Genomic DNA, 57,671 nt, shown 5'->3' with positions numbered 1-57,671 from the left:
AAACGGAACCGCCAGCACCTGAAGACCGCGAGCCACCGACCTTACAAAATCACTCACATCGTACGGCGAGCCCATGACCGAACCGGTCACCCAGAGCGCCATCGGCCAGGGTAACGCGGCGAACAGGGTCAACAGAAAAGATTCAATCGTTGGCGTCAGGGCGTGGGCGTAGCTCTTGGAGACGGTTTCGCCTTTTTCGCGGATCGTGCGCCGTATGCGCGGTTGAACAAGAACCAGCGCTGTGAACAGGATCAGTCCGATGGCGGACTCGACCGGATTCTCCCGGAGCACATCGAGCGTGCTATTCCATGCGGCGGCCCAATTCGCCGGGTTGGTCAGCCAGGCGAACGCATCGGCGAGCCGTTCGATGTCCTTGTACTCGGGCGGCGTGCTGCTTCGAATCCAGAGAATGCGTTCATTGATGAAGCTCGCGAAGGACTCCGTCTGATCGACGAGTTCCTGCTGCTGATCAACGAGTCCGCCGACGCCGCCGATCCGGTTGAAGTAAGCATCGTAGTCTTTCTCCAGGTCGGCAACATTTTTGAAGTACGATTTGAAGAGTTCGCGAAGCTCTCGCTTGATCGCCACGCGTTGGGGCTTCTGAGATCGTGGATCCAGTGAGGAGACGCGTTCATTGATCAGCACTTCCAGGTCGCCCGATGACTCGCGCAGGTCGCGCAGCTCGATCGCGCGCGCTTCCACCCGCGCCAGTTCCTCGCGGCGTTCGGCCAGCCGTCGGCGCAGATCGCGCACGTTCGGGAGTTGCTCCCGGTAGCGCCTGAGCACCATCGCGAGTTGCGGATTCAGGCCCGCTGCCTGCACTTTCTTTGAGATTTCCATCGCTCGATCGCGAACCTGCTTGAGCTGCGAGGTCACGTCATCCGTTCGCGTGCGAACCTGTTCCAGCTTTCCGGCAAGTTCGCCGCGCTCCTTGACGATGTCCGCGATCTCCTTGGCGAGCGCAGCGACAATCGGATGGGATTTTTCGGCTTCTTTTTCGACCTCCTTTGCCGCCACCGCCGCCTCTTCCACCTCGGCGCGGCGACGCTCATTAATCAGGTTTTCCCATGCGTTGGATAACTTCTCTTTGCCGGCGACCTCGCGCTGTGTCCAGTCACGAAGGGACACGAGGAAGTCCGTGCGATCCAGATCAGCCTTGAGTCCCGCAAGCTCGCGATCGAGCGCTCGCGCCCGGGCCAGCCGTGCGATACGCCGCGCTGCCGCGACTTCGGGCGGCTCTTCGGACGGTGGGGGACCGGCCAACGCATTGGACAGCTCGTCCAGTTCCTTTCTCGCTCGCGCGATCTGGTCCGGGATTGACTTTATCCGTTCCGGGCGGGCCTTCAATTCCGCATCCATGGCGGCCAGGCGATCGCGCTCGGCTTTCAGATCGGCTTGTGCCTGCGCCAGTTGTTTTTCAAGGTCCTGGAGGGTCGCGTTCGGGGCGACGTCAAGCTGCGGCTCCGGAATCGGCCGGGAGGTCAACTCCATCAGTTCGGCCGCAGTGCCTTTGGCGTTCGAGCGCTGCTTCTCGAAATCGGCAATTCGCGCGTTCCATTCCGCGGCGCGTGACAGATCGGCCATCGCCTGGTTGTACTGCTCGATGACGGTCGCCTTCACTTCATCCGCGAGATCCGTCTGCTCCTGAATCTGTTTGATGCGCGCCTGGATCTCATCAGCCTTCGGAACTTCCGCCGCGGGACCGGAGGTCGTGGGCGCGGGCTGGGATGAGGGCTCGGATTGGCCGGAGAGTGACGCGGGGGTGAGGAACAGTGCGAAGAGTGTGACATGCAGAAATGCACTACGGGGAATCGCACTGATCATTAGGCTGTGCTCCTCACGGTTGCTGCGATGGCCTGGACGAACTGAAAATGTATCATAGTTTGATGAATCGCGAACGAGACAGGAATTTCAGTTGTGAGTGGTGTTGCGTCGCGAACCGGCCTTCTGCCCTGGTTCGCTTGTAATCACGAAAGGAAGACGCACGGCATAGCGATCGGAAATATGGGCGTTGCAGGGCTCGAACCTGCGACCTCACGGGTGTGATCCGTGCGCTCTGGCCAACTGAGCTAAACGCCCTCAAGCAGCCATATTTTAACGTGCCATTTCAGGCGGGCAAGCATCCTGCGCGACATGCCCGTCCCGGAAGCGGCTGTTCGAAGCACTGGCTTGCGGTACGAATGCGGGTCGCATATCTGGTTTCGGGAAAGAGACCGTCGGGATAGGATGGCGCGATCACAATAGGACGATCAACTTTCGCATGGGATGACGCGCAAATGCTCCATGAATCGATTCAACTTGCTGCCAGGCAATGGCTGGATGATCCCGTGATTGCGGATACTGACAAGGTCGAGATCCGCCGCCTTCTGGATGCGCACGACGAGCGCGAACTGACTGATCGCTTCTACAAGGACCTTGAATTCGGCACCGGCGGCATGCGTGGCGTCATCGGCGAAGGCCGCAATCGAATGAACATCTACACAGTGGGAGCGGCCGTACAGGGGCTTGCAAACTACATCTCGCGCGTCGGCGAATCCGCCAAGCGAGGCGGCGTGGCCATCGCTTACGACTGTCGCCGGATGAGCGTTGAGTTCTCGAGGCGAGCGGCCCTGGTTCTTGCGGCGAACGGAATCAAGGCCTACGTCTTCGACGCCTTGCGTCCGACGCCGGAGCTGTCGTTTGTCGTGCGGCACCTGCGTTGCACTGCCGGAATCGTCATCACTGCCAGTCACAATCCTCCCGAATACAACGGGTTAAAGGTGTACTGGAGCGACGGCGCACAGGTCGTGCCACCGCAGGACAAGGCGATTATTGACGAAGTGCGCGGCGTTGGTCCGTTCGCAAATATCCGTCTTGCCGACGAGGGCTCGCCTGAAGCCCGCAAACTGACCGAAGTAATCGGCGCCGAAGTCGATGAGGCGTTTCTGACCGCGGTTGACGAATCGTGCCTCTGCCCCGACATCTGCCGGAAGCATGGCGACAGTCTGAAGATCGTTTACACGCCGCTTCACGGCACAGGCCATCTGCTTGTGCCCGAGGCATTGCGGCGACGGGGATTTCGACACGTCTTGACCGAGCCGGCACAGTCGAAGCCCGATGGCGAATTTCCCACGGTGAAATCTCCGAATCCGGAGGAGCCTGCGGCCATGCAGCTTGGCATGGCGTTGGCACAGCGCCACGCCGCCGATCTTGTCATTGCCACGGATCCGGACGCAGATCGTGCAGGCATCGCGGTGCGCCGCGGCGACGGCACCTACGTACTGCTCACCGGCAATCGAATCGGCGCGATACTGACGTACTTCATATGCGAACAGTTGAAGTCCGACGGCCGTTTGCCGGCCAACGGTCTGGTTCTCAGTACGATCGTGAGCAGCGATCTTGCAAAGATCATTGCGGGGTCGTACGGCGCGGAGGTCATCGAGACGTTAACGGGCTTCAAGTGGATCGCGGAGGAGATTCGCCGTTGGACTGAGCCGGCGGCCGACGGATCTCCGCGCAAGTCGTTTCTGTTCGGCATGGAAGAGAGCTACGGCTATTTGCCATGCGTCTTTGTGCGTGACAAGGATGCGGTGACCAGTTCCGCGTTCATTGCCGATGCCGCGGCGTTCGCGGCCGAACGGGGCACGACGCTGTATGGCATGTTGGAGGACCTTTTCCGGCGATTCGGCTACTTCGAAGAGGGGGCGAAGAGTGTCACAATGAAGGGTGAAAGCGGCGCCCGCATGATTGAGACGATCATGAACTCGCTGCGAGAGAAACATCCGATCGCCATAGCGGGGGTGGCCGTGGAAACTGTCACGGACATGCTGACCGGCATTGCGCGTCGGGTCTCCGACGGCGCCGAGGTCAGTCGATTCAGTCTGCCTCCGAGTGATGTCATGGTTTTCGCACTGGCCGATGGGACCAAGGTGATTGCCAGGCCGAGCGGAACAGAGCCGAAGATCAAGTTCTATATTCTCGTGCGCTCGTCGGAGAGCAACCTGGATCGGGCCAGGTCGCACTGTGCGGAACGAATTCGCATGATCGATGCGGACCTTTCAGCGCTGATCGCTCGCGTCACGGCCTAGTTCAGCCGATGCGCCGGGCGGGCAGCGGTGGGACTGCGTGCTGGGGCAGTCTCGTTGAATCGAGCCGGGACGTCTTACGGCGCGGATGCCGCCGGTCTGACTGTTTCCGGTTCGGGTATTGTGCGATGGCTCGTGGGTATCACCACCGTTCGCCTGAAATCCGGCATGATTGTGTGCGTCCGCGTCCTTCGTGGGCCGATATAACAGTGTCGGTCTGAGAATTGCCGGCTATAATCCGCTTAAGTTCTGGACTACTTGGGCATGGTACGAGACAGGAGACCAAAGGCATGAATCAGGAGTTCAACAATCCGACCCCCGTGGTGCCGGTTTTTGAATTGGATACCGAAACGCGCGGAACGTTCATTGCGAGGACGTACGCTCATCTGTTCGGCGCGATCATGGCGTTCACCGGATTGGAGGTATTGTTCTTCAAGACTGGCGCGTCTGATTCGATCATGAAACTTCTCGCCTCGGCCGGCAACCGGAGCTGGCTGCTTGTGCTCGGAGGGTTCATGCTGATTTCGTGGTTCGCGCGGCGAACGGCGTCGACGGCTCCCTCCCGGATGGCGCAGTATCTCGCACTCTCGGCTTATGTCGCGGCCTGGTCTGTCCTGTTTGTCCCCATCCTCTGGATTGCGGACGAGTTTGCCCCGGGTGCGATTCAGAGCGCGGCGGTGACCACCATTTTGGGTTTTGCCGGCCTGACCTGTATTGCATTCGGCACGCGAAAGGATTTCTCGTTTCTTCGCGGCATTCTGATGTGGGTCGGCTTGTCCGCATTCATTGCGATCATCGCCGCGGTCATCTTCGGCTTTGAGCTTGGAACCTGGTTCAGTGTCGCAATGGTTGCCTTCGCGGGGGCGGCGATTCTATACGATACCTCCAATGTGATTCATCACTATCCGCGTGATCGATATGTCGGAGCCTCGCTGGAACTGTTCGCTTCAGTCGCATTGATGTTCTGGTACCTGCTGCGCTTGTTCTCGTCGCGGAACTAAACTGCCACTGCGTCGATCGGCGTGTCTCACGCGCGATGCGTGTCGGATATTTCCTCGGTCGCGGCCGTGCCTTCGGGCGGCGGTCGCGACCGATTGTTTTTCACAGGTGGGGCGTGTCCCGGACATGGCGGCCTCGCTCAGGGAGCCGTGCAAGCGTTCGATTCGCCGATCCTGGCCTCTCCTTCATTGACAAACGCCGATTTCGTGCCGATTATCCTATGGACTGCGGCGGAACCGCCTCGGCGACCCATCCGATTCCGCCTTCGGTTGACCGGCCAATTGTTGATCACAAACGGGCAGCCGTACCGGAGACTGGCCCATGCAGCTCATCGAAATCGGCGATACGCGCGTGGTGCAGGTGCGGCCTGACGATTCCATCGATCATGCCATTTCCCTGATGGACCAACATAATTTCCGGCACTTACCGGTTGTTGAGCGGAGCCGGATTCTTGGAATGGTCTCGGACAGGGATTTGCTGTCTGCGGTCGCGATGCTTCCGAATTCAGAGCGCAGCGCCAGCAGCGAAGGCCCGGCGCGAGTCGGGGCGACCCGCATCGATCAGGTCATGTCCCGGCCCGCGATCACGGTGGATGCCGAAGCGCCGCTTGAGGCTGCCGCCGAAATCATGCTGCGCGAGCGCATTCGCGCGGTGCCGCTGGTTTACAAGGATCGAATAGCCGGCATTGTGACTGAAACCGATTTTCTCAAGTGCTATCTCGACGATCGGCCAATCGCCCGTCGAACGGGCTGGCGCCTGCGCAAGGTCGGCGATCATATGAGTTCACCAGTCATCACGCTGGCGCTGAACGATCAATACCTGCACGCCGTTCGCGTGATGCAGTCTCGTCGAATCCGTCACCTGCCGATTGTCGAGCAGGGCAGACTGGTCGGCATCATCTCTGATCGAGACATGCGCCGCGCCATCGGCGGATTGCCGATTCTCGTGGAGGATGCCAGGTCCGAGGCACACCGGCCGCATACACAGATCGTCATGAGGGACATCATGTCGAGCGAGGTCGTGACGATCAATCCTCCGGCGACGCTCGCCGAGGCGGCCGACACCCTCGTCTCGAACAAATTCGGCTCGCTTCCCGTCGTTCAGGATTCGGCCCTCGTCGGCATTATCACCGAATCCGACCTCCTCCGGCATTTTCTGGACTCGTGCCGCAATCCGTAGGCGAGGCTCGCCTGGCAATCAACCCATACCGCCGCCCATGATCATCGATGTTCATTGCCACATCGGCTTCTCGGCTCGCCGTACCGATCCGTCGGTCGATCGCTTCACCTTCGAGCGAAACGGTGCGGCCGGCCATCCCGGCTTCGACAGTTATTTCTCTCCACGACTTACGTCCCGCGCTGCGTGGTTTTTCGTTCGGCGGTGGCTCGGCGTGGATCCGCGCCTTCAGCCGGGTGATGTCATGGATGCCGAGATCGCTCGCGTGTACGAGCGGCACTGGTCGCGGATGCCGAGTGTGAATCGTGTCGTGCTTCTGGCATTTGATGAGTATCACGACGACGCCGGTCATGTAATCGGCCCCGCGAATCGGCGAAGCCGGCGCGGCAGCGATTTGTACTCGTCAAACAGCTTTGTTGCGACATACTGCCGGTCGAACCCCTCGCGGTATCTGTTTGGGGCGTCGATCCATCCCTATCGGTCGGCTGACGGGCGAACAGCTGTTGATATGCTCGAGGAGGTGGCCGGTGGCGCGACCCGGCCGGTGCTTGTGAAGTGGCTGCCGATTCATCAGAACATCCGCGCGGATGATCCGCGGACCATTGCGTTCCTTCGGCGGGCCGCGGGGTTGGGCATCGCGATACTTGTTCATTACGGTGGCGAAATGTCACTGTCTCGGCAGCATATGGAGTTCGAGCACCCCGCGCCGATGCTGGCGGTGCTTCGACGGCTTCGGGCCGAGAACGCCATGCCCACTGTGATCGTCGCCCACCTCGCGACGCCGTCGTTTCCGTGGCAAAGCCGAGATGGATTCGAGACGCTGGCCGCCGCACTCACGGGCGAATTCCGGGACGCGCCGCTTTACGCCGATATTTCCGCGCTCGCGGCCTTTGGAAGAACGCGCTGGCTTCCGGTGCTTGCTGATCGGCCGGACCTCCAGCAGAAGGTTGTCTGGGGCAGTGACTTCCCGATTCCGGCCATGCTGTGGCCGTATTGGCGGCGCCTTGATCGGGCGACTCGGCGGCGCATCGCCAGCATTTCGTCATGGGTCGAACAGGATTATCAGTTGAAGCAGGCATTCGGGTTGTCGCCGGAAGTCTTCACTCGCGCGGCCGGGATTCTGGGAGTGAGTGCGGACAGCGGCGAATGATGGCGGTTTCGGACCGCCGCGGCCGGCGATCGCGGCCGCACTGAATGCGTGCTCAGAGTCCGGATCCGGTATCGTTGTCGGCGGGCTGTGACGCGGGACCGGCCTTCTGATGCGTTCGAGCGGCGAGACGCGCTTCGTAGGCCGCTCGTATGCGCATGACCATCTCGCGTTCCTGATCGCTATTCGCGATCGGAACGGCATCCGGGGAAAATCCCGCCAGTTCCTGAATCACTTCGCCGGCGATGTCACTTACCCGGCGATGGGCATCCGGGGCCGGCGCGTCGCGATGTGCCACCACCGCCCGTCCCGAGCCGGCGAGAAAACCGGACGCCGAGGCGATCTCCCGTTCCAGAGCCAACGATCCACGGAATCGGTCATGATCGCCGAGCGATCGAACCAGCGGCGTGAAAAAGTCGATTTCCGAAGGGGAAATCGTGGGGCCTCGGTGGGAGAATCGCGCCCTGATCGGCATGAATGGCCCCACCAGTTCCGCAAGCGCACCCTGATGACTCATCGCGAGCGCGCCAATCGATTCAATGGCTTGAGCGCGAACGGCCGGCGGCGTTGATGGACTGATGACGGCGGCCAGCGCCTCGCTGCTCAGCTCGGGCTTGATGCGGGAAAACGCCGCAGCGGCCGCGGCCGCCGCGTTGATTGCCGAGTCGGTGAGCATGGCACCAGAGAATATCGCATCCAGGGGACGCCAAAGTTCATGCAACGCCTGAATTCGGCCGCCGTCGGCTGCGAATGCGAGTGTCGTCGCTGCGGCATCTCGCACGGTCTGCGAGCGGTCCGTCAGGATGCGACCGATCCGGGCATCCGCTTCGGGGGCATCGATCGACTTCAGGACAAAGATTGCCAGGAGCCGCACATCGGGATCAGGGTCGTCGGCGAGTCGTTCTGCGGACCAAAGCGAGGCGGGTCCCAGTGACGCCAGGGCTGCTGAGTAATATGCCCGTTCGCCCGGATCCTTTGTGTGCACAATTCGATACGCGAACCAGCCGGCGCGTATATGATCCCGCGCCATCAGCACGATCAGAAAGGCGACAACCATCAGCGCGATAGAGGCGGGAAACCAGATGGGCGATCGACGCCTCGTCCCGCTTTGTCCCGCGTGCGCCGGGTCACGGAGAGATGGCGCCGGCTCGGACGGCCGGGGCGTCTCGCCCGAGTCCGGCGGAACATGGGATGACACATTCCTGGCATGATCTGGCGAGTCGGTCATGGCTTGTCGAGAATGGGTCAACGAGCCGCGCCGCGGTCACTCCCGCCCATAGTGCTTGATCTTCCACTCGCGTCGCTCGGCCTTGTGCTTCTGTTTGTCGAGCACGAGGGCTTCGCATTCGCGCCATGCCTGCTTCCATGATGCGTCCGAACCGCCGAACCGACGCAGATCGCGCTTCAGGAAGCGCAGCAGGTCCGTTCGCGAGCATTGCGGACTGTTCATGAGGCTGACACACAATCGGACGATGGCACGGCGGCGGAGTGACTCCCGGGCCGTACCGGCATATCGGATGCCGTCCATGTCAATGAAGGTCAGCTTCGGGGGCTCGTTGTAGGGCGGCGACCAGTTCACCAGCAGGTTCCCGCCTTTCAGGTCGCGATGCACGAATCCGCGTTGATGAAACGTGCGGATCAACCGAACGAGTGAATCGATCAACCGGTTTTTCACGCGGCGTCGTTCGCTCGTGCTCAATCGGCTGAGGTCGCGCGTCAGAAACGTCTCCGCATCGACCGAGTCGGCGATGTAGTCGGTAAAGCTGACCGAATCCGTTCGGATGAATCCCAGTACGAATCGCTCGACGATCGCGATCGGCTGGGCCACCGGCAGATCGCGATTGAGCAGCCGATTCGCGGTGTGCCACGCACGCATATTTCGGGAGGGACCGAATATCTGACCGATTCGCTTGATCAGGTTTCGCGCCAGTGGCCGTTTGACAATCACGGTCACCGGCGGATCAGTCGGTAGTTCCGCCTTGCAGATGGTGGCGGTATGGGAATCCTTCATCAGCGGGTGCCGCGCGGGATTCACCCAATCCAGCGGTGAGGCAAGCCACGCTTCCCACTGAGTCGCCTTGTATTCCCGGAGGGCGGCCTGCGCGGTCGCCGAGGGATGCTTGCTCTTGAGAAGGACATGCCCGCGCCAGCCGGGCGCCGGGGCGATTTGTGTGAAGTAGGCACCGCTGCGGCGGGTTCGGCGATCGCGCTTCGCCCAGAGGCGATTGGAATGTTGCTCCGCGCGAACCGCGACCTGCTCAATCATTTCGCGCGGCGAGATTCGAAAATTTCGTGCGTAAGGCCCGGCCTGCGCGAAGCGGTCGCGATAGTCGATATAGCGTTCGAGGAAGCTCCGGCGGCGGGTCAGCGTTGAATGGCGGCGGAACCACTGGTGCAACTGTGCAAGATTCGCGATCACGTCGTTGATCGGGACGGATCGATTGATGCGGACATTGTGCAGGTCCACGAACAGGGCTTCGCCTGCACGGCCGGATCGCCTGACGAGAATATTCCCCGGATGCATGTCGCAATGGCGAAAGCCGCACTGGTGGGCACGGGCGATGAGACGAGCAAGCGATTCGGCCAGCAGGTTTGCGCGATGCCGGTCATCGCGGACGCGGAGCCAGTATTCACTGAGCGATTCGACGTCGGGCACGGCCTCGGTAATCAGCAGTGAGGGGCCGCCGATGCCGCCGACACCGCGCGTTGCCGTGGCGATCGGCTTGACCGCTGCGATGCCGTGGGCCGCCGCGTAGAGGCCGACCGCCCATTCACAGGAAGCCGTCGATCCGCGGATCAGCGATTTTAGTTTGCCGAACCAGCCGTTCTGGTGATAAAGCTTGGCGAAATACTCGCGGTCCGCGCATCGCACCTTCCACACATCACGTCCGCTGTTACGCTTGATGAGAGTCGCGGAGGGAAAGCGGCTCAGATCGAACCAGTCAATGGCCGACGCGCGAACGATCTCGGCGTGCTCGGTGAGGACGCACCACTGATAACCGTCGCGCACGAAATGTTCGCTCGCCTCGGCAGGCCGTGCATCCGCTCCCGGCCTTATCGAAAGGCTACGAGTCATACTTGCGAAACCACCTATGAGCCCGAGCTTGGTTCGCGAGGTTGAGTTGGCGGGCAGCGACGCAGCACCAGCGCTTCCGGCACCTTTCGCCGCTTCGGCATGCGAGGGGGTGCAAATAATGTTAGACCTCGGCGGCGGTGCGTTCAAGTCCAGGTACTCTGTCAAGGTCAGAAAATCGCGAATCAGTGTAACGGAACTGGGAATCAACGCCACATCCAAACTGCCGGCCAATCGCGCAGCCGCGGGCGTGCCGCCGTGCGGGGGAGCCGCGCGCAGGTGCGTCCTGGAGCCGGTTCGGGCAGGCGACAAACTGATGTTTTAGATAAGGTTAGAGGCGATGCGCTATCGGTTTTTCATCGCCCGTTTTCGCAACATTGCATCGATGAACGGCTGCAAATCGCCATCCAGCACTTTTTGCGGATTGCCCACTTCGAGCCCGGTGCGAAGGTCTTTCACCCGGGGATCGTCGAGGACATAGTTGCGGATCTGGTTGCCCCAGGCGATTTCGCCTTTGGCATCGTAGATGCTGGCCATCTGGGCATCGCGCTTGGCCTGTTCGATCGCCTCAAGGCGCGACTTCAGAATTTTCAGGGCGCCGTGCTTGTTCTGGGCCTGACTTCGTTCATTAACGCACTCGACGACAAGGCCGCTCGGAATGTGCTTGATGCGGACGGCCGTAGCCACTTTGTTAACGTTTTGGCCGCCGGCGCCGCTGCTTCGGCAGAAGGTCATCACGTCCAGATCGCGTTCGGGAATCTCGATCTTGGTTTCCGGGAAGACCGGCGTGACATCGACCGCCGCGAAGCTCGTCTGCCGCTTGCCCTGTGCGTTGAATGGGCTGATTCGGACCAGCCGGTGGACGCCGGCTTCGGTGCTCAGATAGCCGTAGGCATAGGAGGCCTTCACCATCAGTTCGACGGACTGAATGCCCGCTTCGTCGCCATCGCGCCTGGAGAGTTCTTCGACTTTCCAGCCGACGGCTTCGAAGTATCGCAGGTACATTCGAAAGAGCATCGAAGCCCAGTCGCATGCTTCGGTGCCGCCCGCGCCGGCCTGAATGCTGAAGTAGCAATCTCTCGAATCGTTCGGCCCGGACAACAGCGCCATGAGCGACACGCGCTCCAGCTCCGCGATCATTGCGGCGCGCTCCGTCTCCACTTCCGCCCGTGCGGCGTTGTCATCTTCCGCGTCGGCCAGTTCGATCAGGACCTTGATATCATCGATGCGTCTACCGAGCGCTTCAACCGGCTCGATAATGCCTTTGAGCGATTTGAGCCGGGAGACATGCTCCTGGGCGTCCGGAGAATCCCAGAATCCGGGCTGGCCCATGAGCTCTTCGATCTGCTTCAGGTCGCTGCGCTTTTTCGGCAGGTCAAAGAGAGTCTCGTATCGAATTGAAGCGACTCTCCAACTCTTCAATCGGCATGATATCTTCGGCGGTTGCCATTCGCATGCTCCTTTGCTGTCATTTACTATAAGTGGCGAGTACCGGATCGGCAACGCCGGCTCACCACGAACGGCCGAATCGGCGGCGAGCAATCGACAGGATCGGAGCGATTCATGCCTTGGAAAGTCAACTCGATGTCGCGAAAAATCGCCCCTTTTGCAGTGATTGTCGTCTCGACGCTCTGCGTTGCGGGATACAAGTACGACGAACGCACGCGCCCGAAACTGATTCTGGGGCCCATGGTCCAGATGCCAGCGCCCGACCAGCTCGCCGTCGTCTGGACCGCGCAGGCCGGTGGGTCGACGGCATGGATCCGATTCACGCGCCCGGACGGCAGCGCCACCGAGCAGGCCGTCGAGCCGGCCGACGGACGATATGTCGGTGAACTCGGCGGCCTCGAACTCGGCAAGGCTTATCAGTATGAGTTGTTTAATGCTGGAATGTTCGGACGGCGCGTTCGCATCGCGGGTCCGCTTGACTACAAAAGCCCGGCGGCGCCGGGAACGGCATTCCGATTCGTCGCCTTCGGAGATTCGGGTGTCGGTGGCAATTCGCAGTCCCTTGTTGCCAACCTGATGGCTGCACAGAAGCCGAATCTCGTGATTCACACGGGCGATCTGATCTATCCGGCCGGAGCAAAGCAGGACTATCCGCTGAACTTTTATGAGCCAAACCGATCGCTTCTTGCGCACGTCCCGTTCATGGCGACGCTCGGCAATCATGATGTCGCGACGGATAAGGGCGCTCCGCTGCTGGCGGAGTTTATTCTACCGCGAAATGGTCCGCCGGGGTTCGAGGCCGAACGCAACTACTACTTTGATTTCGGAGATGCCAGATTTGTGGCACTGGACTCCAACCAGTCATCGCAGGGCGGCGTCATCTCCGCGGAGCAGATGGCGACGCAGATCGCGCCGTGGGTTCGTTCCATCCTGACGGATTGCAATGCCCGGTGGAAGTTCGCCTACTTTCATCATCCATACTACACGGGCAGTTCGCATGGACCCAAGGGCGGAGAACACATGAAGCGCGCGTTCGCGCAGGTGTTTGAGGATTGCGGCGTGGATGCGGTCTTCTGCGGCCACAACCACCTCTACGAGCGCACCGCGCCGATGAAAGCGGACAAGATGGTGGCCGACGGCGAGGGCGTTGTTTATATCACGACGGGCGCCGGCGGGGCCCAGCGCTATCCGGAAGCGAATCCGCCTCCGCCGTTCCTGCGTACCTATAACGATCGGGTCTTCAGTTTCACCTGCGTGGACGTATCGCCCGATCGGGTGAGAATCCGGCAGTTGGACGAGAATGGAAGCCAGATTGACGACTTCGAGATTCGCAAGCCCGCGAAGAATTGAAGCAATCCGTGACCGCGGGTCAATTCGTGCCTGCCGGTCGGCTCGCACGGGCTGAGTCCGAATCAGCCTGCATGGCCGTTTGCAGTGAGAGGATGGCCAGGGCGGTCACATAGTTCTCGTCCCCCTCCAGCCATCGTGTGCGCTCGTTGACCCAGCTTCCGTCCCTGTTCTGAAGCGAAACAATCTTGCCGCACAGGTCCACACGCCAGTTGTGCGACACGCCATTGTCATCCACGACGATCGGCTCGCCCCACGCGTACAGTGCCCGGGCGAAGACATGGTAGTAGTAGTAGAGGCCCTCCTGTGCGGAGCGACCCCGAAGCCCGGGATTGACGTCCAGCGTGTAGTTGCGCCGAATCCATCTCAGGCAGGACTCGATGCGCGGATCCTCTCTTGAGACATTTGCATAGAGCATGCTCTTGAAACCGGAGTAGGTCATCGAGCCATAAGAGATCGGCTGCGACTTCACCAGTTCGATCATCGGATTGGCCTTCGATTCGCCCCCGTCGCCCGGCGTGTAGATGAAGCCGCCGTCCGCCGATCCCTTCGCGAACGGCTGATCGTTCGTGGCTTCGTTCATCTGGCTGCGGGAGATGAATGTCAACGCGCGCTGATAGACCGGGTCATCCTTCGACAGGCCGCTCGCGTGCAGGGCTTCGAGCATCATCTGTGTGTTGGACAGGTCGGGGCGTTTCTTGCTGTTGTATCCGGATCCGCCGTACCAGACGTTGGAGGAATCCATCGAGTCGTCCGCGCCGTACTGCAGCCGCGTGAGAAATCGCTGTGCCCTGGCCACGCGCTGTGTTTGATCGGCGTCACGCAGCGTGGCGAGAAAGGAAAGCACGACGGAAGTTTGATAGTTCGCGAGATTCTGCCGCTGATCATAAATGCCGCCGTCGTTCTGTTCGTATTGCAGGATGCGCGCGAGGGCGCGCTCAACGATCGGATGCTTCGGGCCGTAGGTCGCATCGTTGGCGAAGGCCTGCGCGACAAGCGCCGTCACGGCCGGTCCGTAGCGAGCGGTTGTCCAGCCGCCGTCGCGATCCTGTGCAGCGCGGAGATACGCGAGGCCGCGATTCACGGCGCGCCTTGCGTCGCTCAGCAATTTCGGCGGTAGTGCCGCATGTGTGTCGGTGACGGGGGGCTGGGCCAGGGCGACCGCTTGCAGAAAAACGACGATCGTCCCCGCGAAAACAAAGCGCCGGCAATCAGTGATGCGGGTGTTCATGGCTTGTCCTGTTCCGAACAGAGATCGATCTATTGAGTGTTCTGCGTCGTTGGCCCGGTGTCATGCCCTCGCCGCGAGGCAGCGCCGAACTCGGTTCATGGTTCCGGTTTTGCCGAGCAGCGCCAGGGTCTCACCGATTGCGGGGCTCACAGGCCTTCCGGCGACGGCGACGCGAATCGGCTGTGCCACATCGCCCATGCCGACGCCTTCGGCCTCGCACATTCGCTTGATGAGCGAATCAATGCCCTCGGCGGTCCACGGGTTGAGAGATTCTAGCGCCGGAAGCAGCCTCGACAACATCGCGTAGCCCGCGCCATCCTTCTTTTCGAGGAATTTCTTCACGGCAGCCGGATCGTACTCAACGGCTTCGTCCGGGGCGAAGAGAATGCCTGCTTTCGCCTCGATATCGCGAAGTGTTCGCATTCCCTTGCAGGCTTCGATCACGCGCGAGGCGGTCGCGTCATCCAGGGCTGCCAGGGGAGAGCCGCTCGCCGCTGACCAGTCGCGAAACGCGGCCAGCAGCCTTTCGGGTGAAGCGGTCGCGCAGTAGTCGGTGTTGACCGCAAGCAGCTTTTCGCGATCAAACCGGCCGGCTGTCTTGCCGATTCGATCAATGGAGAACGCGGCGATCATCTCGTCCCGCGTAAGGCGTTCGCGGTCATCGCCGGGTGACCAGCCGATCAGGGCGATAAAGTTGAGCAGCGCCTCGGGCAGATAGCCCGACACGCGAAAGTCGTGAACATCGATCTCGGGAATCACCGCTCCGGCGGCCTGTGCCAGGCGATTGAGCTGCGTTGAGTCCAGTTCGGCGTCCGCCTTGTCGAGCCAGCGGTGGATTGCCGCCTCGTCGGAAGATGCCAGAGTAACGACATCCGCCGGCGTCCACAGTTTGCTCTTCAGCTTTTCTTTCACGGCCGTTCGCACGACTTTGTGTTTGTCGCGCTTGCTCATTTTCGTGCCGTCGATATTGAACACGAGGGGCAGATGGGCATAGATCGGCGTGCTGTAGCCCAGGGCCCTCTGCATGAAGACGTGTTTCGGCGTGTTCATCAGGTGTTCCTGGGCGCGCAGCACATGCGAGATCCGCATGTGCTCGTCATCCACGACAACGGCGAAATGGTAAGTCGGCCAGCCGTTCGATTTGACGATGACCAGGTCCTCCACTTCGCCCGCGCCGAAGGTCACGTCGCCAAGGATTTCATCGTGCACCGTGATCGGTTCGTCCGGAACGGCGAAGCGCACGACGACCGGCCGCCCCTGCTCGCGGGCTCGGGACGCATCGGCTTCGGACGGGAAAGTGGCGGGTCGCGGATATCGGAAGCTCACTTTCTCTGCCATGGCCTTGCGGCGCAGCGCGTCCAGTTCTTCCGCGGTGTCGAATGCGTAGTAGGCGAGCCCGGCATCAAGCAGTTTTCGCTCGGCTGCTCGATAAAGGTCGAGCCGTTCGCTCTGGTTGTATGGACCGTAGGGCCCGCCGACTTCGGGTCCCTCGTCCCAGTCGATACCCAGCCAGCGGAGGTCATCGCGCAGCTTCTGATCAGCGCCTTCAATATTCCGCTGGATATCCGTGTCCTCGATCCGAAGGACGAATCGTCCGCCGTTCCGGCGGCAGAATAACCAGTTGAACAGGGCCGATCGCGCGCCGCCGACATGCAAATACCCCGTGGGAGATGGGGCAAATCTGGCTCGAACAGGGTTCATAATGGGTTGGCTTCTCAAGTATCTTGCCATCACACGGAGTTGGCATTCCAGAATGACAGTTTACGTCCGAATGAAAAACGGCGAAAGCAAGGCCCCGCCGCGTTTCTCCGACGAACAGGTTTCGGTTATGCTGAAGGGAAAACCGGGAGACTTCAATATGGTCAACAGTAGCAGCAATCTCTTCGGCGGAAAGGCACACAACGGCATTCGCGTCGTCGTCACCGGGCAGGTCGGCGTCGACAAGCGCCCCTTCCTCGAGAAAGTCCGCGATCTGGCCGGCGAGCGCGGCCACAATGTCACGGTCTGCAACGTCGGTGCGATGATGTATAAGGAAGCGCCGGACGTTCGGCCGGGACGGATTCTCGATTTGCCGCGGACCCGCTTGAACAGCCTGAGGCGTGCTGTTTTCAAGGACGTACTTGCGACGGCCGAGCGAACCGAAAACGTGATTGTCAACACCCACGCGACGTTTCGATGGAAACACGGCCTGTTCGAGGCCTTCGATTTCGACCAGATGAAGGCCTTTGATGCCGATCTTTACGTCACGCTCGTGGACAACGTCGATGCCATTCACGAACGGCTCCTTAAAGAGCATGACGTGCCTCATACGCTCAAGGACATCATGGTCTGGCGCGAGGAGGAAATTCTCGCCACGGAAATTCTCGCACACGCCATCGGGCGACACGGCACTTTTTACGTGCTCGCGCGCGGTCATAACGAGGCGACTGCTGAATCGCTGGTGCGGCTGATGTTCGAATCACAGCGCAAGAAGATTTACCCCAGCTTTCCGATGTCGCACGTCATGGACATGCCGGACGTGCTTGCTGAGATCGACGGATTCCGCGCCTCGCTGGCGGAGCATTTCATTTGTTTCGATCCCGGAGACCTCGACGAAAAGCGCCTGCTTTTTGAGGCCGGAGAAGCGACCAAGAAGGGCGAGGCCGCAATCACGCTGAAGGTGAACGGGCGCGATCTGACGTTCAGCGTCAACGATGTCACGAATGTTGCACGCGATATCGACGGACAGATTTATGCCCGCGACTTCAAGTTGATCGACCAGAGCGACATGATCGTCAGCTACATTCCAGAGCTTGCGGGCGGCATTCCGGGCCTGTCGAGCGGCGTGGAACGCGAATTGCAACACGCCTGGGAGGGAACAAAGGAGGTCTACGTCATCTGGAGGCCGCGAAAAGACCCGTCGCCCTTCATCACTGAAACCGCGACGCGCGTATTCAAAAGTGTGGACGAGCTCTTCAAGCATTTTCAGACGCTGAAGTACCTCGGGAATTATCAGCTTAATCTGCTGAATCCGTCCGCGCCGATGGAGCGCGGCCGATTTGGTTGACGCCCGGCCGGACCGAAGGCACCATCCGCGGAAAGGCGTACCGCGGCGCGCCGGCATGATGGCCCGTTCGGATTGACGAACTGGTGAATGCGATGCAAATCGACCTGAATCAGATTTTGCCGCTCATCGAAATAGCCCGCCGCGAAGACCTCGGACTGCATGGTGATCTCACCTCGCGTCTCATGCCCGAGCTTGCGGTGACCGCGCGTGGACGTTGGCAGATTGTCCCTCGCGATCACGGCCGATTCTGCGGTGCGTTGTTACTCCCGGCGCTCGTCGAATCGCTCGCGCCGGAGGTGGTGCTTGATTGGATCGATCCGCATGCGGACGCGCTGAATGTCGAACCCGGCGTGCCGATCGCCCGGCTCAGCGGCCGCGTGATTCAGATGCTGACCGCCGAGCGGACGATTCTGAACTTCCTTCAGCATCTTTCAGGCGTCGCGACGCTGACAAGTCGCTTTGTCGCCGCGGTCACCGGAACCCATGCCAAGATTTATGATACGCGCAAGACAACGCCGGGCCTGCGCGAGCTGGAAAAATACGCCGTTCGCTGTGGCGGTGGACACAATCATCGCATCGGGCTTTTCGATGCGGTTCTGATCAAGGACAACCACCTCGCCGGAATTCCATCGTCGCGCCTGGCCCATGCCGTTTTCGAAATGTTGAACCGCCTTCCGCATTTGCCCTCACAGCCTGCCTTTGTCGAAGTCGAGTGCGATACGCTCGAGCAATTCGAGCAGTTACTGAGCGTCGTAGGCATTGACGTCATCCTCCTGGATAATTTCAGCCTCGAAGACATGCGATCGGCTGTTGCCATCAGAGACGCCCGCGGACTGCGCAGCAAAGTGGAACTGGAGGCGAGCGGCCGCGTCACCCTCGAAACCGTACGTGCTGTCGCCGAGACCGGTGTCGAACGAATCGCCGTCGGTGCCATAACGCACTCCGCTCCCATTCTCGATATCGGCTTGGACGCCATTGAATGATCCCCGATTCGCCGCATGTCCTGAGCGCCGATGCCATCGCCGCCGAGCTGCATACGGCCCGGGTGGGTCGGCGTGTCGCCGTTCTGCCGGAGATCGACAGCACCAATACCTTCGCATTACAAACTCTGGCTCCGCAATCCGGAGCGGACGCGGACGGAACCGCCGTATTTGCGGAGCGTCAGACGGCCGGTCGCGGTCGTCTGGGGCGACAGTGGCATTCCCCGGCTGGTGCGAGCGTGATGTGCACGATTCTCCTCAATGAGCCGCGCAATGCGGCGCGGCCCGCATTCTGGATGACGGGAGCGGCCGTTGCGGTCGCAAGGACGATCGAGAGGACGACGGATGTCTCGCCGCAGATTATCTGGCCCAACGATATCTACGTGGGGGAGAAGAAACTGGCCGGCATCCTCGTCGAAGCAAAGGTCACCGGCTGCAGTCCGGAGACGTTAGATACCCATCGCGTCGAAGTGCTCGCCCCAAGGGAAATCGCCCGGCGCGATCAACGCTCCAGTCAATTCGCCGCGTGGATTGCAATCGGCATTGGGATTAACTGTCTACAGCAGCCGATGCACTTCCCGGAGCCGCTTCGCGCATGCTCCACGTCGCTCCACATTGAGAGCCGCGACCCCATCGATCGACTTGCAATCGCCCGCCGTCTGCTTCGCGAACTTGATGGACTCTTCGCCGAACCGGCCTGCGTCAGTGACGACGAGCTGACTGCCGAATGGTGTCGCCGGTCCGCTGACATCGGCCGCCGCGTCACGCTCATCTCGGGGCAGGAGCACGTCTCCGGCGTCATACTCGATATCCACCCGCGCGATGGCCTGGTGCTTCAACCCGATGTTGGCTCGCGCCGGCATTTCGACCCGGCGACCACCTCGCGTGCGTGACCCGGTCCTCTCAAACGCCTACCATGATGCCATGAGCCTGCTCAGGATCGAGTCCCTGTCCAAGTCGTACGCCGTTCCCGGTTCGGCGCGTCGCATGATCGTCGACATTCCGGAACTCCGACTCAATTCTGGCGAAGAGCTTGCCCTGTGCGGCGCGAGTGGATGCGGCAAGAGCACGTTTCTGAATCTCGTCGCGGGGATCACTGAACCGGACAGCGGGACCGTCCGCCTTGACGGACGCGACCTCTTCGCGATGCGCCCGGCCGATCGCGATCGTCTCCGAGGGGGCTGGATCGGTTGCATATTCCAGTCGTTCAATCTTCTGCAGGGCTTCACGGCGATCGAGAACGTCGAACTGGCCATGATGTTCGGCCGCGGCGTCGATCGGGCATTCGCCCGTGACTTGCTCAATCGCGTCGGCCTGGCAGAACACTGCAATCATCTCCCATCGACGCTCTCGATCGGCCAGCAGCAACGCGTGGCTGTAGCCCGGGCTCTGGCCAATCGTCCGCGGCTGATCCTGGCCGACGAACCGACGGGCAATCTCGATCATGACAATGCGCGGGGCGCAATGGAGCTGATTCGATCACTTGCCGCGGCTTCCGGCGCGGCGCTGATCGTCGTCAGCCACGATCGCGGCCTCCTCAGCACGTTTCGTCGCGTTGAGGACTTCGAACGGCTCAACCGCGCCTGTCAGAGTGTGTCACGCGCCGGCGGTGACTCATGACAATTATCAATCCACAATCCGGGCAGCCTGCTTCGCATGTCGCTCAAGGCGCAGATGCTGCGGCCGCTACTCCCGTTGGAATTCGCGCCATCGCCTTTGTCGTACGGCGCAGTCTTCGCCGTCATCTGCTTGCCACCTGCGTCACAATTTCCGCGACGGCGATGGCGTCGGCGCTGGTCATGGCCGTTTTCACGCTGCGAGATCAGGCTGAACGTGCGTTTGTCGGGGGTTCCTGCGGGTTTGATGCCGTCTTGGGAGCGCGATCAAGTCGCCTCCAACTCGTCCTCAACGTACTTTTTCACCTCGACGTATCACCCGGAAATATCCCGTGGTCGCTCTACGATTCGGTCCGGTCCGACCCGCGCGTGGCTGTCGCCGTTCCAATCGCCGTCGGAGACAACTACTTCGGCTATCGCATTGTCGGCACCGACGCGCAGCTCTTCACGGAGTTTCAGCCGCGCCGCAGTCGCAAGCTGGAAATTCGCTCCGGTGGACGGCCTTTCGATTCCGAACTTCGCGAGGCTGTCGTTGGGGACGTGGTTGCACGCCGCACTGGGCTTTCCGTCGGAAGCACGTTTCGTCCCCATCACGGGCTCGTCTTCGATTCCGCCGCGATTCACGACGACGAGCATGACGAGTTCCTCGTGGTTGGAATTCTCGAACCCACGAATTCGCCCGTGGACCGCGTGGTCTGGATTCCGATCGAAGCGGTATTCCGAATGAGCGGCCATGTCCTCGGGCATGACGACGATCATTACGAACCCGTTGCTGGCGAGGAGATCCCGATCGAACACAAGGCCGTCAGCGCGCTGCTTATCAAGCTCCGAAGCCCCCAGTTCGGCCTTGACCTCGATCAGGAGTTCAACAGGGGCGGTTCGGCGGCCACCTTCGCCTGGCCGGTTGCTCGCGTGTTGTCGGAGCTGTTTGATCGCATCGGGTGGATGGCGGCTGTGCTCGAAATCGTCGCCGCAATGGTCATGCTGGTCGCGGGCGCGGCTATTTTGGCGAGCCTGCATAACACGATCAACGAGCGGCGTCGCGAGTTTGCGATTTATCGCGCGTTGGGTGCCCGGCGGCTGACGGTGTTCTCGATTATTATCATGGAATCCGGCGCTATCGCCGCGATCGGAGCGTTCGCGGGATTCGTTCCGTACATCGGTCTGCTCGCTTCCGCGCGGACAATCATTCGCGATCAGACAGGTGTCGTACTCGACCTTTGGAGTGTTCATCCCGCGCTGCTTTGGACGCCGGCGGCCGCTATCCTGCTCGGTCTCATCGCGGGTTTGATACCGGCATGGAAGGCGTATGCCACCGACGTGGCGGCCTGCCTCGCGCCGCATTCGTGAAGCCGATATGAGCGAGCCAGTACCTTTTCCGGTCCCGAAGTCGCGAAACCCAACGTCCGGCCGGGCTAGTCGTTCGCGCTTCCGGCTTTTGCGGCCCTGCGGCGTCCTGCGAGCAGTAGCGTCCGGTCTGCTGCTGATCTCGACAGCATGCAAGGAGCCGCCTGCTCCGGCCACCCAGCCCAATATGCCGCGCGGCCGACCCATTCTCGAGGGAGGCAAACGGGAGCCGACATCTCCGGCCGGCGTTCCGCCTCTGACCACGGGCATCAGCGATTCCTTGAATGAAAAGTCGCCCGGCATTCATCCACTTGTATCTTTCGATTTCCTCGCCGGCTTCAGATATCAGAAACCGCCCCTGACTGCGGCGCCGTCGGATTCGCCTCGGCCGGACCCGATTCCACCCACCATCAAGGCTTTCGACGGCCGACAGGTCACAGTTGTCGGATTCATGGCGCCGCTCGACCTGGATGACGATGGACGCGTGCCTCTGTTCATGCTGATGCGAAATCAGACCTTCTGCTGCTACGGAAAGCCGCTCGAAATGAACGAATGGATCGAGGTTCAATGCCCCGAGGGTCGCCCGGTCAAGGAACTGCTGGACGTGCCGCTTGCCGCCAGCGGCCGCCTCGGCGTGGGCGAAAAGGACATCAACGGGATCATTCTGAACATCTACCGGCTGGATCTCGAAGACCTGCGCCCGGTCGATCCGAACGACATCAATCCGCGGCCGCTTCCGCGCCGTTAACGAAGACGAACCGGCCATCTTCAATCATCAACTCAGCGGCACACGCTGCGGCGCCTGGACGAGGATGTGGTTCTTTGCCGTGATACCGAGCAGGATCAACACGGCGGCCAGGCGAATCGGTCCGCCTGAGAGCAGGACGGCGGCCGGCGCCAGGAGGCCCACGGCGGCGACTCCGATCCAGAACCATGACGCAAAAGGCCCGCGCAGGATGGCGGCGGCCGTTAACTCTGCATTCTTCGTCTGATGCCGCGGCAACAACTCGGCTTTCTGAATGGCGATCAGCATCACCAACGCGACCCCGAGGACAACCCGCGCCGGATCGGGATTGCTTCCCACGGCCGACGGCCACCATGTCGGCGAGTCAGTTGACACTGAAACCATTCCGCCCGCCCAGTCCATGATTCCGAGCAGAACACAGCACGCGGTTCCGGCGACGAGCGCGTCGACAATCATCGACACCACCAGCAGCGGACTCTGCCAGTAATCCCGGCCGCGCGCCTGAGCGAACAGCAGGGCGGTATATCCCGCCGTGGCCGTCGCGAACAGCGCAAGGACGAAAGACAGATAGAACTTTGGCCAGTAACCCAACGGTAGAAAACCCGATGCCCAGACGATCGGAATCAGCATTCCGAATGCCGTGATAAAGTAGGCTCCGCGCACAAGCCAGCTCTTCCATTGCGGGCGAAGCAGCACATACAGAAACCGCTTCGGCTGCGTCAGGTCCGCCACCAGCAGATATCCAGTGAGCCCAAGGAACGCCACAGACGCAATCGCCGCCGAAAATGGCAACGGCGATGCCGACAGGCCCAGCGCAAACAGAATGAATGTCACGAGCGGGATTCCCGTCGAAACTGCTTTCGTCGTGATATAGGCCGACACCATCCAGCCCCACGGGGCGGGCTTCTTCTTCTGGTCATAGACGCGGCGGGCGCGGGCATCTTCGCTTGCCTCGTCGTCCGCGAGTGACAGCGCCTTCTTGTTCACGCCCAAGGAGGCGCCCGCACCGCTGCTCCAGACATAGTCCTGCTGTGGCGGAGCAGCGGCCGGATCCAGTGCCGCCGTCTCACCGCCGACATAGAACAGCTTCGGTCGCGTGTTTTTTTCCACTTTCGGATATTGAACGCGCTGGCTCATGTCGAGTAGCGAAATCCTGCTGGTGTGGTCGTCAAGATCGCCGCTGACGATGGCCTCGACGGGGCATACGACCACGCACGCCGGCTCGATGCCCTGGTCAACGCGGTGCGTGCAGTAGTTGCACTTGGCGGCCGTCAGTGTTTCCGGGTCGAGATAGAGCGCATCGTAGGGGCATGCCTGCATGCAGGCCTTGCATCCAATGCAGCGGTCGTTGTCGAAATCGACAATGCCGTCCGGACGGATGAAGAGGGATGTCACCGGACAAATCTCGACGCAGGGCGCATCAGTGCAATGATTGCATCGCTGGACATTGAAGCTGCGGCGCGTGTTGGGGAATTCGCCCTTCTCAATGTACTTCACCCAGGTTCGGTTTACGCCGATCGGTACGCTGTGCTCGCTCTTGCAGGCAACGGTACACGCGTGACAGCCGATGCAGGCACGATTATCGATGGCGAAACCAAATCGGGGCATTCGCGATTCCGTGTTCGGAGTTTAAGACCGCAAGGCACTCTATCGGAAGCGCTTCGACACACGCAAGCCGCGGCGATGCGGTTCATCGGCGCGGCCACATAAGGGCAGCCGAGCCGGAGTCTGGATGATCACGCCCATCAATCGTGTTGCGACCGGGCCAGAGCGTCGCGGGTGATCTTGATGGTCTTGATTTCGTAGGGGCCGAATTCGGCGGAGATGGCCCCGCCTTCGATCGGAAGCATGCCGGCCTCCGGGATTACTCGTTCAAGGAGGTCCGTCTCCGTCGCCAAGGCGGCGGCGAATCCGAGCGTGAGCTTCGCTTGCGTTTTCATGCCCGCGCATTCATAGGCTCGGAGAATCAGACCGTCTCCGTCTTCCGCGGCTTTGAACGCCGTCATGATGATGTTCGGCTCCGAAATGCCGACGTACGAGCGGCCGGTGCGAATCGACGCATCCGTTGACGGTGCCCCGCGGACCACGAATGGTGCGGGTTGGTTGAACTCCCATGCAGCTTTCGCCAAGGCCGCGCGATCCAGCGGTCCATCGAATCTCATCACACCGAACCGCATGAGATGAATGCCGACGTCCGGCGTCGGGTCAGGATCGTAGCTGCTGCGAAGCATCGTCATTCGAATGACGCCATCCTTCACGTCGTAGCCGTGCTTGCAGTCGTTGAGCACTGCCACTGTTCGCTTACCGTCGCTCAGTGCAACCCACTTCAGCGTCGGATACTCCTTGCCATCTGTGGGTCGCCCGATGTCGCCGAATGGTATCTCTGACCTCGCTTCCTCGTTGCTGATTCCGGTGTCGAAGGCGACCTTCAGCATGTCCGAGCCTTTTTGCGAATTCCCGATCTGGAGCCACTCAACCTTCACTTCATAATCCACACGCGGCGATGCGGCGTACGTCACTTCATCCACGAATAGCGTCGAAAGGTCGTGACGATAGGTACGACGCACCCGGGTTCGCACAGGCCCGGATTCGATGACATCCGTCCAGACCGGCTCGCCAAGCGGCTGGGTCTGGTCCACTGTCTGAATGGTCCATGCCGTCATGCCGCCCGGCTTCTCGTGGAGAATCTGAAAGTTCGCCGCCATCGCGCTCGGCTTCTTCGCGGCATGGGGGCGGACGCCGTCGATCTCGCCGATGTGAATCGGAAGGGGTCGGCGCTGATGCGGTTCTCCCGCCTTCCGAATATCCGCGAGAAAGACCTTGTAGCCGCAGCTTGGCAGACCCGATGCGAGGAAGCAGATTTGTGTTACGGAAGTGTCACCTTCTTCCGATCGGTCAAGAATCTGCATCGGCGCCGAACGACCGTCGGAATCAAGAATGCCCGCGACTTCCTCCTCGGCCAGGTGGAACAGATCAACGGTGACCACTTCGCTGCGCGCCCACGCCAGCGGATTGAAGATCCAGATTCCCTTCTGGTAGGTCGAGTCGTCCCTTCGTGATTTACCGCCCGCGGCGCGGTCGGCGATGGCCTTCAAGGACCGCTCCTGAATTCGTTGGGCCTGCGCGATCACTCTCTCCAGCATGTCATTCGTATAGAACGAAGGGGGATGAATGAACGAGCCGGGAAGCGTGTCATGATGATGGTTAAACAGCACGTCTTTCCAGCCGTCTCCCAATGCCGACGTGGGATTCCGATCGAATGCTCCGTCCACGACGGCCATCGCCGAAAAGACTTCGGCGCGCTCGAGCGCGCTCTCCGCCAGTCGATTCAATCGCTTGACTCGGCCATGCGTGGTGTAGCATCCCTCGAAGATGGTGTTCAGCTCGTTACGGATCGTGGGCGCGTTCAGCTTGTCCGCCATCTGGTGAAGACGATCGAAGAATTCCGAGGCCGTTGAGAATTTGACCGTGGGCCATGGTGAACGCGACTTCATCGCGTTGGCCGCCTCGATGTACTCGCGCGTGGGCCCTCCGCCGTGATTGCCGACGCCGTACACCATCAAGTGGTCGTTCGCCCCCGTTCCGATGACGAACTTGATCAGCTCCCGAACCTTGTCATCGCTCACAACGTCGTTGTACCAGCCGCCTGTCGCCGGCTCCTCGAACGCGAGGACGCGAGAGCCATCCGGACCTTCCCACCAGAATAACGGCACACCCTTGCCCGCCCGACAGAAATAGTACGAATCAATGCCGGATTTGAGGAGCAGTTGTGGCATCGTCCAGCAGTGCCCGAACGTGTCCGGCTCCCAGCCGACTGAGCAGACCTTGCCAAACGTCTGCTGAAAATAGCGTTGCCCGTAAAGGAAATGCCGAACGTGCGACTCCGGAGAGATGATGTTCGTATCCCCTTCGCACCATCGACCGCCCACCAGCTCCCATCGCCCGTCTTCGATGTACTTCTTCATCTTGTCGAACAGCTCAGGATGATGAACTTCCGTCGCCAGATACAACGCCGCACTGCTTTGAGAGAATGTGAAATCCGGAAACTCCTCCATGAATTTCACGGCCTGTCCGAATGTCTGAGGGATGATCTCCCTGATGGTCTCATCCCATGTCCATAGCCATTGCAGATCGATGTGCGCGTGGCCGACGAGATGCCCCGTATATTTCTGCATCTGCGGATGATGGTGCGAGATCGACTGCCGCGCGCGGTGCAGCGACGCCGTATAGGCTTCCGCATCCCCGCGTTCGAATGCAGCCAGGTCCTCAGCGTTTTCGGCCTCCTTTACATGCTCCAGAAGGTGAGCGTCCTTGTCGCGCTCGGCGAGTTGCCGCATGATGTCGAGCTCCGCACGGAACCTCTCTTGTTCGGCACGCAGCTCGTGCTGTCGTCTTGCCCTGACCTCCACCGCCGCCAGCTTTTCGCGGTCGCCCGCCTCGTCGCGAAGGCAAAAGGTCACGAGGGCTTCGCGGCTGTAGCCGCTCACCTGACGTACTTCAAAGGCCGGTATCGGCCCGTTTTGGTAAACCCAGAGTACGGTATTCCCGTTGTTGGTGATGCGGACATTGTCAATGCACTGCACATATCGGCCGGGCTTGTCGCCCTCGAAATTCACCGTCCAGCGTGCAACGGATACCCCATCAAGCGATGACATATCCATGACGCGATGATGCCATTTGCCGACGGCCTTCTCGATGAGTCCGTCGCCGTGGAGCCTGATGCCGTCCTGATCGACAATGGCCTGATCGCGTGCCCAGGGCATGGCGCGAAACGGCTGCGGCAGATTCTCGGCCGAGAAGTCGATATCGATTCCGCCCTTGGCGACTGGCACATCGCTGGCGAGGGCGACGTCATACTCCAGGTGGTCACCTTTCTTGAAGGTGTACGGCTCCCGGGAGAACTGGAGATAGATGAACCAGTTGCCGTCGTCGCTGTTGACAATGTTGTTCACACTGAAATACATGCAGGTGTCAGTGCTGGCGACGCTCTCGTCCGTGTTGTTCGCCAGTGCATGCGTTGCGAGTGAAAACAGAGTGATCGCGGCGGCGAACCGTCTCAGTTTGGTGTGTTGCATTCCATTTCTCCAACCTTGAAGTTTGACGACCGTGGGACGCGCTGCATGCCCGCCACCCTCTCGAGCGCGTCCTGGCCGACGCTCGGTGTCGTTCGCGGCAGGGGTCCCCGGTCCGCCAGTGTAACATCGACGCAGTCGGAGGCGAAACAGCCGGATCGGGCGGCTGCCTTGCATTTCGCTTGATTGCAATGCCGGTCTCTGATAGCAATGCGCATCGATGAGTTCCGCATTGATCTGGTCATTGCTGTCGATCGTTTACTACCTCGCGGTGACGTTGGCCGTGCTGGACATTCTGCACAACCGGCGAGAGCCGCGAGGCATGTTGGCGTGGATACTGGCCTTGGTCGCGCTGCCGCTGATCGGGCTGTTCCTCTACATGCTGGTCGGGCCCGTTCCGATGCAACGCAAGGTTCAGCGGCGTATTCGGCGGCGCAATCTCATTGAGCCCTCGCTGGTTCAGAAGACGGCCGTGCTGGAGCAGAAGCACGACGCGCGCGGAGCCGTCCGGATTGATGCGAGCACCCGTTCCTTGATGCAGTTGGCGACGCGGGTCAGTGATGCGGTCGTCACCAGCGACAACAAGGTCGTTGTGTATCACGACGCGGAACGTGCGTTTCTCAATCTGTCGCTCGCGATCGAGGCGGCCGAGCAGCATGTTCACATGGAGTACTACATCTTCGCGGACGACGAGACAGGCCGGGCAATGCGCGATCTGCTGGTCCGCAAGGCTGGTCAGGGCGTGGAAGTGCGGTTGCTGCTCGATGCGGTGGGTTGCTGGTCGCTGTCTCGGCGATTTGTGAAGGAGATGAAGGCAGGCGGCGTGCGCGTTGAATTCTTCCTTCCGTGGGGGCTGACCAATCGGCGTTTGCAACTCAACTGTCGAAATCATCGAAAGCTGACCGTCGTTGATGGCGTGCTGGCGTTCTCAGGAAGCAAGAACATCGCCGACGAATATCTCGGCAGAAAACGCCGCAAGCTGGGCCCGTGGATTGACACCCACCTTCAGTTCGAAGGCCCCTGCGTCATCCAGATGCAGGAGGTGTTTGTCGAGGATTGGCATTTTGCAACAGGCAGCGATCTGGTTTCATCAACCTACTTTCCCGCGCCAGTCGTTGCAGGGGAACATCTCGTACAGGTCGTGCCGAGCGGCCCGGACGGCCGATCCGATGTCATGCACCAGCTGCTCAATGCGGCCGTCGCGGACGCCGATCACTCGATCACCTTCATTACGCCCTACTTCGTGCCGGATCGGGCCATGATTCTGGCACTCACCTCAGCGGCTTACCGCGGCGTCCGGGTTCGACTGCTGCTGCCTTCACGGTCCGATCACTGGCTGGTGCTGTGGGCCGGGCGAACCTATTACGAGGACCTCCTGGAGGCCGGCGTCGAGATCTACGAATTCGACGAAGCCATGATTCATTCAAAGGTGGTGGTTGTCGACGAACGCTGGTCGATGGTCGGATCGGCCAACATGGATATTCGCAGCTTTCAATTGAACTTCGAACTGACGAACATCCTCTACGATCGGGGCGTGGCGTCCATGCTGCTATCGGATTTCGAGCCGATTTTCGTCCGCTCCCGGCGAGTCCAGGAACGTGATGTTCACGCGTGGACCTATCCGCAGACGCTTGCCGCCGGGCTGGCTCGTCTGGCGACGCCGATCCTGTGATGACGTCCTGGCACGCTCCGCTTGATTCGCGGGCGGCCCACTCCTCTAATCTAAAGCCAATGACGCCACAGGATCCGACGATTGAACTGGTGGAACTCGCCGACGGAACCCTTACCCATGTTCGCTGGTGGCGACCGGCGCGCCCGCGCGGCGCCGTGCTCTATTTTCACGGCATCCAGTCGCACGGCGGCTGGTATGAGGAATCGGGGCGGCGCCTTGCGGCCGCAGGGTTCGCGGTCTTGATGCCCGATCGCCGGGGCAGTGGGTTGAACGCCCCCCCCAAAGGGCATTTCTCGTCTCTTGACCAGTGCCTTGAGGACAACCTGCATTTGCTCAACGTGCTGAAAAGCGACGTCGGTGCGACAGACGCGCACCTCCTCGGCGTGAGCTGGGGAGGCAAGCAGGCGGTTCAATTGGCGCAGGATGCGCCGGAAAGTGTTAAGACAGTGACACTTGTCGGTCCGGGTCTGTTCCCGCGGATCGACCTGACGATGATGGAAAAATTCCGCGTCGGCATCTCCATGATGAACGATCGCGAACGGCTGCACGACATCCCGCTGAACGATGCGGCATACTTCACGGAGAACCCTGAGCGGATTGATTTCGTCAATCGAGACTCGCTCAAGCTGCTTCAGGTGTCGGCGGCGTTTCTCCTGACGTCGCGTCGCCTTGACAAGCACATCCGCACTTTTCACCAGGCGGCATTCCGCAGCCCGATGCACCTCATGCTCGCGGGACGCGATCGCATCATCGACAACGAGAGAACAAAGGCGTGGTTTCGATCCCTTCCGTCGCCCGATCGGCGCGTCACGGAATATCCCGAGGGCGGCCACACCCTGGAATTCGAACGCCACGCGGATCCTTTCTTCGAAGACATGGTGAACTGGATCGTCGAAAGAGCCTGACCGCGCCACCGCCGGCGGTGGATCATGTGATCCGCGCGAAATCCGCGCGTCGCGATTCGCACGACGGCGCGTCCCGCATCGGCAGCCCGCCTACCGCTCAGGATTCGATTGAAGCGCCTTCACTGGCCCCTCGAAGGGTGTCGCTGCATAATACGCCGCGCGATGGACCAGTCCCATTCGCGACCAGCCTTCGGAGCAGATATGAAGCGCAAATTTCTCGTCACGGGCGCATTGCCTTATTCCAACAATCGCCTGCATGTCGGCCACATCGCCGGCGCCTACCTCCCTGCGGATATTTTCGTGCGATATCTTCGCTCAAATGGCGACGACGTACGCTTCATCTGCGGCAGCGATGACAACGGCGTTGCCATTGAAATCTCAGCCATGAAGGAGAAAACGACGCCGGCCGAACTGAGCGCGCGATATCACCAACTGCAAAAGGCGGCCTTCGAAGGACTTGGAATTCACTTCGACATTTATGGCGGTACGCATCAACCCGAATTCACGGAAACTCACAACAAGCTGAGCCAGGATTTCTTCCGGCGTATCCACGACAACGGTCACTTCGTGAAGCGAACGACCGAGCAGCTTTTTGATCCGAAGGCCAACCGCTTTTTGCCGGATCGCTATGTGAAGGGCACCTGTTATCACAACAAAGAGGATGGCGCACCATGCGGGTCAACCGAGGCGACCGGCGATCAATGCGAGAACTGCGGGAACGCAATTGATCCGCTGTTGCTGCTAAATCCGCGCAGCGTGATCACCGGAGCCACGCCGGAGCGGAAATCCACCACCCACTGGTATCTTCAACTCGCAAAGTTTCAGGGCATGCTGGCCGATTGGTTCAGCCTGACTTCTCTGGACTGGCGGCCGACGGTGACAAATTTCGCAATGGGCGCAATCAAAAAGGGGCTGCCCGAACGCGCGATGACGCGCGACCTGACCTGGGGCGTGCCTGTTCCGCTGGACGATCCCGACGCGGCGGGCAAAGTGCTCTATGTCTGGTTTGACGCGCCGATCGGATACGTCAGCTTCACCGCCGCGCTCTGCCGGGCAGCCGGCGAAAACGAGGCGGATTACAAGGAATGGTGGCAGAATCCCGATTGCAAGATCATCCACTTCATCGGCGAGGACAACACCGTCTTTCATGCGCTGATCTGGCCGGCCATGTTGCTCGGCACGCAGTACACGGCCCAGGAAATCGCAAGCAAGGGCAGTGCCTATGCCGCCCCGAAGGAGAAGGGCTTCTATCAACTCCCGGCGAACGTGGTCGCCAATTCCTTCCTCAATATCCGGTTTCCCGGAAAGGAAGAGGAGAAAATCAGCAAGAGCCGCGGAACAGCCGTCTGGATCGACGAATACCTCAAACATCTTCAGCCCGATCCACTGAGATATTATCTCACGATCAACGCGCCGGAGAATCAGCGAACGGTGTGGAGCTTTGACGAGTTTGTCACGAAGAATAATAAGGAGCTGATCGGCACAATCGGGAACTTCATCAATCGCTGGCAGAAATTCGTCACGGAGGATTTTGGTCGTGCCGTCCCGTCGGACGAGCGATCCGCCGAGGCCGAGCAGGAATTGCTTGGCAGGCTGCGAGCGGCTCCGGCAATAATCGCCGAGGAGATCGAGGCGATGCGTTTCAAATCCGCGCTGACGAGGATTCGCGAGCTGTTTGATGAGTGCAATCGCTACTTCGACGCACGCCAACCTTGGGTGACTCGCAAGGGCGATCTTCTTCTGTGCGCCGCGACGATGAACACCTGCATTCAGGCGGTCCGAATCCTGGGCGTATTGATCGAGCCGTTCCTTCCATTCGCCTCGGAGAAGATTCGCGTCTCCCTGAACATACCGAAGGATGCGTGGGTCTGGCCTCGGGCCGTCGAGGCGCTGCCGGTGGGGCACCCCCTCGGCCCTGTGCCGGAGGTTCTTTTTCCCCGCATCGAGATGAAGGACTTCGACGTCGCTGATGGGAAACAGTGATTCCATCGGCCGGTCGTATGTCCACGGCCGTTGATCCGCATCACTTTTCGGGATCACTCAAGTCAGATGTTTCAATGCCGCATTGCGGGTGGGAATCATGCGGCCGACGTTTCCGGCGCAATTTCCCCGTCGCGATAGGTCGTGCCGCGCCACCGGATTTCCCCCATACCCGATGCGCAGCGAATTGCATTGAGCAGCGTGCCCATCGAGAGCAAGGCGCCGATGGGATAGACCAGTCCGTAGAAGAAACGAACGCGCGAGATTGAATAGAAAAGTGCCATGGTCGCCAGTTGCATCGCACAGGCCGTGATGGAAATGTACTTAAGCGATTCCAGGTCGGCCCGCTCGACCAGCAGACCGTCCGAAATGACGGCGAATGCCAGTGAGACCCAGGGCGTGAACGTGAAGGTGGCCAGCACGATGACGGCCGCCCACAGTCGAGCGACGGAATTGAACGAGCCGCAGAAGATTCGCGTCCAGCCGCGCCAGGTTTGGGCCAGCGTGCCGTACATTCGAACGGTGTAGAGGTCGCGGTTTCCGACCACGACAAGGCGTTGTCCGCATTCCTTCGCCCGCCGTGCCATGACCATGTCTTCGTTGATCTGATCCCTGACCGCCTCGTGTCCTCCGATGGCCCGGTAGCACGACTGCTTCATCAGCATGAATGCGCCGTTTGCATAGGCCGTTTTTCGCTTCGGATTGTTCACGACGAGCGGGCTGAACCAGAGGATCATGACGGCGCTGCACGCCGGCTGCACGACGCGCTCCCAGAAGCCGTGCGCCTCATGCGACGGCAGCACCGAAATAAAATCCGCATTCTTCTCGATGGCGTAACGCAATGCGATTGAAACAGAGCGAGGAGAGGTCTGAACGCAGTCGGCATCCGTGAAGCAAAGCCAGTCTCCTTCGGCCATTTCCACGCCTTCGCGCATGGCATTGTTCTTGCCGAACCAGCCGGGGCGCAGTGCGTGAACATGGTGGACGCGAAGATTGAGAAATTCGCCGGAAAGACGATCCATGATTGCCCCGGTCGAATCGGTGCTGCGGTCATTCACCGCGACGATCTGAAGATTCGGGTAATCCTGCGCGGCGAGTGAACGCAGGCACGGCTCGATATTCGCTTCCTCATCCTTGGCGGCAACGATCATGCTCATTCGGGGAAGTTCACCCTCCGCATCGGCATACATCGAAGCGTCAAGCGGCTTGAGAATTCGATTGAGCTGGCTGAGCACAATGAAACGGAGGATCCACACAATAAGAATGAACGTCGTGAAGCCCGACAGGATGGGGAACAGCACACTCATAAGGAGGCACTCGCTACCGTCGACAACGGAGGATGATACGCAGTCCGCATCGCAGCTGACAGCCGGAATCGGGTCACTTCGGCCCGATTCGCTCCATTCCGCCCATGTAGCCGCGCAAAGCAAGGGGCACGTTCACGCTGCCGTCCGCATTTTGATTCAACTCAAGCAGCGGAATCAGGATTCGCGGACTGGCAATGACCGTATTGTTCAGCGTGTGGCAGAAAATGTTCGTCTTCAACCGCGAATCCTTGTAACGCAGGTTCAGCCGCCGGGCCTGAAAATCGCCGAAGCGACTGGCGCTGTGCGTCTCGCCATAACTTTTGCGTGACGGCATCCAGGTCTCAATGTCGTACATCTCGACTTTGCCCTGTCCCATGTCTGCGGTGCAGACCGCCAGGACACGGTAGGGCAGGTCCAGGGCCTGAAGCACTGCCTCGGCGTTCGCGATGATATCATGGTGGTGACGCTCGCTTTCAACGTCATCGGCGCGACAGAGCACCACCTGTTCGACCTTGTCAAACAGGTGGATTCGGTAAATGCCGTGAGTGTCCTTCCCCGCGGCGCCCGCCTCCCGGCGGAAACATGTCGAGAGCGCGGCGAATTTCATCGGAAGCTGCGATTCGTCCAGGATCTCGTCGCCATACATCGCGGTCAGCGGCACTTCCGCGGTTCCGACGAGACTCTTGCCGTCACGCTCGCAACGATAAGCCTGCTCTTCGCCGCCCGGAAAATAGCCGGTGCCGTACATCATTTCGTCCCGCACTAGAACCGGCACGGTCACAGGTTCGAAGCCACGCGCGGTGATCGTGTCCATCGCCAGCCGGAGCACGGCCTGGTGCAGAAGGCTCCCCGCGCCCCGGAGCAGGTAGTTTCGAGTGCCGGCGATTTTGACGCCGCGCTCAAGGTCCAGAATGCCGAGTCGCCTGCCGAGTTCAACGTGATCGAGCGGTTCGAATTCGAATCGGCGCGGCTCTCCAACGCGGCGAACTTCCTTGTTGTCCGCGTCGCTCTGGCCGACCGGAGTTTTGTCTGACGGCACTTGCGGCACGGTAAGCATCAGCGACTTGAATTCATCGGCGACGGTTTGACTCTCGGCTTCCAGGTCCTTCAGGCGCTGCTTCAGCCCGCTCGATTCGCCCGCAAGCCTGTCGCCTTCGGCCTTCAGGTCGTCGGCGCTGCGACCCTTTGCGAGCATCTCCTGGTAAAGCTTGCTCTTGGGATTCTTGTAGTGGGCGACCTGACCCGACAACTCGTTTGATTGGCTTCGAATATGGTCGGCTTCCTGCTGGATCTCGCGCCGGCGCTGATCGACTGCAAGGAGTCGATCAAGATCACACCGGACGCGCTTCACTTCGATCGCTCGCCGGATGGTGTCGGGGTTTTCACGGATGAATTTGATATCAAGCATGAAGACGGTTCCGATGGTTGTGGGGTGGATACGATTCTCGAATCGGGGATGATAAGCGATCCGGCGAATTCGCTAAACAAGTGCTTCACGCCCGCCGGACTGAATGGATTGTGTGGCCTGCCGCGACCCGCCCCCCGTTGTGCCGGAATCCGCCACCCTCCAACCTGCGGCGCAGATTCAGGTTTCAGTGTATATTGCCTCGAATTGGTCGCTCCGGGCCCTCGCGAATTACTCGGCGTTGCTCACACGGGACACATTTCATGAACGATTTTCGATGGAAGAAAATGATTGGCAGGCTCCGTGCTCTGCTGGTACTGGCAGCCATGCCCGTTTGCGGCGGCGCTGATTGCGCCAATCTGGGTACCGGATTCCCCAGGCGCGCCGCATGGACCCAAACGGCGGTAAGCACCAATGCGGGCGTCAGTCCCAGCGCGATCGTCGCCGGCGATTTCGATGGGGACAGTCGGGTCGACATCGCCGTGGCCTATCAGGGGCTCGATACCTCGCCACCTCGTATCGTGATTCTGTTTCGGCAGGCGGATAATACGTTCACCCCGGTCACGCTCATCGAAGGTGACAATGTGGCCGGCGCGGTGAAGCTTGCCGTGGGCGACGTGAACGGCGACGATCGTCTCGACCTTGTCGCGGCCTGTACGGATCGCGTGGTGTATCTGCCGGGGCCGGCCAATCCGCGTCAGGCTGCAAATTGGAATGCGTTCGAGATCGCGAACTCAACCGGTAACACCGTCGGTCCGTGGAACGACGTGGCTATTGCAAACATCGACGACGCGAACGGCCCGGATATTGTGGCGTGCGGTCAGGAGCCGGGAAGGCTCTGCTGGTTCTCAAGTCCCGCCGCCAACATTGCGAACGGAGTCGGTTGGCAACGGATTGATATCGATGCGACGACACGGGCCGGCGCGGCGTCGCTCGCCGTGGCCGACATCAATGGGGACGGAAAAATCGACATCTACTCGACGGCGCCGCAAGAGACCAGCGCCCGTGTCGCGTGGTACCAGAATCCCTCGAACCCCGTAAGCCAGGCATGGACGAAGTTCACCATCGGCAACGTTGCCGCCGCGACGCGGCTTGCAATCGGCGACCTCAACGCCGATGGCCGTCCCGATGTGGTGGTGACTAATCCCACTGGACGCCAGGTCGGCTGGTATGTTCGTCCTCAGAATCCAGCGGATGCGTGGTCCGGTTTCCTGATCACTCAATACGCCGCCGCCACGCCGGCTGACATTGCGATTGCCGACATCGATGGCAACGGGCAGTTGGATATCGTCGTTTCGTCTAGAAATCCGGGATCGCTCCGTTGGTTCACGCCGGTCGGCACAGTGACAAATCAGTGGATCGAGAACAACCTGATCGACTTGCCCACCGGAGTGAATGCCGGCAGAATCCTGTTACTGGACTTCGATGGAGACGCGCGCCCCGATGTCTTCGGCTGCCTTATCGGTCAGTCAGCGAACCAGGACGCCCTCGCGCGATGGGAAAATCCGGAGTAACCGGTAGCAACTCTATCGCAGTCTGGCCGCGCGATCCGCCAGTTCGCGGGCGGTCTCCTCGTCGGCCGCTTCTGAGATCACGCGGGCGATCGGCTCTGTATTGGACGGGCGCACATGCACCCAGCCTTCGGGCCAGTCAATACGTACGCCGTCGGCGTCGTTCACTCTGCCGGTGGTGATCTTCCTGACGCGATCGAGCCAAGGCGCTATCTTTTCCTGTGACATCTCGTACTTCTGCTTCACCATGACATATCGCGGAATCTCGTTCGCAATAATCGATAGCGGCCGTCCGTCCGTCGCCAGCAGGCTCAGCACGTGTCCCATACCCACGAAGCTGTCGCGTGTCATGACCACGCGCGGATCAATGACTCCGCCGTTGCCCTCGCCGCCGAAGAGGCAGCCATGCTCCTGAATCGCCTTCGCAACGTTCGCTTCACCCACTGCGGTCCGATGGACGCGGGCCTCACCCCCGGCCGCCTTCGCCAGGTCGTCGATCATGCGTGATGTGGACAGGTTGACCGCGACCGGACCGGGCTTCTGAGAAAAGAGGAATTTCGCAACAAGCGCCACGGTGTACTCTTCACCGATGTAGCGGCCGGTTTCATCCACAATCGCCAGTCGATCAGCATCAGGGTCCTGGGCAAACCCGATATCGGCACGGTGCGTTTTCACAGCCTCGCACAGCGTGACGAGATTCTCGGCGGTTGGCTCCGGCGTGTGGGCGAATCGGCCATTCGGTTCGTTGTTCATCGGCACAACGTCACAGCCCAGCTCATTGAGCAGCATGACGCCGCCGATGCCCCCCGCGCCGTTGACACTGTCCAGTACGACGCGCGGACGCCTCTTGCGGATGGCATCCACGGCAGAGACCGCCAGCACCTTGCGGACGTGCCGATCGTGCGTCGAAGCGTCGGCCGTGTGCGTGCCTGTCGCCTCGGGCCCGACGTAGCGAAAATCCTTCGCGTGATAACGCGCGAAAATAGCATGCGCCAACTCTGGCGGCGGCGCAATGCCCTCGGCCGTCAGGAACTTGATGCCGTTCCATTCGCCCGGATTATGACTTGCCGTGAGAACCACCCCGCCCGCTGCGCCGAGCTCGCGGATCATCATCGCGGTGCCGGGCGTGGTCACCACGCCGAGTTCGATGGTCGAACAGCCCGTCGCGAGCAGCCCGCTCACAATGCCGCTTTGCACCATCGGCCCGCTCGGTCGAGAGTCGCGACCGATCACGACCTTGCCGCCGCCAAGATGCGATCCAAATGCCGCGCCCATTTCCGTGGCGAGCGTTGGCGTCAATGTCTTGCCGACCAGTCCTCGTACGCCTGAAACGCTGATCATCAACGCCATGAAGTTTCCCCGTAACGATGAATTTACCATCCCCGGATTCGATGCGAAGCCGCGGACCACCCGATCAATTGATCCCGGTGCCGGCGAACGCATCACACATGATTTGACGGTCTGCCGTCAGACACATAGCATCCCCGACCCGGCTCATTTTCGCCACCGGACGAATCTTCGAGGTTAATCATGCCCTTTCTTTCAGGAACGGTCAGCTTTTCGCGGTTTCGCATTGCGGGCGGCGGACCAAAGCGATTGGATGAGAATCTGATCGAGAAATTCAGGCAGCATCGAATCGGCGCGGAACGTGTCCAGCGTTCCGACAATGTCGAAGCAGGCTGGATCGGCGGGCGCCATCTGCTTGATCTCGACTTCGACGTGGAAAAAAACGTGCTGCTCGATTGTGTTCATGCCGGGCTGCGGATTGACGCCGCGCGAATTCCACCCGATCTGCTTCGCGCCTATTCACAGCTCGAACTCGAATCGCTCCTGCGTGAGCGCACCCCGGGTCGTGGCCTCGGCAAACTGAAGCGCCAGGCGAAAGAGGCCGCCAGGAAACGTGCGGAATCAGAAATCAAGCAGGGCCGATATCTTTCGCAGCGGCAGTTTCCCGTCCTGCTGGATTCGCGGAATGACGTGCTCTATTCAGCAGCGACGTCGCCGGCCGTTCACGAGCGATTGCACGTTCTGTTCCGCGACACATTCTCCAAGCGACTTGAGCCGATGACCGCCGGTGAACGGGCCGCCGCGTGGGCCGAGCAGAAGGCGGCGGGCCGCAAGCTCGAAAATCTGACGCCGACGCTGTTCGTTGACCCCGCTGAAGAACACGGCGAGCCGGAGGTGTACTGGACATCCGGCGATCCGAACTCACGCGATTTCCTCGGCAACGAGTTCCTGCTTTGGCTGTGGTTTCAGTTGGCCGAGCGCGGCGACACGCTCGAACTGCCTGACGGTACCGAAGCGGCAATCATGATTGTCAAGCAACTCGCCCTCGAGTGCCCGCGGGCGCAGACCGGCAAGGAAGTCATCACCTGCGAAGGTCCCACGACCCTGCCCGAGGCGCGCCGCGCGATCCGATCCGGAAAACTTCCACGCAAGGCCGGAATGATCATCTCGCGCCAGGGTGAACAGTATGCATTTGTGCTACAGGCCGAAACGTTCAACGTCTCCTCAGCCCAATTGCCAAAGATAGAGGATCGCATCGGCGGCGATTCGGCCACGGACCGCGCCGGCGAGGACGGGGCCGGAGGTCCGGCAGGCGGGCGCATTCGTGCGGAAGAACGAATCGAACAGATTCGATATCTCGCACAGACCATCGATCTGGTCTTCGCCGTGTTTTTGCAGCAACGCATCGGCGCCGAATGGAAAAAGGAAACCGACGAAATCCGAGCTTGGCTGCGTGGTGGCTGACGCGTGCGGGCGCGCGCCGCTACAATCCCCGCATGTTCATCGATATCTCGAAAACCGATCACTCCTGGCGCGCAATGCACCGGCTGTATCTCTCCTTCGTGCAGCCGCGGCCGATTGCATTTGCATCAACCCTCAGCGCCGACGGTCGAGCAAACCTCGCGCCGTTCTCCTTCTACAACATGCTCGGCGCAAATCCGCCCGTCGTCGTGTTCAGCCCGGCGCTGAATCGCCACGGCCTGCCCAAGGACACGCTCGCCAACATACTCGCGACAGGCGAATTCGTCATCGCGACAGTGACGGAGCCTCTCGCCGAAAGAATGAACATCTGCAGCGCGGAGTTCGAGCACGGTGTAAGCGAATTTGAAAAAAGCGGACTGACTCCGCTGCCGGCATCCGTCATTCGGCCGTTCCTTGTGAAAGAGAGTCCCGTCAATATCGAATGCCGGCTCCGGCAGGTGGTATCGCTGGGGGACGCTCCCGGCGCCGGGCAGGCCGTGTTCGGAGATGTGCTGGCCGTTCATGTGGAGGACGCGGTGTTGCTGGAAGGCGACATGGTGTGCGATCCGGCAAAACTGCGGGCCATCGGCCGAATGGGCGGCGATATCTACACGCGGACACGAGATCATTTCTCGCTGAAGAGCCTCCGTGATCCAGCCGAACTGGCCGCGCAGGGGCCGCCCGGAATCGTCGGCTAGAATCGTCTTGATTCAGAAGGTGCGTCGCCGGCGCGTAATCGAACGCGCCAGGGTGCCGGCGGGCCTGGCACCGCCCTTGCGGCATCGGTGTGTTATTTTCTCAAAGCCTCGGCTTTCGTCCGGGCATCCTTCGCCCTGTCCGCTTCACCGGCCTTCTCTAAAGCCTCCGCCAGTTGGTCGAACGCCTCGGCATGATTGGGATCAAGTCGGCAGGCGGCTTCAAATGCGTCGGCCGCGCGAGCCGAATGGCCGGCCGCCATGAGCGCGGCGCCCATGCGCAGTTGCGTGTCTACGTCATACGGATCAATGTGTATTGCCTGGAGGTACCAGTGCGCCGACTGGTCCCACTGCTTGTTGGCTGCGTAGAGTCTGGCAATCTGTCGGGCGACCGGTGGCTCGTCTTCGGCCACGTGAAACAGAGCCTCCAGTTGCTGAATCGCCTTGGGATAATCGCGCCGCCGAAGATGAATGGCCGCCATGCGACGCAGCACGTCCGGATCATCGGCTGCGCGACGAAGGTATTGTTCGTACAGTGCGAGCGCGTCGTCCCATGCCCCGGAAGCCTGCTTGATGTAGCCCATGTACTTGATCGCGGTGAGATTATCCGGTCGCAATTGCATGAGCGGTTCAACATGCTCGGCGGCGGATTCCAGCCAATGCTCACGTTCCGCGTCGGTGACGGCCGCCAGCGATTTGCCGACGTAAATGCGGCTCATCACTTCGTGTGCATCCGCCTGCTTCTCATCGATGTTGAGTGCCTCTTCGGCGGCATCGTAGGCGCCGTCTGTGTCGCCCTCGTCAAGCCTTGCCCGGGCCACGGTCGCCAGTAGCGATGAATCCTCAGGATTCTCCCGCAGCCGCGCTTCGAGCTGCTTAAGATCATCCGGAGGGCGGAGCGAGAAGCCCCATTTTGCGGCTTCCTCGCGGGCCCAATTGCGAAAGTCGCGGTCAAACTCCTTCGGCGAAATCTTCAGCACACTCTCAAACGCCGCGTCTTGCGTCTGCCCTTCGCGAAACGCGCCCAGAAGGTCCAGAATCGCCTGATATCGAAACCGGTGAATAATGTACTCGGACATCCATTCGCTCTGAGCGTAGGCGAGCGACCGATCGGTCGGCCGCTTCGGTCGTGCGAACCCCCAGTCAATGGTCTCCAGCGTAAATAGTTCATCCCGCCGGATCGCGTCGACAAGAAGCTCCTTGGATGACCACGATCGCGGCGATGGCTCCTCGTAGACTGCCAGCCCCTCGGTGAACCAGTGCGGAATTCGGTTCTCCGTTGCCGCAAGCGTAACCGTGTGCGTGAACTCGTGTCGCAAAACGCTGGCCCAGTTGAATCGACCGAACGGCGGCCTGCCGCGCGGCGCGGTCATCGCAATGACCCGACCGGTGCATGCGCCGATGGTCCCGATGAACGGTCGCCCGGTGATACGGACACTGAATCCACCATGATCTGGGAATATCTCAATGATCGTCTTGTGCGTCAGCCTGGTCGCGAAGTTGTCGCAAACCTCCTCGTGAATGGCTTCGAGTGCGCGCGAGAAATACGGTGCCAGGACCGCGTCCGTCGAGGCGTCGTACCGGATGATGAAGTGCTCGCTTTCCAGCGTGGCAAAGTGATCAATGCGGTCCAGCAGGCCGAGAACGTTGTATGTATGCTGGTTGAAGCTGTCGAGTTCGAATGCGGCTTCCAGTTCCCGCCGCGCAGCCACTTCATCGCCCAGCTCCATGTAAAGCTGCCCAAGGCTCGTGCGAGGCTCGGGCCAGTTTCTGGAATACCTGATAGACTTCTTGAAGTGCGTCTCGGCAAGTTCAAACTGACGACCGGCTGATAGCCATTCCCCCATCAGAAAATGGAACATCGCAGGCTTGGGATTCGACTTTCTCGCCCGGGATTCAATTTCGGCGGCTGCCTCCACGTTCCCCTGCCGGAATTCGGCTGCGGCAAGCGTGCCGAGAGCTTCCTCCGATCGCGGGTTCACCACCAGAGCCTGCCTCGCGAATTCGGCTGCGGGTGCGTACTTCCGCTCCGCCATTCGAAGACTTGCCATCAAGACCAGCGAGCCGACGTGTTTCTCATTAAACGCCAGGGCCTGTGTTCCGAGCGTCTCGCATTCGTCGAAGTTCCAGTCTTCGAGATGCGTTCGGGCCAGCCCCGCCATCGCGTCGGCGGCATAGGGGTTGTCCTTCAGGATGCGTTCATATTCGGCCCGCGCGCCGGAAAGATTATGCCGCGAACGCAGCAGATCAGCCGCGGCCAGCCGAGCAGGCCAGTAGCTTGCATCAATCAGATCCACTGCCGAACCGAACACCTCGTCGAGCACATGCCGTGTTCGTTGCACCACGTTGGTGTGGGTCAGTTCCGAATATCTCAGAAAACCCTGGCCAATATACGTCGCCTGCTCTGCATCGTCCGGCAGGGTTCCCGTCGTCATGACCTCGTCAAACGCCTTATAGGCTTCGGCGGCATCGCCGATGCGGCCGGTTCGCTCCAGCGCTTGCCCTAGGAACCAGCGGGCGGGGTAGGCGGACTTCTCCAGTTCGATGGCGCGTCGTGCGTGAGTGATCGTCGTTTCGTACTCTCCGCATTCCATCAGCAGCATCGCCATCGCGGTTTGCCAGTCAGCCGAGGCCTCGCCTTTCGCGGCTTGCGATTTCAGCCGCGCCAGTCCGTCGAGTAGCCGGCCGGTATCGCGATCAAGGGCAGCCAATTCGATGGCAGCGCGAACCGAAAGCGGCGGATGTTCGAGGGCGACCAGTTCGGCCTTCGCCCGGGCCTCGCCGTACCGGCCGTGCAGGCGATCATCCCGCGCCGCGAGCAGCATTCGGATCGGATCGGCGGGTTGGGTAGACGGTTCGAAAGTCCGTTGCAGGACGCTCGGATCGGCGGCGAGTCGCACGGCAAGACCGGCGACAACCACCACGGCGATTGGAACGACAATGCGCTCGCACCGGCCGCACTTTGATTGATTAGCGTGAAGGGTCACGGCGATATTATACGAAGCTGCGGCTGAACGAGAATCCGCCGGCAGCCGTGTTATTCCTCGCCGAATGCTTCGCGAAACACGCCACGGTAGTCATCCAGTGTCGTGAATTGGACGAAGAACAGGCCGCCTTCGATGAACATCGAGGCCATCGCCGCCAGTAGATGCCAATTGGGCGAGACGCCGGTGTCGATCGATGCCCCGAGACCGGCGGTCAGCAGAATGGTGAAAATGCCGGCCATGCTGCATCGAAATGTTCGTGTGCGGAGACCGCCCACCTGTGTGTAATAACGTGCGTCCAGGCTGTCATGCTCGATCGCCTGTTCAATGATCTTCGACTGCACCACGAAATACATGTAAACCACGACATGCACGAAGCAGGTGAACAGCCCCGCGAGAACGCCGAGGAGCACATGGCGCGCGTAACCTGAGCGACCGTCGATCATCAGTCCCATGGCGGCCGTCAGTGCGAGCATGAGCAGATCGACCACGGCGAATATCAGAAAACTGGCTTTCATATCGTCGCAATGGCAATCAATGTCTGGCGGGCGTAAAGGTGTGCGTTCATGCCCGGTCAGAGAAAATCGGAATTCTGTGCTTGCCTCTCACCCGGTGACTGCGAATAATCGATCGAAACACGCCACCATGCCGCGCTGAAGTGCGCCACGCCACTGACACACACCGTAAACGAAAAAGTAGGCTCTGAAAATTGCAACGCCTCAATGAGTTGTGCGGTATACGAATTCAGAATCGACGACAGGACGCGCGTCGGACATTAAGAGCCGAACGACGCGCTCGCGGCGAGCCCGGCTCGCCGCTCTGAAACTCACTCCGCTCGGTTTGATTTCGGGCGGCGAGGATACAGACCCCTACCTTCCCTACGCATGAACCCGTGGAGCCCACTTGTTCCCCGGGTTCATGCTGTTCTTGCTGAGGACGTACCGTGCAATGGCGATTCAAATGACTACGGGCGCTCAATCGCCATCGCGACTGCATTGCCGCCGCCGAGGCAGAGCGAGGCAATGCCGCGCTTAACACCCCGGACTTCCATCGCATTGATCAGTGTCACGATGATGCGTGTCCCGCTCGCGCCGATCGGATGACCCAGCGCCACCGCTCCGCCCATCACGTTCACTCGATCATGCGGAATTTCAAGCTGTCGCATGCAGGCGAGCATCTGTGCGGCAAAGGCCTCGTTGATCTCAAACAGGTCAACATCCTTCATCTGCCACCCGATTTTACCCAGCAGCGTCCGAATCGCGCCGACCGGAGCGATGAACAGTTCTTTCGGTTCGACGCCGAACGTGGTGTGACCCACAACCCGGGCGAGGATCGGCCAGCCTCGCTTCCTGGCTTCCTCCTCGTTGGTCAGGAGCGCCATGGCGGCGCCGTCAGTCAGTTGAGACGAATTTCCGGCGGTGATCGTGCCGTCTGCCTCGAATGCCGACTTCAATTTCTGCAGGTCGGCGAGCGTGACTTCCGATCGGATCGATTCATCTTCCGAAAAGATGATCTTGTCCTTGCGGGAATTCACCTCGATCGAAGCGATTGTCGACTTGAAGTGACCCGCCGCTCGGGCCGCGGCGGCGCGCTGGTGGCTCGCAACTGAAAAAGCGTCCTGGTCCTCACGGCTGATGTTGTACTTCCGCGCGGTGTACTCAGCGGCGTTGCCCATGCCCCAGCCTTCGAAAGGGCAGGTCAGACCGTCGGACACCATCCCGTCCTCCATGGTGATGTGACCGAATTTCACGGCCCCGCTTCGCGTTCCGCGGACGTAGTAGGGGGCGTTCGACATGCTCTCCATGCCGCCGGTGAGGATGATTCGGGCTTCGCCCAGGCGGATGTTGTTGTCCGCATTCATCGCCGCCCGCATGCCGGAACCGCAGACTTGATTCACCGTCACCGCCGTGATCGTGGGAGGAAGGCCGGCCTTCAGGGCAACCTGTCGGGCGGGGTTCTGGCCGACACCTGCCTGAAGTACCTGGCCGATCAGCGCCCAATCGACCGCGTCCGGAGGACACCCGATCGACTCAATGACACGTCGGGCAACCTGGGCCGCGATTTCTGGCGCGGTCAGGGAAGACAGGGTGCCGAGGAACTTGGCCATGGGGCTGCGCTTGGCGGCCACGATCACGCTTCGTTGCATAGGAGTCTCCACCTCTGGATTCTGTGCTCGGGCTGGTCCCAAGCGGGTTATAGTCGTATTGTGCATTTGCACGAAAGAAATCGCAAGGCGACCAGCGCAAGCCGCCGACTTTCAACAAAGCCTTATTCCGATAATTGTGCAATCGCAGAAATTGAAGTGCGCAAACGCAAAAAACGCCGATCCGGCGTTCGGGGCGCCTCGAATCCCATACAGTGTCCGGCGCACGAGTCTTGGAAACCCGGGCGCCGGACGAGGTAGGGATGGAGTGGGGACGGGTAGGGCCTCTCGAGCAGGCGGGGCGTCCCGCGGGATCGATGGCCTCGGCGCAATGCCGGGGTGTTCCGGCAAACCCATTCAGGCAGGATGCTCGAAGGGCCGCGCCGCTGATTTTCAAAAATGCGGCCGACGATCGAGGTGCTGGTACACTTCGTTCCCGTCGGCCGCTCGCACGAGTTACGCCAAGCGTGGGCGCGGGACCAGTCTGATGCCCTGCCCGCGCGATTCATTTGGTGCCGGTGAGCGCCCGAGAATCCCACGGTTCTCGGCGTCGATCAGGCTCGGTTTGCTTGCATTGCGGGTGGGCGTGGTGAGGCCTGCGCGACAAACCACCCGCCGCAGATAAATGCAAAATCGCGGTGTGGAGTCCGCCAGAAATTCTCAATTTTTTTTAGGCAACGCAGTGGCAAAACGCTGCGTAGGACCGCCGCGCTTGAAATCACGCCGATCGGGCGCGACAATAGCCGGCTGTGCGGTAAAGTCCGCATCGACACGTGTTGCGGCGAAGGCATCTTTCCTCATGGCATCTGAGAACATTCCCACCGAACCCAGCGGTCGAGGCCCGGATAAGCTTCTCGCGATTGGAGCCTACGGCGAGACCGTGGCAGCCTATCGATATCTTGTGCTCGCCGAGAAAGCGCCGGCGGAGGAATTTCGTCGAGAGTTCGCCGACATGGCCGATGAAGAGCAGGACCACAAGCAACGGCTGCAAAAGCTGGTGGCCGACATGTACCCCGGGCAGGACTTCGTGCTGACGTCCGAAGACAAGGAACTCGTCGTCACCGGCCCGCGGCTGCTCGATGTTCGCGATGGAGCGGACTTCCGCGAGGCCATGCAGATGGTTCTTCAGACGGAGCGCAAAACGGCCCGTTTCTATGCCAACCACGGCAAGTACATGCCGGATCCCGGCATACGCTCGCTCTTCCATGAATTGGCGGAAGAAGGCGCGGAACACTACCAGCGATTGAAGCAACTGGCCCGCCGCGCTGGCGTCACCGATCTTGCAGAGTGAGGTCGCACCCCGGCTCGACGAAACAGCATGGGCCGATACGCGGTGCCGGCCCGGAGCCTGGCATGAAATCCGTCACGAAACTCGTGCACTTCGTCGGAGTAATCCTCCCGGCATGGACGCTGGTCGGCTGCTCAGGTCCTGCGGCGCCATCGGCTCTTCAAGCGGCACCGAACGACTCCGCGGTATCTATGGCTGCCACGGTGCGCCCGGTTCGCTGGGTCACCGATGACGGCGAAATGACACTCGCCTCGATCGAGGATATTGACGAACTGTTCGCGATGCCGGTCGCTCACGGCGGCGGCACCGAGGGACCGGCCTTCCGGAATGACTCCGGCGCGATTTCGCGGCCGTTGACCTGCAAGGACTATTTCCGACTGATCGACAGCGGCTACGATCCTCCGACGACTTATGACATGTCGATCGCGTCGTTCTTCGTGCTCCGATGCGATACGCTGCGCTACATCCGGCACGCCGCTCCGGCGAACCGGAGCTACATCGAATCGTTCAGGCTGAGCACGCAGTCAATTGAAGAACTTCCGGCCGAACTTGCCCCGACATGGCAAAACAACGACGCTGAATGGCGTGAGAACCGCGATTTGGCGGGCAGCTCCTGGGCCACGGCGTACCCGGCGGATGTCATCACCCCATTCGACTCCGCGAGCATCGACATCACCGGCGATGCGTTTATTACGAACTTTCGCATCGTCGCATGGGCGGACTTCAACCACGACGGACTCGAGGATGTCCTCTTATTCCTCGCGGTTCACGTCAATGGCGGAACTTTTCGTACCTACTATCACAAGGCCCTCACCCGCCTGGTGCCCGAGGGGCCGTTGATCGAGGTGGAACTGAAGAGGTTCGACTGACCATTCGCCCTCCGCGAACTTATCGATCAGGGTTCCCAGATTGTTCCGAGCGCGCCGAATGACAGGCGCGTGTCATAGAATCCGTGAACGGCATGGCCGTCGGCGAAGCCGAGCGACCATGTCGAAAACTTGCAATGCCAGCCGTTGCGCGGCGGGTTTGCGCCGTTAGGAAGGACCGGTGTTGCACGGTACGTCGCGCTGTAGAAACCCTGCTCCACCCACATGATGAAACGCGAGGCGTTTCCACCGACGAGTCGCTTGGCGATTCGATCCGTGTATTGAACGATCGTCGCAGGGTTGTTCAAATCGAAATTGCCCGTGCCGCCGGCGTAGCCCTGCATGAACCGGGTGTTCAGCGTGTAGCTGCTTCCGTTGGCCTCCCAGCTTGATCGTTCTTCCTCCCATGTTCCGCTTGGCGGCTGCCCGATGATGGAAGTGCGATAGGATTTGTCAGTCGGGCACTTGTATAGATCAATCTGTTGGCTGTCGATGGCCAACGGGTCGACAAACTTGTTCAATGGGCGGATGTGCGTGGGGTACAAGCTGCTATCGACCGTCTGGTCGCCCGGTGCCGGCCGCGGCGCCTTGAATCCACCGAACACCCACGGAGTCAGCACGGTCGGGTTGAACGCACTGTAAGGCGGAACGTCAAGCGCTGCACCGGCCGTGTACCATTGAATGAGCTTCCGATCTTCCTGCGCGTCCGTGTACATGGCGGTCGAGGATGCAATGCCCTTCAGATTGGCCAGGCATTTTGCCTTGGCGCCTTCGCAGCGCGCGCGACTGAGGGCCGGCAGCAGAATTGATATGAGTAGCGCGATGATCGCAATGACGACGAGCAACTCGATCAGCGTGAACGCTCGAGGATACCCCGATCGCGCCGTCCTGACAAAGTCGCGGTGACTGCCGTTTCGTGCCATGACTATGCCTCCTCGATTCGTCGAAGCTTGGAATCCGCTTCGACCGGGTTCAAACTTGCTTGGGCCGTGGACGCTCGGGCGCTGCATCCGGGTTTGGCGGCCCATCGGATGCCGGCCGGCGAGGCGCCTCTTCGATGATCGGCGCTGGCTGATCGTCAATCGGGCACTTCGGGCAGATCCCCGGCACGCCCGGAACCTCGGGCCCGAAAAACAACGTCGAACAGCGGAAGCACGCCATCGGCTGCCATGCTTCGCGCTGATTGCACTTCGGACAGAAGATCGGCGGCTGATCGCCGACCTTGGAGAGTTCCTTCGTCAACTGCGGCAGCGTCAGTTTGAACGAGTGTTCACACTTCACGCACTGCCACAGCGTCTCCGTCGATGGATCATCCGGAATAACCTCGGATCCGCCGAAGAAAAAGGTGATCGCGACCGCCGCGCAGAGCGAGGCGCCGATGATTCCAACTTTCACTGCCTTCACTTCAAACCCAATTTGATGGGGCAGGAGGGGAACTCAGCCGGAATGGCGATTGAGACTTTGAAACGCTCAAGAAAGTCACATGACGGGGCTCGCCGTTTCCCCACGAGTTTTCTGACCCATTGGCTCAGTTGCCGCCAGGGCCGGAAAATACGCCTCAAGAACGACGGAATTCGGCACCCCGCACGGAATTCCTACCTCCACCTGTCTTTAAGTGTATCGGAACCATGCCGACTGTGTCCAGAGTTTTGACCCACGTGGCCGGCCTCATTCGGTCCGATAGGGGCCGGCTTGCCGAAAGCCGCTCACCAGAATTGCCAGTCGCCGGCTCGAACCACATAGACATAAAGTGCGAGATTTGTCACGCCGTGCGTGATCATCAGGCAGCTCAGACTGCGCGTGTAGTAGAAAAGCCCGTTAAACAGCATCCAGCACAGGATGCTGACGCCCCAGTTTGCCGGATGCTGCACAACAGACAGCAACGATGACCCCAGGAACGCCGCCCACGTGAATTGACCCACACGCACCGACTCGAAGCGATCCCAGTTCACAAACGCCCGCAATATAAAACCGCGCCAGAAAATCTCCTCAACCACCGGAACGACCGTCACCGCGCGAGTGATTTTCAGGAAAACGTGGGTCCAGAATGACGCCGTGCTCGAAAAGTCGGCCGCCACATCGGTCACGGCGGCTGCATCAAACGGCACAATTGTCACGAACGGAAACGACGTGCCGAATGCGAGCGTGCCCCCCAGATTGACTCCGCCCAGGTGGATCGACTCGAGCCAGTGCTGCCCGGCGACCCACATCCAGGCTGCGAACAGTCCGACCGCTCCCGAGAGAACCAGTCGTGGCTTGCCCGGCCCCATCCAGTAATGTCGAAACAGCCAGGTAGCCCATCCGGCGCCGGCGATGTGCATCACGATGGCGGCGTGCCGGTAAATATCCTCCTTCGGCGCAAAGTCAACCACGAACATCAGCGCCAGATAAGCCATGTAAGGGCCCATCCAGGGCACGCGAGGTTCCGCGGCGACCAGGCGCGAGATCAGGTCCGTAGGCGGCTTTGTCAGTCTGGGTGTCGGCGAATCCGACATGCGTCGCTCCGGAAGGCGGTTAGCCGTGCGTGGAAGCCGCGGAATCAGCGTCAAAGCGGCGGTGAATCAGGGCGTCGATCTCGCGCCGGAGTGCCGCCGCGCTGACATGGAGCGATTCGCATCGCTGGTGCAGTTCGCTTCGTCGGACGGAGTCTTCAATACCGGGCAGATTGATGAGGACATTGAGCCGGGCGCCCTCGATCGCTGCATGAGCCAGAATCGCGGAAACACCGGCATCCGAGACGCAGCCTTGCTTCGACCTCTCCAGCGCGATCCCCGCCATCTTCATCACGAACAACGCCTTCGACATGATCTCCAGCGGAGACTCGGTCGCTTCAATCGTCGCAGACTGCCGGGCGGCCCGGCCCGCCGCGTCGTTCGTCGACAGCTTCCATGTTTCGCAAAGCCGCTCAAACGCGGCGATATCCTCGTCGATCAGCCGTGCGAGATCGTTCCTGAGGGTGTCAGCCGTGGTGATTGAGCCGTGTAGCGGTCCGGGTGTCCCGTCCTTCTTATCATTCAATCGACCGACCATCCCGGAAAGCGCAGCCGCGATCGCACCGGTCATCGCGCTGGCAGCGCCGCCACCGGGCGTGCCCGCACGAGAGGCGAGCCGCGTAAGGAAATCTTGAATCTGTGAATCGGATTCGGTCACGGGTTCTTCCTCGCTGCAAATATGCATATGCGCTGCTCTCTTATCTTTTTTCCGAATGCTCGTCAATAAATCGCTCCAGCCACCGTCGTCGCAGGCTGCGGCTTCCTCGTCATATCGCGTTCGAATACAATCAGGAAAAGGCGAGGGTTCCGGGGAAACGCAGACGAGGCGCCGCGCGATGGGTATCGGTGAATTTCAACAGATCATTGAACGGATGTATTCCGCAAAGGACCGCAAGCGGGGATCCGCCGCGACCTTCATGTGGCTTATGGAGGAAGTCGGCGAACTTGCCACGGCCGTCCGAGAGGGATCCCACCAGGAAAAGGAAGGCGAGTTTGCCGACGTGCTCGCCTGGCTGGCGACGCTCGCCAATATAGAGGGGGTCGATCTCGCGGCTGTCGTTCAGAAGAAGTATGGTGGCGGATGCCCCGGTTGTGGTGACATGGTCTGCCGATGCCACCATGAAAAACCCTGACGGCCGCCGCTCGGATGGGCTGGAGAGACCGAACCCCCGCGGCGATTGATTGACGGAAATGTTTGGGAAGCGTGCACAACTTGCGTCTCGTTCAGGGACCTCTGTGAGCGCACGCCGATTCCGATGGGCTGAATCAGCGGCCGTTTTCGCGATTTGCGCTCTTGGGATGGCGTCGCCCGCAGGCGCGGAGATTCGCGCGAAACTGCTGCGAACAGGTCTGTTTGCCGCCGGTGATCCGATCGTTCGGTTGGGTTGCACGTCCTTCGTCGAAGTGGAGTTGGCATTCACGGGGAAGGATCCCTTCGAAGGCGAACTCCGTGTGGCCCTGCCCGATCGAGATGGTGACATCGCGACGGCAGTGCAGCCCCTCGGTGGACTCACGCCTGACGGCACCAGGCGGAAATACCATGTGTACTTCCACCGAAGCGTCGAAGACGGATCCCAGCCTGTCGCTGTTCGCCTTTACAATTCGGCGGGCGATCTTGTGAAGATGCGCACCGGGGCCGACGACGCGGAAGTCCCCGAGCTGGTCTCGCCTGCCTGCGCTGATGTGCCGTCGCCAGATGATTACCTGATCGTCGATCTGACCTCGCCCCTGAAACTCCCTCACGCGAATTGCCTCGATACAAGTGCTCGCTCGCAGAATGGTCTCAACTTAAGATACGTGCTCCCGCTTGCGCCGCGCGATCTGCCCCTCTACTGGCAGGGGCTTGAATCCGTCGATGCGATCATCTGGGACGATGCCGACCCGTCCGACCTCTCCGAACGTCAGTTGACCGCGCTGGTGGAATGGGTGAAGAACGGCGGCAGCTTGCTCATCACAGCCGGAAACAACTGGCAGGCACTCGCGAAATCGTCGCTCGCCGATTACCTGCCCGTGACGCTCAAGGGCGTCACACGCGTGACCGAGGCCGTCGAGTTCACACGCGATATCGTCAAGCGAAACAGCTACGCCACCCGGCTCAGCAAGGCTTATCGCAGGAATCCGATCAATCGCTGCGACATGATCAGACGCCCGGATGCCATCGGCATTCCGTCGGACGCTCGCGGTTTGACGCCGATCGCATATCGAAGCCTCCTCGGCCGCGGAAATCTGACCTTCGTCGGCGCATCGCTTCGGGAACTCATGCCGGCACCAGCTGCCGCAGGCGTTCAACGCTCCGGCGGCGGCGCTCCGGGAGGCGCACTCGACGATGAAGCGACTCAGGAGTTTCGATCAGTCTGCGAAAAGATCCTCGCACTGAATTTCCTTGCGCTGCCGCCCACCAGCGATATCCAGAATCCATTCCTTCTCGCCCGCACCGGACTCTTCGATCAGGTGGCCGGTACCATCAGCTTTCGAGGTTTGGGGTTCGCGTTTCTCATGTTCGCGGTCGTGTTCGCCGTCCTCTACTTGCTCGCGGCAGGGGGTTCGCACTATTTCATGAAGAAGCGCGGGTGGCAGCAGTACAGTTGGACCGCATTCGCCCTGGTCAGTCTCGCGGCCACGCTGCTGGGCCTGATTATGATCTGGTCCCTGCGGGGCATCTCGACAAAGGTGCGCCAGACGACCGTCGTGGACGCACATGCCGGACACAACTTCGGTTATGCGACGGCCTACTACGGTGTGAAAACACCCGACCACACGCGCATCGACCTTCGGCTTCCCGTCGGATTTCCGGATGTCGATCCGAGGCAATATGGACCGATTCGCACCCTGCCCCGTTCCAATGAGCTGAATCTGGCCGAGCAGGTGTATGTCGGAGCAGACTCCTATCGCGTTGAAGCGTCCGCGACATCCCTCGTCGATGTGCCCGTGCGCGCCACGCTGAAGGAGTTCACCGGCCGTTGGCATGGACCGATCGGCGGCACGCTCGATGCTCGATTCGTGGTCGAACCGGGGGCGGGCGGTCGCTTCGGATTGGGCAGCTACATCACGAACAATCTCGCCTCCGATCTTCACAACTGCGTTATTCTGGAGGGACGACAGGAAATTGCGGGCGAAGGTGGATCCGTCCTGACGCGGTGTCTCCAGCTTGGCTATCTTCCGCGGTCCGGCGAAGGCGCCACACTCAATGACGAAGCCCTCGCGCAGCGCCTCTATTTCCAGCCGCCCGATCCGGCATCCACCAACCGCGAGCCGATACCACTCACCGGCGACGCGCTGCGACTGACCCATCAGCTTTTGAAGTGGAACAGGGTTGTTACGTCCATCATGGGTGGCGCCGATGTGAGTTCTGCCGCCGATCGCGAAACCGCCGCGCTACTGCTGTTGTCACTTGACAGCTTGAATCAGACGGGGCAGTCCGGGCAGACGATCCTCTCCCGTTCCTTTGGTCGGTCCCTGAATTGTGCGCACTTGATCACGCGCGAAACCGCCGTGCTGATAGGCTTTGCCTATGAGGCGCCGCCCGCGCCGCTGGAGATAAACCGGTCGCGCCGGATTCCAGAAAGCTCGCTTACAATGTACCGGTTCGTCATTCCGGTGGTGCGTCCCGCCCGCGCCACATCGCCGGAAAACGAATTGCGAGATACGCCGTGATTGTCGAAACCATCAACCTGACAAAACGCTACGGAAAGCTCGTCGCGTTGAACGGCCTGCACCTCAATATCGAGGAGGGAGAGTGCTTCGGTTACATCGGTCCAAACGGCGCGGGAAAGACCACCACCATTCGAATCCTGGCAACGCTTCTTCAGCCCACCTGGGGCGAGGCCAGAGTCTGTGGGCATACCGTCGGCTATGAGTCACGGCTGATTCGGCCTCTCATGGGCTATGTTCCCGATTTCTTCGGCGCTTATGAGGACATGGTCGTTCAGGAATACCTCGAGTTCTTCGCGGCAGCCTACAATATCCACGGCGATCAGCGGCACCGCGTCGTTGGCGATGTACTGGAGCTGACAGACCTCTCCTACAAACGCGAAGCACCGGTGGACAGCCTTTCGCGCGGCATGAAACAGCGCCTGAGCGTCGCGCGGGTCCTGCTTCACGATCCGAAAGTCCTCTTCCTCGATGAGCCTGCGAGCGGACTGGACCCGCGCGCCAGAATCGAGATGCGGGAGTTGCTCAAGGAACTCAGGCGCATGGGAAAGACGATCATCATCAGCTCCCACATTCTGCATGAGTTGGCCGAGCTGTGTACGACCGTCGGCATCATCGAGCGCGGCGAGTTGCTCTTTAAGGGCTCCATCGATGAGATCGTCCGGCGTGCAAAATCAGGCACGACGCTGGAAATAAAGGTCGGAGATAGGCAGCAGGAGGCAATCGCCGTTCTCACGACGCTGGAGCCAGTGGCCGCCGCCCGCGCCAGTGACGGCCTCGTGCGCGTGGAGTTGAAACGGCAGATGCATGACTTCGGCTTTGTTGCCGGCGCGCTGCTCAATGCAAAGCTGCCAATACAGGAGATCAGGGAGGAAAGCGTCAACCTCGAGACGGCGTTCATGCGGTTCACCAAGGGAATCGTCCAGTGAGCCGGCCGAGGACCGCGATCCGGATTGGCCCCCATCGGCGGAGTCCGCGTGAGGGTGGGAATTCGCCGACGATCTAACCGATTGGCCGTTTCGACCGGATGCACATGCTCTGATTTCGCTTGTTTGGCTTGAATGAAAAGGGTCGCACCCATGATAGATCGCACGAGTCGCTTTTCCTGGCGGGTTGTCGCCCGGGTTCTGTTCCCGGCGTTGCTCCTTCTCACGGCGCCCGCCGCGAATGCGGTGGCGGAGCCCGACGAGTCGGCGGCGTCGAATGCGAATCCCTCCGACTCGGCAATTCAGCTTCCGGATGTCGGAATTCGCATGACGCCCGGCATCCTGAGCGCGATGAGCAATCGATTCGCGGAGATGATGAAGAACAATCTCGATCTGGACGAACAGCAGACGACCGACATTGACAACATCATCAAGTCACATCTCGGAAAACTCGTGAACGACAACGCCGTCATCGGTCGTGATGCCATCGAGATGATGATGGAGTCCATGATTCGAAACGACGGTCGGTTCCCCAAGGAGGATGCCGTGCGGTTCGCCAAAGCGGTCAAGCCGCTTCTGCCGGCGGTTCGGCAGTATTTCACCGACACCTCCGGCGAAATCGGCAAAAAGCTGAACTTCAAACAGCGCCTGGAATTCGGCACCCAGATGGGGGCGGTGATGGCAGGGCTCGGCGTCTTCGAACAGCGCATGGCGCGTTGGGAGGGAGGACAGGTCGGCGACAACGCGAACCCTTTCTGGGATCCGTCCGAGCGCGATTCGGCCAGGGCCGAACAGGCGGTCGAAGATCCCAACGAACATCCCGAGCACAGGCGCGCCCGTCAGGAGGTGGAACGATGGACCGACTGGGAACTCCGAATCGATGACGGCTGGGATGAATATCTTCGACGGGCAACTGCCTTCTATGAGTTCGACGATGCGCAGAAAAGCTCCGCCGAAAACATCCTGAAGCAGATGAAGGATCGTGCTTCGGCGATCAAGACCACGGAATGGAGCGAAAGGCTCAAACAGAATCGCATCGCAAAGCGGCTGGCGCGCCGAGCGGGCAACGACATGGGCGAAGGGCCGATCGCCTTTGCTCTCGATCGCGAATACAACAGGATGCGCCAGCCACTGCTCGATCTCGACGCGGAATTCAAGAAGCGCATCGACGAACTGCCCACGTCAAAACAGCGACAGGCCGCTCAGCAGCGCGTCCGGAAGTTTCTCAGCGATCGCGGAATGGAAAAACCGCCGGTGTAATCACAGCGGCTTCCTTCGTCCGGCGTCTCGCTATTTCTTCGCTGCGACGAGTCCCAGCACCTCGTCAAGACACGCCACCATGAAGTGAGCATCGTCTTCGCTCAGGCACATCGGCGGCTTGATGCGCAATACGTTGCCGTAGAATCCGCCCTTGCCCAGCAGCAGGCCGCGCGTGCGGGCCAGTTCCAACACCTCGGCCGCTTCCGTGTTCGCGGGTTCCTTCGTGGAACGGTCGCGCACAAGTTCCACGCCCAGCATCAGCCCCAGCCCGCGAACATCGCCAATGATCCGATGCTTCTCCATCAGCGACGTAAGGCCCGCCTTCAGGCGACCGCCGACCTTCCGTGCATTTGCCTGAATTCCATCGGCATCGATCACCTCGAGAGTCGTGAGGCCCTGGATGGCCTGCACAGGGTTTCCGCCGAAGGTGTTGAAGTGCAGCTTGCCGACGAGCGACTTCGCGATCGTCGGCGTCGTAGTCACCGCTCCCAGCGCCGTGCCGTTGCCGATGCCTTTGGCCATCGTGACCATGTCCGGCGTCACCCCGAAATTCTGGAATCCCCAGTAGTGCTCGCCCGTTCGGCCGAATCCCGTCTGGACTTCGTCCGCGATGCAGATACCGCCTGCCTTCCGCACTTCTTCATACGCAACGCTGAAGTATTCCTTCGGCGGCATGACGGATCCGCCCACGCCCATGATCGGCTCGGCAATGAATGCCGCGACCCGGCCCGGCGTCGCGAATTTGATAAGCTCGCCGATGTCACGGGCACATTTGATATCGCATGACGGATAGCTCAGGCCCAGCGGGCAGCGATAACAGTAACCCGGCATCGCATGGTGTACGCCGAATGCCTGCGGCATGACATACTTCCATGTCGAATGGCCGGTCAGGCCCATGGTCGATTGCGATCCGCCATGATAGCCGTTGCGCAGCGATATCACGTCAAAGCAGCCGCTATGCATGCGGGCCGTCGTGATCGCCAGATCGTTCGCTTCGCTGCCGCTGTTCGTGAAGTAGGTCACCTTCAGTTCACCCGGCATCCGATCCGCCAGCGCCTTGCCATAGAGCGAAACGGTCGGGTGAATGTAGATCGTCGTCGTATGCTGGAGCCGACCCATCTGCTCCTGCACCGCCTTCACGATGCGCGGGTGACAATGCCCGACCGAAACCGTCACGATGCCGGCAAACGCATCAAGATAGCGCGTACCCTTCTCGTCCCATAGATACTGCATATGGCCTTCGACGATCATGAGCGGGTCTTTGTAGTAGCGCAGCAGCGCGGGCGTCAGATAGGTCTGACGCATCGCCATCACCTCATCGGCGCTGGGACCGTCATAGGGTTGAGGCTTGTGATTGCACACAGGCAAAGAGAGCGTTCGCGGTGTATCCGACATGATGGCGGTCCTTTCGCCTCGCATTTTCCATCATCCGCGAAGTAGCGTCAAAGGCGTTGTGGGAAGCGCTGCCGTGGAAACTGGCCGATATCCCGCGTCGATGACACTGCGGCGGTCATGGGATTCTTCTGCGGCCTCTTTCTCCCGCCGATGTCGGGTTGGATGGGGCGACAACGTCGACGAACCTTGAGTCGCCGGGCCCGGCATGAGTCGCCCGCGAGCAGGGCTAGAACGTCGCTCCGAACGAGAAGTTGAAGATCTGGCGATCGTCGTCGTCTTCCTCGGCGATCGGGAACGCGAAGTCGAACGCGAGCGGGATCGGCCCGAAGTACTTCACGTAGATTCTTGCTCCGAATCCGACTGCGGCACGCCACGAATGAACGCCGAAATCTCGTTCGACCGTGCCCATATCGAGGAATGTCGCGCCGCGAACGGTCTTGCCGATGAGCGGAAAGCTGTATTCCGCATTGGTGAGCAGGAGGAAATCGCCGCCAACACGATCGTCACGAAGGCCCGCCCGCGGACTCACGCCCCAGAACGCGAAGCCGCGAATCGAACCGATACCGCCCGCGCGGAACACCTCGAAAGTCGGAGCGTCGCCGAATATCTGCCCGGCCGTCGCACCGAACTGGAGAATGTGCTTGCGGCCGAATACGTCGGTCTTGAGCGTGAAGTAGCGATCATAGTTCGCCAGGGCCTTCGTGAATGTGTGGTCACCACCCATCACCCCGGCCTGTTCGAGCGAGAGCTGAAGACGATCGCCTTCGCTGGGCAGCCATCGGCTGTCAGTCGTGTCGCGAACGATTGAACCCTTGACCGTCGTCAGCCAGTTACCGCCGCGATCGTCTCGTATTTCCTTCGCCGTGAAGCGGTCGGTATCCCCGATCTGGATCTGCTCGAACCGGAACGCCGCTTCGACCGCCCAGCCCTTTAGCGGCCCTTCCTTCCACCGCTTGTCGAAGCTGGGAGTAAAGCCGATGCGCTGCTCATCGAATTCGTCACGACCGCGCTCAAAAAGGTACAGCGCCAGTCCCATGCCGATGTCGCGGTCAAATAGATACGGCTCACGGAATTCGATGCGACCGCGATTCAGTTCCGTTCCCGGCTCAAACACGAGCCGCATGGTCTGGCCCGCGCCGCGGAACGATCGG

Annotated in this window: 43 protein-coding genes and 1 tRNA gene (2 of these 44 cut by a window edge); 23 read left to right on the top strand and 21 right to left on the bottom strand. The window is 60.6% G+C overall.

What is annotated here, in order from left to right:
- Positions 1-1,824: the 5' portion of a mechanosensitive ion channel gene (locus KF841_05585; GenBank protein ID MBX3394818.1), read on the bottom strand. Its footprint begins 1,656 nt before the window's first position; only the first 1,824 of its 3,480 coding nucleotides appear in the window; its start codon is at positions 1,822-1,824; its stop codon lies beyond the left edge, outside the window.
- Positions 1,825-2,005: 181 nt separating this feature from the next.
- Positions 2,006-2,079: transfer RNA gene (locus KF841_05580), tRNA-Val, on the bottom strand.
- Between the two features lie 197 nt (positions 2,080-2,276).
- On the opposite strand from KF841_05580, the gene KF841_05575 reads away from it, so the two are divergent.
- The 4 genes from KF841_05575 (at position 2,277) to KF841_05560 (ending at position 7,389) form a co-directional block, all read left to right on the top strand.
- Positions 2,277-4,067 carry a phospho-sugar mutase gene (locus KF841_05575; GenBank protein MBX3394817.1) on the top strand — a complete coding sequence of 597 codons (1,791 nt, stop codon included), beginning with the start codon at positions 2,277-2,279 and terminating at the stop codon, positions 4,065-4,067.
- Positions 4,068-4,354: 287 nt separating this feature from the next.
- Positions 4,355-5,065 carry a US12 family protein gene (locus KF841_05570; protein ID MBX3394816.1) on the top strand — a complete coding sequence of 237 codons (711 nt, stop codon included), beginning with the start codon at positions 4,355-4,357 and terminating at the stop codon, positions 5,063-5,065.
- Positions 5,066-5,384: 319 nt separating this feature from the next.
- Positions 5,385-6,242, top strand: a complete 858-nt coding sequence (locus KF841_05565) for a CBS domain-containing protein (protein MBX3394815.1) — start codon at positions 5,385-5,387, stop codon at positions 6,240-6,242.
- A 37-nt stretch (positions 6,243-6,279) separates the two neighbouring features.
- The gene (locus tag KF841_05560) at positions 6,280-7,389 is read left to right on the top strand and encodes a hypothetical protein (GenBank protein ID MBX3394814.1); all 1,110 of its coding nucleotides are present in this window, start codon (positions 6,280-6,282) and stop codon (positions 7,387-7,389) included.
- Positions 7,390-7,441: 52 nt separating this feature from the next.
- Here KF841_05560 and KF841_05555 read toward each other — a convergent pair whose 3' ends face one another.
- The 3 genes from KF841_05555 to prfB all read right to left on the bottom strand — a co-directional run bounded on the left by KF841_05555 (position 7,442) and on the right by prfB (position 11,938).
- On the bottom strand, positions 7,442-8,614 hold the full coding sequence (locus KF841_05555; GenBank protein ID MBX3394813.1) for a HEAT repeat domain-containing protein: 1,173 nt from the start codon (positions 8,612-8,614) through the stop codon (positions 7,442-7,444).
- A 36-nt stretch (positions 8,615-8,650) separates the two neighbouring features.
- Positions 8,651-10,462, bottom strand: coding sequence for a hypothetical protein (locus KF841_05550; GenBank protein ID MBX3394812.1), 1,812 nt, complete (start codon positions 10,460-10,462; stop codon positions 8,651-8,653).
- A 342-nt stretch (positions 10,463-10,804) separates the two neighbouring features.
- Complete coding sequence (gene prfB / locus KF841_05545; protein ID MBX3394811.1) at positions 10,805-11,938, bottom strand: peptide chain release factor 2; 1,134 nt, start codon at positions 11,936-11,938, stop codon at positions 10,805-10,807.
- Between the two features lie 84 nt (positions 11,939-12,022).
- On the opposite strand from prfB, the gene KF841_05540 reads away from it, so the two are divergent.
- Positions 12,023-13,258, top strand: a complete 1,236-nt coding sequence (locus KF841_05540) for a metallophosphoesterase (GenBank protein ID MBX3394810.1) — start codon at positions 12,023-12,025, stop codon at positions 13,256-13,258.
- Positions 13,259-13,277: 19 nt separating this feature from the next.
- On the opposite strand, the gene KF841_05535 is transcribed toward KF841_05540, so the two are convergent.
- Together KF841_05535 and KF841_05530 are read right to left on the bottom strand one after the other, a co-directional pair.
- On the bottom strand, positions 13,278-14,486 hold the full coding sequence (locus KF841_05535) for a terpene cyclase/mutase family protein (protein ID MBX3394809.1): 1,209 nt from the start codon (positions 14,484-14,486) through the stop codon (positions 13,278-13,280).
- A 60-nt stretch (positions 14,487-14,546) separates the two neighbouring features.
- Complete coding sequence (locus tag KF841_05530) at positions 14,547-16,187, bottom strand: glutamate--tRNA ligase (GenBank protein ID MBX3394808.1); 1,641 nt, start codon at positions 16,185-16,187, stop codon at positions 14,547-14,549.
- 52 nt (positions 16,188-16,239) lie between these two features.
- Here KF841_05530 and KF841_05525 point away from each other — a divergent pair, with 52 nt between their 5' ends.
- The 6 genes from KF841_05525 to KF841_05500 all read left to right on the top strand — a co-directional run bounded on the left by KF841_05525 (position 16,240) and on the right by KF841_05500 (position 22,223).
- Positions 16,240-17,532, top strand: coding sequence for an AAA family ATPase (locus KF841_05525; GenBank protein MBX3394807.1), 1,293 nt, complete (start codon positions 16,240-16,242; stop codon positions 17,530-17,532).
- A 92-nt stretch (positions 17,533-17,624) separates the two neighbouring features.
- Positions 17,625-18,515, top strand: coding sequence for a carboxylating nicotinate-nucleotide diphosphorylase (nadC, locus tag KF841_05520; GenBank protein MBX3394806.1), 891 nt, complete (start codon positions 17,625-17,627; stop codon positions 18,513-18,515).
- Positions 18,512-19,405 carry a biotin--[acetyl-CoA-carboxylase] ligase gene (locus KF841_05515; GenBank protein ID MBX3394805.1) on the top strand — a complete coding sequence of 298 codons (894 nt, stop codon included), beginning with the start codon at positions 18,512-18,514 and terminating at the stop codon, positions 19,403-19,405. Before nadC ends, KF841_05515 begins: the two co-directional genes overlap by 4 nt.
- A 31-nt stretch (positions 19,406-19,436) precedes the next feature.
- Entirely contained in the window at positions 19,437-20,132 is a 696-nt protein-coding gene (locus KF841_05510; protein MBX3394804.1) for an ABC transporter ATP-binding protein, read from the top strand.
- Positions 20,129-21,478 (top strand): ABC transporter permease, encoded by a 1,350-nt coding sequence (locus KF841_05505; protein ID MBX3394803.1) that lies wholly within the window; start codon positions 20,129-20,131, stop codon positions 21,476-21,478. The genes KF841_05510 and KF841_05505 overlap by 4 nt, the downstream gene beginning before the upstream one ends.
- Positions 21,479-21,485: 7 nt before the next feature.
- A complete protein-coding gene (locus tag KF841_05500) occupies positions 21,486-22,223 on the top strand; it encodes a DUF3299 domain-containing protein (protein MBX3394802.1) in 738 nt (245 codons plus the stop codon).
- Positions 22,224-22,250: 27 nt separating this feature from the next.
- On the opposite strand, the gene nrfD is transcribed toward KF841_05500, so the two are convergent.
- Positions 22,251-23,828: a polysulfide reductase NrfD gene (gene nrfD, locus KF841_05495; GenBank protein ID MBX3394801.1), complete on the bottom strand. Its 1,578-nt coding sequence runs from the start codon at positions 23,826-23,828 to the stop codon at positions 22,251-22,253.
- Between the two features lie 137 nt (positions 23,829-23,965).
- Positions 23,966-27,295, bottom strand: a complete 3,330-nt coding sequence (locus tag KF841_05490; protein MBX3394800.1) for an alpha-mannosidase — start codon at positions 27,293-27,295, stop codon at positions 23,966-23,968.
- Positions 27,296-27,512: 217 nt separating this feature from the next.
- On the opposite strand from KF841_05490, the gene cls reads away from it, so the two are divergent.
- From cls to metG, 3 genes are all read left to right on the top strand, one after another.
- Positions 27,513-28,964: a cardiolipin synthase gene (gene cls, locus KF841_05485; protein ID MBX3394799.1), complete on the top strand. Its 1,452-nt coding sequence runs from the start codon at positions 27,513-27,515 to the stop codon at positions 28,962-28,964.
- A gap of 59 nt (positions 28,965-29,023) precedes the next feature.
- Positions 29,024-29,869, top strand: a complete 846-nt coding sequence (locus KF841_05480) for an alpha/beta fold hydrolase (GenBank protein ID MBX3394798.1) — start codon at positions 29,024-29,026, stop codon at positions 29,867-29,869.
- A gap of 201 nt (positions 29,870-30,070) precedes the next feature.
- Entirely contained in the window at positions 30,071-31,852 is a 1,782-nt protein-coding gene (gene metG, locus KF841_05475) for a methionine--tRNA ligase (protein MBX3394797.1), read from the top strand.
- 95 nt (positions 31,853-31,947) lie between these two features.
- On the opposite strand, the gene KF841_05470 is transcribed toward metG, so the two are convergent.
- A complete protein-coding gene (locus tag KF841_05470) occupies positions 31,948-33,156 on the bottom strand; it encodes a glycosyltransferase (GenBank protein MBX3394796.1) in 1,209 nt (402 codons plus the stop codon).
- Between the two features lie 73 nt (positions 33,157-33,229).
- On the bottom strand, positions 33,230-34,564 hold the full coding sequence (gene serS / locus KF841_05465) for a serine--tRNA ligase (protein ID MBX3394795.1): 1,335 nt from the start codon (positions 34,562-34,564) through the stop codon (positions 33,230-33,232).
- A 284-nt stretch (positions 34,565-34,848) separates the two neighbouring features.
- On the opposite strand from serS, the gene KF841_05460 reads away from it, so the two are divergent.
- Positions 34,849-36,075 carry a VCBS repeat-containing protein gene (locus KF841_05460; GenBank protein MBX3394794.1) on the top strand — a complete coding sequence of 409 codons (1,227 nt, stop codon included), beginning with the start codon at positions 34,849-34,851 and terminating at the stop codon, positions 36,073-36,075.
- Between the two features lie 12 nt (positions 36,076-36,087).
- Here the strand turns inward: KF841_05460 and glmM are convergent, their stop codons facing one another.
- Positions 36,088-37,422 (bottom strand): phosphoglucosamine mutase, encoded by a 1,335-nt coding sequence (gene glmM, locus KF841_05455; GenBank protein MBX3394793.1) that lies wholly within the window; start codon positions 37,420-37,422, stop codon positions 36,088-36,090.
- Positions 37,423-37,602: 180 nt separating this feature from the next.
- Here glmM and KF841_05450 point away from each other — a divergent pair, with 180 nt between their 5' ends.
- Both KF841_05450 and KF841_05445 read left to right on the top strand, forming a co-directional pair.
- On the top strand, positions 37,603-38,823 hold the full coding sequence (locus KF841_05450) for a hypothetical protein (protein ID MBX3394792.1): 1,221 nt from the start codon (positions 37,603-37,605) through the stop codon (positions 38,821-38,823).
- A 74-nt stretch (positions 38,824-38,897) separates the two neighbouring features.
- Complete coding sequence (locus KF841_05445) at positions 38,898-39,518, top strand: flavin reductase family protein (protein MBX3394791.1); 621 nt, start codon at positions 38,898-38,900, stop codon at positions 39,516-39,518.
- Positions 39,519-39,610: 92 nt separating this feature from the next.
- On the opposite strand, the gene KF841_05440 is transcribed toward KF841_05445, so the two are convergent.
- The 3 genes from KF841_05440 to KF841_05430 form a co-directional block, all read right to left on the bottom strand.
- Positions 39,611-42,502: a tetratricopeptide repeat protein gene (locus KF841_05440; protein MBX3394790.1), complete on the bottom strand. Its 2,892-nt coding sequence runs from the start codon at positions 42,500-42,502 to the stop codon at positions 39,611-39,613.
- A gap of 50 nt (positions 42,503-42,552) precedes the next feature.
- The gene (locus tag KF841_05435) at positions 42,553-43,017 is read right to left on the bottom strand and encodes a hypothetical protein (GenBank protein ID MBX3394789.1); all 465 of its coding nucleotides are present in this window, start codon (positions 43,015-43,017) and stop codon (positions 42,553-42,555) included.
- Positions 43,018-43,463: 446 nt separating this feature from the next.
- Entirely contained in the window at positions 43,464-44,645 is a 1,182-nt protein-coding gene (locus KF841_05430) for a thiolase family protein (GenBank protein MBX3394788.1), read from the bottom strand.
- 796 nt (positions 44,646-45,441) lie between these two features.
- Here KF841_05430 and KF841_05425 point away from each other — a divergent pair.
- Positions 45,442-45,933, top strand: coding sequence for a ferritin family protein (locus KF841_05425; GenBank protein MBX3394787.1), 492 nt, complete (start codon positions 45,442-45,444; stop codon positions 45,931-45,933).
- 62 nt (positions 45,934-45,995) lie between these two features.
- On the top strand, positions 45,996-46,799 hold the full coding sequence (locus KF841_05420; GenBank protein MBX3394786.1) for a hypothetical protein: 804 nt from the start codon (positions 45,996-45,998) through the stop codon (positions 46,797-46,799).
- A gap of 26 nt (positions 46,800-46,825) precedes the next feature.
- Here the strand turns inward: KF841_05420 and KF841_05415 are convergent, their stop codons facing one another.
- The 4 genes from KF841_05415 to KF841_05400 form a co-directional block, all read right to left on the bottom strand.
- Complete coding sequence (locus KF841_05415) at positions 46,826-47,806, bottom strand: prepilin-type N-terminal cleavage/methylation domain-containing protein (protein MBX3394785.1); 981 nt, start codon at positions 47,804-47,806, stop codon at positions 46,826-46,828.
- Complete coding sequence (locus KF841_05410; protein ID MBX3394784.1) at positions 47,769-48,191, bottom strand: hypothetical protein; 423 nt, start codon at positions 48,189-48,191, stop codon at positions 47,769-47,771. Before KF841_05410 ends, KF841_05415 begins: the two co-directional genes overlap by 38 nt.
- A 311-nt stretch (positions 48,192-48,502) precedes the next feature.
- Positions 48,503-49,291 carry a CAAX prenyl protease-related protein gene (locus tag KF841_05405; protein ID MBX3394783.1) on the bottom strand — a complete coding sequence of 263 codons (789 nt, stop codon included), beginning with the start codon at positions 49,289-49,291 and terminating at the stop codon, positions 48,503-48,505.
- A gap of 19 nt (positions 49,292-49,310) precedes the next feature.
- Positions 49,311-49,946, bottom strand: coding sequence for a cyclodeaminase/cyclohydrolase family protein (locus KF841_05400; GenBank protein ID MBX3394782.1), 636 nt, complete (start codon positions 49,944-49,946; stop codon positions 49,311-49,313).
- A 178-nt stretch (positions 49,947-50,124) separates the two neighbouring features.
- Between KF841_05400 and KF841_05395 the strand changes: the two genes are divergently transcribed.
- The 4 genes from KF841_05395 (at position 50,125) to KF841_05380 (ending at position 55,125) form a co-directional block, all read left to right on the top strand.
- Positions 50,125-50,421 carry a nucleotide pyrophosphohydrolase gene (locus KF841_05395; protein MBX3394781.1) on the top strand — a complete coding sequence of 99 codons (297 nt, stop codon included), beginning with the start codon at positions 50,125-50,127 and terminating at the stop codon, positions 50,419-50,421.
- A gap of 166 nt (positions 50,422-50,587) precedes the next feature.
- On the top strand, positions 50,588-52,942 hold the full coding sequence (locus KF841_05390; GenBank protein MBX3394780.1) for a hypothetical protein: 2,355 nt from the start codon (positions 50,588-50,590) through the stop codon (positions 52,940-52,942).
- Positions 52,942-53,868 carry an ABC transporter ATP-binding protein gene (locus KF841_05385; GenBank protein MBX3394779.1) on the top strand — a complete coding sequence of 309 codons (927 nt, stop codon included), beginning with the start codon at positions 52,942-52,944 and terminating at the stop codon, positions 53,866-53,868. The genes KF841_05390 and KF841_05385 overlap by 1 nt, the downstream gene beginning before the upstream one ends.
- A 150-nt stretch (positions 53,869-54,018) precedes the next feature.
- A complete protein-coding gene (locus KF841_05380) occupies positions 54,019-55,125 on the top strand; it encodes a hypothetical protein (GenBank protein ID MBX3394778.1) in 1,107 nt (368 codons plus the stop codon).
- Between the two features lie 30 nt (positions 55,126-55,155).
- Here KF841_05380 and KF841_05375 read toward each other — a convergent pair whose 3' ends face one another.
- Positions 55,156-56,520 (bottom strand): aspartate aminotransferase family protein, encoded by a 1,365-nt coding sequence (locus KF841_05375; protein ID MBX3394777.1) that lies wholly within the window; start codon positions 56,518-56,520, stop codon positions 55,156-55,158.
- A gap of 226 nt (positions 56,521-56,746) precedes the next feature.
- On the bottom strand, positions 56,747-57,671 hold the final stretch of the coding sequence (gene bamA / locus KF841_05370; protein MBX3394776.1) for an outer membrane protein assembly factor BamA. It continues 1,445 nt past the right edge of the window; 925 of the gene's 2,370 nt are visible here — the last part of the coding sequence; its start codon lies off the right edge, out of view; the stop codon is at positions 56,747-56,749.

The sequence above is a fragment of the Phycisphaerae bacterium genome (assembly GCA_019636475.1).
Classification (GTDB): domain Bacteria; phylum Planctomycetota; class Phycisphaerae; order UBA1845; family UTPLA1; genus JADJRI01.
This window is presented reverse-complemented; position numbering and strand designations above follow the sequence as displayed.

What these genes read in the sequence shown, in the direction of transcription:
- KF841_05565 (MBX3394815.1), top strand. Translation starts at nt 5,385, where the DNA reads ATGCAGCTCATCGAAATCGGCGATACGCGCGTGGTGCAGGTGCGGCCT.
- KF841_05525 (MBX3394807.1), top strand. Translation starts at nt 16,240, where the DNA reads ATGACAGTTTACGTCCGAATGAAAAACGGCGAAAGCAAGGCCCCGCCG.
- KF841_05575 (MBX3394817.1), top strand. Translation starts at nt 2,277, where the DNA reads ATGCTCCATGAATCGATTCAACTTGCTGCCAGGCAATGGCTGGATGAT.
- KF841_05555 (MBX3394813.1), bottom strand. Translation starts at nt 8,614, where the DNA reads ATGACCGACTCGCCAGATCATGCCAGGAATGTGTCATCCCATGTTCCG.
- KF841_05530 (MBX3394808.1), bottom strand. Translation starts at nt 16,187, where the DNA reads ATGAACCCTGTTCGAGCCAGATTTGCCCCATCTCCCACGGGGTATTTG.
- KF841_05510 (MBX3394804.1), top strand. Translation starts at nt 19,437, where the DNA reads ATGAGCCTGCTCAGGATCGAGTCCCTGTCCAAGTCGTACGCCGTTCCC.
- KF841_05460 (MBX3394794.1), top strand. Translation starts at nt 34,849, where the DNA reads ATGATTGGCAGGCTCCGTGCTCTGCTGGTACTGGCAGCCATGCCCGTT.
- KF841_05415 (MBX3394785.1), bottom strand. Translation starts at nt 47,806, where the DNA reads ATGCAGCGCCCGAGCGTCCACGGCCCAAGCAAGTTTGAACCCGGTCGA.
- KF841_05535 (MBX3394809.1), bottom strand. Translation starts at nt 14,486, where the DNA reads ATGAACACCCGCATCACTGATTGCCGGCGCTTTGTTTTCGCGGGGACG.
- nrfD (MBX3394801.1), bottom strand. Translation starts at nt 23,828, where the DNA reads ATGCCCCGATTTGGTTTCGCCATCGATAATCGTGCCTGCATCGGCTGT.
- KF841_05550 (MBX3394812.1), bottom strand. Translation starts at nt 10,462, where the DNA reads ATGACTCGTAGCCTTTCGATAAGGCCGGGAGCGGATGCACGGCCTGCC.
- KF841_05470 (MBX3394796.1), bottom strand. Translation starts at nt 33,156, where the DNA reads ATGAGTGTGCTGTTCCCCATCCTGTCGGGCTTCACGACGTTCATTCTT.
- KF841_05560 (MBX3394814.1), top strand. Translation starts at nt 6,280, where the DNA reads ATGATCATCGATGTTCATTGCCACATCGGCTTCTCGGCTCGCCGTACC.
- KF841_05450 (MBX3394792.1), top strand. Translation starts at nt 37,603, where the DNA reads ATGCCCTTTCTTTCAGGAACGGTCAGCTTTTCGCGGTTTCGCATTGCG.
- KF841_05380 (MBX3394778.1), top strand. Translation starts at nt 54,019, where the DNA reads ATGATAGATCGCACGAGTCGCTTTTCCTGGCGGGTTGTCGCCCGGGTT.
- glmM (MBX3394793.1), bottom strand. Translation starts at nt 37,422, where the DNA reads ATGGCGTTGATGATCAGCGTTTCAGGCGTACGAGGACTGGTCGGCAAG.
- KF841_05570 (MBX3394816.1), top strand. Translation starts at nt 4,355, where the DNA reads ATGAATCAGGAGTTCAACAATCCGACCCCCGTGGTGCCGGTTTTTGAA.
- KF841_05405 (MBX3394783.1), bottom strand. Translation starts at nt 49,291, where the DNA reads ATGTCGGATTCGCCGACACCCAGACTGACAAAGCCGCCTACGGACCTG.
- KF841_05390 (MBX3394780.1), top strand. Translation starts at nt 50,588, where the DNA reads ATGGCGTCGCCCGCAGGCGCGGAGATTCGCGCGAAACTGCTGCGAACA.
- KF841_05425 (MBX3394787.1), top strand. Translation starts at nt 45,442, where the DNA reads ATGGCATCTGAGAACATTCCCACCGAACCCAGCGGTCGAGGCCCGGAT.
- KF841_05420 (MBX3394786.1), top strand. Translation starts at nt 45,996, where the DNA reads ATGAAATCCGTCACGAAACTCGTGCACTTCGTCGGAGTAATCCTCCCG.
- KF841_05515 (MBX3394805.1), top strand. Translation starts at nt 18,512, where the DNA reads ATGATCCCCGATTCGCCGCATGTCCTGAGCGCCGATGCCATCGCCGCC.
- KF841_05375 (MBX3394777.1), bottom strand. Translation starts at nt 56,520, where the DNA reads ATGTCGGATACACCGCGAACGCTCTCTTTGCCTGTGTGCAATCACAAG.
- serS (MBX3394795.1), bottom strand. Translation starts at nt 34,564, where the DNA reads ATGCTTGATATCAAATTCATCCGTGAAAACCCCGACACCATCCGGCGA.
- KF841_05540 (MBX3394810.1), top strand. Translation starts at nt 12,023, where the DNA reads ATGCCTTGGAAAGTCAACTCGATGTCGCGAAAAATCGCCCCTTTTGCA.
- nadC (MBX3394806.1), top strand. Translation starts at nt 17,625, where the DNA reads ATGCAAATCGACCTGAATCAGATTTTGCCGCTCATCGAAATAGCCCGC.
- KF841_05395 (MBX3394781.1), top strand. Translation starts at nt 50,125, where the DNA reads ATGGGTATCGGTGAATTTCAACAGATCATTGAACGGATGTATTCCGCA.
- KF841_05435 (MBX3394789.1), bottom strand. Translation starts at nt 43,017, where the DNA reads ATGAAAGCCAGTTTTCTGATATTCGCCGTGGTCGATCTGCTCATGCTC.
- KF841_05490 (MBX3394800.1), bottom strand. Translation starts at nt 27,295, where the DNA reads ATGCAACACACCAAACTGAGACGGTTCGCCGCCGCGATCACTCTGTTT.
- cls (MBX3394799.1), top strand. Translation starts at nt 27,513, where the DNA reads ATGAGTTCCGCATTGATCTGGTCATTGCTGTCGATCGTTTACTACCTC.
- KF841_05480 (MBX3394798.1), top strand. Translation starts at nt 29,024, where the DNA reads ATGACGCCACAGGATCCGACGATTGAACTGGTGGAACTCGCCGACGGA.
- KF841_05445 (MBX3394791.1), top strand. Translation starts at nt 38,898, where the DNA reads ATGCACCGGCTGTATCTCTCCTTCGTGCAGCCGCGGCCGATTGCATTT.
- KF841_05505 (MBX3394803.1), top strand. Translation starts at nt 20,129, where the DNA reads ATGACAATTATCAATCCACAATCCGGGCAGCCTGCTTCGCATGTCGCT.
- metG (MBX3394797.1), top strand. Translation starts at nt 30,071, where the DNA reads ATGAAGCGCAAATTTCTCGTCACGGGCGCATTGCCTTATTCCAACAAT.
- KF841_05500 (MBX3394802.1), top strand. Translation starts at nt 21,486, where the DNA reads ATGAGCGAGCCAGTACCTTTTCCGGTCCCGAAGTCGCGAAACCCAACG.
- KF841_05430 (MBX3394788.1), bottom strand. Translation starts at nt 44,645, where the DNA reads ATGCAACGAAGCGTGATCGTGGCCGCCAAGCGCAGCCCCATGGCCAAG.